Genomic DNA, 57079 nt, shown 5'->3' with positions numbered 1-57079 from the left:
CCGCGAGCGCGGCAAGCACCTGGCCAAACGCGCCCTCGAACGCCATCGCAGCGACTTCCAGCTCGCCGAAGGTAAGAGTGATCAGCCATTGTTGGTCAGCGGCCATTTCCTCGCTCTGACCGAGCATCCGAAAGCCAAATGGAATGACCTGTGGTTGCTCACCGAAGTGCTGCACGAAGGCAAGCAGCCGCAGGTGCTCGAAGAGTCGGTGACCAGCGACACCACGGCGCTGAAAGACGATTTTCATCAGGGCTACCGCAACCGCTTCCAGGCCACGCCATGGGACGTGCCGAACCGCCCGCCCCTGCGCCACCCGAAACCGCGCATCCTCGGCAGCCAGAGCGCCGTAGTCACCGGCCCGAAAGGCGAAGAGATCCATTGCGACGAATACGGCCGCGTCAAAGTCCAGTTCCACTGGGACCGCGAAGGCGAAGCCGACGACAAAACCAGCTGCTGGCTGCGCGTCTCCAGCGCCTGGGCCGGCGCCCAATACGGCGGCATCGCCATCCCGCGGATCGGCATGGAAGTGCTCGTCACCTTCCTTGAAGGCGACCCCGATCAACCGCTGATCAGCGGCTGCCTGTACCACAAGGAAAACACCGTCCCGTACGAACTGCCGGCGAACAAGACCCGCAGCACCTTCAAGACCCTCAGTTCCATGGGCGGTGGCGGCTACAACGAACTGCGCATCGAAGACAAAAAAGGTCAGGAGCAGATCTATCTGCACGCCCAGCGCGACTGGGACGAAAACATCGAGCACGACCAGAAAATCCGCGTCGGCAACGAACGCCACGACACCGTCGAACAGAACAGCTACAGCGAATTCAAAGCCGAAGAACACCACACCGTCTACGCCGACCGCAAAGTCGAAACCCGCGCCAACGACCACCTCACCGTGGGCGTCAACCAGCACATCAAGATCGGCACCGGCCAGTTCATCGACGCCGGGCAAGAAATCCACCTGAGCAGCGGCATGAAAGTGGTGATGGAAGCCGGCGCGGAGCTGACCCTGGTCGGCGGCGGCAGCTTCATCAAGATCGACGCTGGTGGTGTGACCCTGAGCGGGCCGGTGATCAACATGAATTCCGGCGGCAGTCCGGGCAGCGGCACGCCGGCGGCTCCGCTGATGCCCGGCATCCTCAAACAGGCCGACGCCGACAAGGCCGGCCAGGTCCTGACCCCGGCGCAGATCAACACCCTAAAACGTAACGCGCCGTTCTGCGAAGAATGCGAAAAATGCAAGGCAGGTGCCTGTGCCATCTGAACGAATCACCCCCAAGGACTGGCTGGCGCAACAGCCGCTGCAAAGCGGCGAGCGTTTGTACCTGGTCATCAGCGCCGCCAGCGATGCCGACGCGCTGAAAACCCTGTACCTGACCGAACCCACTGCCCAGCTCCTGCCGATCTGGGGCGGCACGCCCTACTCCACCTGGCAACCGGTGATGCCCTACATCACCGAACTCAAACCGAACTCGGCATTCCTGCCGTGGATCGCTGAAACCGACGCCCTCGACTGGGGCTGGCTGGCCGTCTCACGCGCCGAACCGAACGACGTGTTCGAGCACCTGCGCAGCCTGACACAGGTGAAGATGCCTGACGGGACTGAGGTGTTTTTCCGCTTTTGGGATGGGCGGCACATCTACCCGATTTTGAAGGGGCTTGGGGAGAAGGCTGGGGAAGTACTGCCGGTGTTTGAGCGGTATCTGATTAACGGGCAAACGCTGGAGGTTGGGACACGGGTTTTGCCGAAGGTGCGGGATTGGCCGTGGTGGGAGGTGCCCGAGAAGCTACTCAAACAGCTTGCCGAGGGCGACCTAAACACTGTCATCGACAACCTGATGCAGTGGCTGGGTGAAGACTGTCCTGAGCTGTATTTCGCATTTCCTGAAAACAACCTGCGCCGCAAAGTCGAACGCTTCGTCCGACATCAACCGAATACCGAAGACATGGCAGAGCGCCTCGCCGCGCAGCTGACAAAGGAAGTCAACGCATGATTAGCAGCCCACTGGGAACCTTGGTTCTTCAGGTACTGGACGCCAAAGCTCCCGACGTTAACCTGATCCTTAAAGACTTCAATAATTGCCTGAGCGACTACAAAAATTGGGCGGATGGTTTCTGGACAGGCTGGGCTATGGACGTCGACCAGAAATTCAAGGTTGGCAATGAGGTCAGCGTTACGCAGCGTAGAACCAGGACAGGGGCAGTCGAGACCTTTGCCGTGTGTCCAAAGGATGGCAAGTTTACGCTGATCCATGCATTCGAGACCGCACGCTACGTGCCCATCGGCAATACCCCGGTGCGCATCGAACAGGTCGAAAAGGCAATGATTGGCTACTCCGTGGTAGGAGCCCCGATCAATAAAAAGATTGGCCCCAGTGGTATCGAAACTATCGATAACTGCATCCCAGGGAAACACTATCGCATCACCTTTTTTCCAGACGTCTCCGAAAGCGATGTCAAAGCTCTTTATGGTTCTTATAAAGGTGTGATCAGCGATCTCGACGGCTGGTTGAAAAGCGAGTGGGCGAGCAAGTTCCAAGCGCAGTGGAGCACATACTCCGCGGCGGATCGTGCGGGTCGCGCGATGATTCTGCTGAAAGAAGCGCTCGATAGCTTCGAGCAGGCGCTACTCAGTTTATGGGATGACTTGAAAAACCTTGTCGGTCTTCTGGCCGATCCGATAGGGAATGCCAAAAAGCTTCGCGACTACTTATCAGACCTTGAACTCGAAAAGCTCTACGCGACCTCCAAAGACGCAATTGCCTCTGCCTTGTTGATACTCAACGACGAACCGCTGATGTTTATCTACATCTCGGCAATTGTGGCCTGGGTGGGCATGCTGCCGCCGCAGGTGATCGTCAACGTGATCGCAAGCATAGGCGTCGAGTTCCTGATCAACGTAGTCATCGGTATCTGTCTTACGGGCGGAGCCGGCCTTGCCGTGCGGTTGGGGACCAAGGCCCTGAGCAAAATGAAGCCTGGGGGAGCACTCAAATACCTTGAGGGTTTGGCTGAACAGTTGATGTCGGCTAGCAGCAAACATAGCCTTCCGGCCCATACAGAGCTTTCCAAGCCTGTAATGCTCAAGGCCAAGGATGTTCCACTGGACGCAGGTAAGAAGGCACCTCTTTCCATCGGTGTTACTGATACTGGTGGTGGCCCTGTGCCTCTTCCCAAGACCGCTGATACCCCCACGCTTAAGGAGCCGAACGCCTCGGTATTTGCTCGGAAGAAAACAGAACCGCAAAGCCTGCTGGTGAAAAACGAACCGGTTAATGACGCACCTAAGCAGTCCACGAACCCGGCTAATCAAGCGGCACAGTGCAAATCCAAAACCCGTTGCGAGGGCGACCCCATTTCGATGGTCACCGGTGAGGAACTACTAACCCTCACTGATGGAAAGTTGGACGGCCTGCTACCGCTGGAATGGATACGTCTTTACCGCACCAGCGCGGTAGAGATCGACAACCGTCTAGGCTTCGGCTGGAGCCATCCGCTGTCACATAGTTTACAAATCAGCGATGACGTCGTGCTGTGGACTGACAACGAAAACCGTCGGACCGAGTTCCCTCTACCTAACGAACAGCGTCCTTCCATCACCAATAGCCTTTCCGAGGCGGCGATTTTCATAGGGGATGCGCCGGGCGAATTGATCTTGGCTCAGGCCGGACAGGACACACGTTTTTATCATTTCCGCGCCGGGCGCCTGACTACCATTAGCGATGCCTACGACAACCAATTGCACATCAGCTATGACTTCGTTGATCGCATCCAGCGCATCGATAACGGAGCGGGACGTTCTTTGCTCCTGCGCTATGAAGATCGCCATATTGTCGCCGTTGACTACCAACAATTAGGTCAGGAGTACAACGAACGAAGCGAACGCCAAGACCCGTGGCAGACGGTCAAGACACTGGTTAGCTATAAGTACAACGAGCGTAATCAACTGATAAGCGCCACCAATGCCGTTGGGGAAGTCGAGCACTATCACTATGACGAGCAGCATGTAATCCAACAGCGCCAACTGGCCGGCGGCGCAAGCTTTCACTGGGAGTGGGAACGCGAAGGCAAGTGGGCCCGTTGTACTCGTCAGTGGTCCAATATTGCGCAGATCGATGCGCGTTATGTTTGGGACGATGAAGGCACAGTAACTGTCGCTAATGCAGATGGCAGCGAGCAGATTTACGTCCACGATAAAAACGCTCGACTGGTCAGCCAGACCGGTCCGGATGGTGCAGAAACACAAAGAGCCTATGATGAAAAAGGTCAGCTAATCGCTGAAAAGGACCCTCTTGGCGCCATCACAGAATATCGATACAACGAAGCCGGACGCCTGGTCGCAATCATTCCCCCTGAAGACCAACCGACTACTTACGAGTATCACAACGGTTTCATACGAGTAGTCCGTCGGGGCAAGGCCACTTGGAAATATCAGCGGAACCTTCAGGGCGACATCACCCAGCAGACCGACCCCGACGGCAATGAGACGTGCTACCACTATGACCGCCGAGGCCGCTTGCTGGAAATTACCCACCCCGACGGTAGCCGCCATCAGCTCGACTGGAACGGCCTTGGGCAATTGCTTGAAGAACGTCTGCCCGATGGAGGCCAGCGCAAGTACCGCTACGATTCATTCGGCCGATTGATCACCCGCCAAGACGAGAGCGGCGCCATCACCCAGTATCAATGGGACGCAGCGCAGCGCTTGGCGCAGATCACTTTGCCCGGTGGCACGACACGCACTTTCAGTTACAACGCCTACGGCAAAGTCACCGCCGAACGCGACGAGCTGGGCCGTATCACTCGCTACGAATACGCCGACAACCTGCACTTGGTCAGCCGCCGCATCAATCCGGATGGCAGCCAACTTCGCTACCGCTACGACAACTCGCAACTCAACCTCACCGAGATTGAGAACGAGCGCGGCGAACGCTATCAGCTCGACTACTACTCAAATGGCCTGATCCAGCAAGAAACCGGCTTCGACGGTCGCAGCACTGCCTACGAGTACGACCTCAAAGGCCAGTTGCTGAAGAAAACCGAGTTCGGCGACGACGGCAGCGAACTGGTCACCGAATACCAGCGCGACGCCTCCGGTCGCCTCCTGGTCAAAACCCTGCCCGACAGCGAAGAGATTCACTACAGCTACGACGCACTGGGTCGCTTGGTAAATATTGATGACGGTCATTGGCCGCTGGCATACGAATATGATGTGCAGGACCGACTGATCACTGAACACCAAGGCTGGGGCACCACACGTTACGAATATGACAGCGTCGGCCAATTGAGCCACTGTCGCCTACCCGATGGCAGCACGCTCGACTACCGTTATTTGTCCGGCGGGCGCCTGAACAGTATCGATCTCAACGGTTCTCGCCTGACCACCCACCAATTCAGCGCCGGTCGCGAACAACAACGCCAACAAGGACTGTTGCTCAGCCAATACCAGTACGACGAACAAGGTCGTTTGCAAGCACACAGTGTCAGCCAGCGTGATAAGAATCTGTTCCAGCGTCGCTATAAATACGACGCAATTGGCAACCTTTCCGGCGTCGACGACAGCCGCAAAGGCAATCGCAGCTATCACTACGACCCGCTCGATCGTCTGATCAGCGTGCGCGGCGCCACACCGGAAAGCTTCGCTCACGACCCGGCGGGTAACCTGCTTGGCCAAACCAACGAAGGCACCGCCAAGCTCGCCAACGTCAAAGGCAACCGCCTGTTGATGCAGGGTGACCGCCATTACGACTACGATGCCTACGGCAACCTGATACGCGAACGCCGTGGTGCCGGCCAGAAACTCGTCACCGAATACCGCTACGACTGCCAGCACCGCCTCATCGGCGTCAGCCTGCCAGGAGGGAGCACAGCCAGGTACAAGTACGATGCCTTCGGCCGCCGTATCGAGAAAACGGTCGACGGCCATACCACCGAGTTCTTGTGGCAAGGCGAACGTCTGAGCGCAGAAAGCGCAGAAAACCGGTATCGCAGCTATATCTACGAACCTGGCAGTTTCCGTCCTCTGGCAATGCTCGACGGCGAAGGCCCCCTGAAGGCAACGCCGTTCTATTACCAACTTGACCACCTCGGTACCCCTCAAGAACTCACCGACTACAGCGGCGAAATCATGTGGTCGGCGAAGTACCGTGCCTATGGCAACCTCGTGGCATTGGATGTCAGTGAAATCGACAACCCGCTGCGGTTCCAAGGTCAGTACTTCGATGCGGAGACGGGCCTCCATTACAACCGCCATCGTTACTACAACCCAGGAACTGGGCGGTTTCTGACACCAGATCCGATCAAACTCGCAGGAGGGTTGAATAACTACCAATACGTGCCTAACCCCACTGTGTGGGTGGATCCATTGGGATTGGAGTGTCTAGAGGCGGATGGAGGCAAGGCAGAAACTGGCGGAGCAGTCGATCCAGTTGCAGCAAACCGTAACGAAGCACTAAGCGGTATGGCGACGCCATTGGATCCCCACGCATATAGCGTTTTATACGAGACCAAAATTGGCCCGGATGTGCTAGCCATTCCAAACCGTGCAGAACATTTTAAGGTTGCGAACGAGAGCCTCTTAAAGTCAGCCGATACTGATGCAGATTTCAATAAAATAATGGAAACCATGGTGCCAGGATTCAGACGTATAAAGGGCACCAAGATACCTACCAGAGGCATTAGCCCTAGCCAGGAAGTCACATGGCATCACGTACCGGGAACGGATACACTCCAGCTGGTATGGCGCTATCAACATGAACAATCGAAAGGCCCTCAATGGAATGCTCTTTGGCAGAAGATGTTCCACCCCGGAAACAAAGGGGGCTTTGCAGATGGAAAGAAATAATTATGGAGGCTGATATGAAGTTTGACTGGAGTTCTTATGGGATTGAACAGGGATCCTCAGTGGATACCAATACGATCTCCGAAGTAGAAAAACTACTTAGCGTAAGCTTTCCAAAGTCGTACTTGGATTTGGTCATATATTCCGACGAGGCCTCTCCAGAGATATCTTCATTTCCATATGGCAACGAAGGTACTTGCATAAGCGAATTCTTTTCTTTCTCGCCTGATGTGGCCCCGTACACCATCTCATGGTACTCAGGGGCGGGAAAACCCCCAGGGCTTCCCAAACAAATGATCCCTATAGCAAGGGATGCGGGTGGTTATCTGATTTGCCTAAATTTCAACACACCCTCGGTCGCTGTTGAAATATTTGATCCGAACTCAAGTAAAACCAACTTCGTTGCTAACAATTTTGATGATTTTGTGAATTTGTGGAGTGAGTAAAACAACCAGTGTTGCCGCTGATGCTATTTTGACCCAGGCTGCCTGAATTCATTGACCTATCCAAATATTCAGCAAACGATGTGTTTACGCGGGGTTTCAAAGGCCGCATATAGTCAGTCAAAATCAGCAACCTGGGTCAAAATCTTATCAGCGCCAATAACAAGTAGTACAATAGGCAATTAGCCATTCCCACGCTTCGCGTTGGAATGCAGCCTTTGACACTGCTAGGTTCTTCAGGAAATCCATTAAACTCGCCTACTTACCCAGACTTCTCATTAACGGCGCCCTCATAGCATTTTAGCTTTGGAGAAGCCATCAAGCGCGCCTTCGAGCCACGTATCGAAACCTTAGAGAATTTAAATTATGACTCCAACGTTGATGAATTTTTCACGAGCCTATTCATTCATTGACAATGTTGTATCGATTGTGATGAACCCGAGCTTATTGGGCGGCGAAGATGTAGTACGTGACTTCTTTGACTTCAAATCCGCTAGTTTCTTTAATCAAATATCTCGCCCACAAAAACACACAATCCTTCATAGCTTCATATTTAATGTAAACAACTTCGAAGCACAACACTATCTCAACAAGGTTGATGGCGAAACCATAATCAGTGATTACTCACAAATATTTAGTGGCGCAGATATAATTCCACCTACGTGGTTTAACGCCGAAGAAGTTACAAGCCACATTCATCAGTTAAGATCTATCATATCTAAAGCCACTACCATAATAACAGAAAGCTCCTTTCAAATTTTATTTGCAGATAGAACATTTCTGTTTGAATTCAATAAACTAATATCTTCTTGTATAAAATCTCTTGAACCCCAAGATCATGACTGCATTTTAAAGCCAGGCGTAATAGAAAGGCCCTATATACCAGCATGGCTGAGAGCCGCTATATATCATAGGGACAAGGGACGCTGTCAGATTTGCGGCTTAGACATGACTAATTATTTTGTGCCGATAAATCAAAGACACCTAGACCACATGGTTCCGCTTAAGTCTTCGGGCATTAATGACCCTACAAACTTTCAATTATTATGTCATGACTGCAATTCAAAAAAAGGGGCAAAAATATATGCAACTAAACATTTAACTTTCCCGTATTGGACATAACCTTAAGTTTTGAGCCTTTCTCGCTTATCCCTACACCAGTCTCTGACCGTCAAGAAGCCTAACCCATTGCGAAGGAGAGGTGCAGTTACGAGCTTTTACGAGACAACCGCAATTGCAATTAAACTGAACTCAGCGAAAGCGCCTGTCAGAACATAGACGCAATACTTGGGAATATGCCGGACAGCCGTAAGACCGGTAACATCAAAAAGGATGCTGCTATAGGAACCTTTAGCACACGAAATGGCAGCTCTCGACTCGTATAGCTGAGTCGAAGCCCGTCACTCTAGGCTCGAAAAAAGGCGAAATTTACTTTCGAAAGATCCGTATGGCGCAGGCTAGAGGTTCGTTTTCCGCCCCGGAGCGTCGGGGCGGCAGCGAATACTGCTGCACTTACCTAAGCACCGAATACCTCGTCCAACAACAAAAGGTTCAGTATCTTCAAGGTCACCATGGATACGCGAAGAAAGCCCAAGGGGTAATGCCCCGTGGAGGTACGGAATCGGAAGAAGCCGCAAAAGTGAGATGCCAGAAAAGGCGAATCCCACTCTGGGCGGGATTCTCAGCCGTCGACTGCATGCGTTCGACAGGGCAGGTCGCTGTTACCTGACACTGGGCCATCTGACTTTCATCAGAAGCGGGGTGCGATCCGAAGATCCCTGAAACCACCCGGTGGTTCACGCCTAGGCGCTTATCAACAATAGTCAATCGACAAGCACTATGTCAATCATGACGCCACATCTTGGATCACCACCGCTCATCCATCACTGACACAAAAAAACTGCGACCGCAAAGCGTCGGAAGTAAAAAATAAATTCATTAGTACTTGCAACTTACCCAAGCGTAACAGCTAATCATCAGAACCGCCTTCAAACACTAAAATCTCACTTGATTCTATACGATCCGAAATACAGCCAGCTCCGGCGGAAATATAGCACCCTCCCCCCAAAACCCTATAAACATAGTAGCAATCACCAGAAACAAACTTACCCTTCGAGATACTCAATAATTTCTCCATCAACCAAGACCCGCTTTTATTAAAGTATCCAGGACTGACCAATTGTACTTCTTCAACTTTCACCAACTCACTTCGAGATAAAACCAAACGTTCAAGACTAAAAACGTCAGATAGCATCAACATATCTCGATATTTACCGTCTTTAGTTATTTTCGCCACCGTCACATAGAACCAGGGCTGATGAAGTCCATGCTCAATAAATCGCCACAAGTGACAATCTGATCCGAAAGCCCCGCCAATCTGAATTTCAGCATCTGCGTAGGTACGAAACATCGCATCACTCCATTGTATACTCTATCGAGTATAGCACTTTCATTCCTGTGAAGGCCTTATCGTTCCTTTTGCGAGTAATGCACATTGGAACTGAAATACGCATTTGGGCAGGCCCTGCGAGAACTCAGAATGAGCAAGGATCTGTCGCAGGAAAGCATAGGTGCAAGTCAAAGCTACGTGAGTGACGTCGAGCGCGGCCTGAAGACCCCCTCTATCGAGAAGCTGGATGAATTCGCCTCAACCCTTGGCATTCATCCCGTGACGATTCTTGCAAAAAGCTACCTTGTTAAAGATAGATCCCTGTCGGCGGAAGACCTGATGGCACTGGTGCGCAAAGAGCTCGGGATGTGATAGGTGGCCCGCAAAAAGATAGAAAACGCAGCGCTCTCGCCTTCATCTCTCAATATTGGGTAATGGCGCATCAAGCTTGTCTTTCGACAAACCATGCTTATACGCATTGTATTGCCACCGGATAAACTGCTCGAGCAATCTAGAGCTCTCAGCGCGAAGTCGATCATTTTCATTTTCGAGACGCTTGATTCGTTGCTCGGCAATACTCAAGCTTGCTGGCCTTTTCCCAGCAACAATGCCTGTTTTTTGCTGCTCTTTCTTATGCGAGAACGCCGTCTTAACCTGGCCATGCGAGCTGAGTGTCTGTCGAGTCGGTCGCCCACCAATGAGAGGTGCGACGGCATCGCACAGCGCGTCCCAACTCAACTTCCCTTCCCACACATCGATGATATTGACCAGGATTTCGATGTCCCTGCGGGTCAAATGCCTAGCCATCATTCCTCCTAAGCAGCGCTCGCATATCATCAAGCGAAGGCAGTCCTGACGTGACTGTCGGAACGTTATCTGAGGTCTTAGATCGGGCATCCAGTTCGCGCTTAAGCGGGCTGAACTCCTGATCATCGCTCAAGCAAATCACTGATCCTATCGGCGTTTCCAGCGATTCAAGTATCTCGATGAGCTGAGTGACCCGCTCCAAGGTTTTATGTTGATGTTGACTCCACCGATCTGCGCCGTACAAGCCGTCCTCACTTGCCCCTCGTGCCTTTTCTAGCTGATGGAAAATTCCATCGCGTTGCTGCTTCAAGCGCTCTAATCTTTCATCGTCTCCCTTGATACAAACCTGTTCGGTGCAGTTCAAGCAATCGCGGTGCTTCTGGCATGGCAACATTGAGAAGTCATGGACGCAGAACCCATACTCGGTTACGTGAGCGACCCCATCACCTATGGCATTTAGGTCAGTAAGAGTCACCGGTGTGTTCGCTTTAATTTTACCGAGAACGCCACCTACTCCAGCCTGCCTAGCCAGATCAACGTACTCAACGTCGCTCATGTGGTTGTAGGTAGCGTTCTGATGGATATTCGCGCGACCTGACCACTTAGCGAGATCTAGCTGACCGAGATCACCTCTTTGCGCAACCGTGTTCAAAAAGTGTCGCAACTGATGCGAAGTCATTGAAATTTCGTTGCCATCCAGATTGGCGTAGCCATGACGACGCCAGATATTGCTCTCTTGACCGGAAATGTAATTTAGGTCGGTCGTGAAGGTGCTTTTACCCGGAGTCCAAAGCAGTAAAGGACTGGTCGCACGATCGAGGTGGAACTGGTGAAGGCGGAAGCAGCAAAGTGCTTGCGAATACCTGATATGCCGATCCTTGTTCTTCCAAGGCCAGCCTTCCGGTAGCTGGCTATGAGCAAATGTGTTCAGGAATGCCAAGGTCAACCGTTCTCCCTTCGCCTTGAGCTCCTGATAGGGCTCGTAACCTTTGAAATAAGGATCGACATTTAGATGCTGTAGGGATAAACCGAGCGCCATGGCAGCCTGTTCATCCGATAGCGGCTCCAGCTCGCCAACATTTGGGCAGCCAGCATGCCGATAAAACTTATCGGGATGTGTTTCATACCAGGTAGCTAACCTTCGGCCTTCTTCAGACATCTCAGCCAAACGACGCACAGCTTCGACGGCTATATCCTTTGTGACGGTCGAAACCCACTTGATATCAGCGCCATAACCTTTACCAGCGTAGAAGCGCAGACCAAGGCGCTCGACACCTTTGCTGTCGACCTCTAAGTGCAAGCAGTTAATCGGTAAATCCTGAACTTCACTAATACGTGATGGAGCGCACATCAATAGGGCGAATATCGAAGTCGTGAAGCGATCACGAGGAGCCTGAAGATTGTTTGCAAACATTTCGCCCATATACTCAAGCAAGTGCTGTTCGGGCATTTTTTCAGCTCGCTTCTTTTTCGCCTCCATGTCTGTTCGGTGTATTTCCTTAGGCTTAGAGATCGGATTTCTCCAATTGATAGGCCTTGGAATGATTTTACTTTCGTTGAGAAAATTCATGAGGTGCACCAAGCTACTACCCGCTTGATATGCAGTCGACTTGTATTCTCGGGCAACCTCAGCGGCTACATCCATAACTTGAATATCTGTTAACGTGATATCCGCTCGCCCTTTGACTTGCAAAAGCGCCTTCTCGATGCAGCGAATCGCTTTAAACTCATTCTTGAGCTTGTTGGGTTTATGCCCCTGCTGGTACCGCACATACGCCTTGGCGAAAGGGACGATTTCGAAATTTAGTAGCTGCCTGTCGGTAAATCCACGAGCGGGGGCCCCCATAACGGTGAAGTTGCCCACCCCTGGCCAGGTGTCGCGCTCCCACTCAAGATCAGCCCCGAATACCGTAAGCCTGTCACGACACATTTCAATGAAATCACTGAGATTGCTTTTGGCATCGATTACATTCTTCGGTCTGAACAGGAGGATTTCAGCCACGACCAACCTCCTTTTTCATCGAATTGCAGCGGTTAACCACATCGCTTACGGCAAGAATCAATCGGTCGTTTACGGAAGCGATTTTCCTGTCTTCCGTCCGTTCCATGACCTTGTCGCGCTCATTGATCAAGCCCTCCAGGACAGCTTCATGGGGACCGTCCAACCACGGCTGGAAGTGACTGCAGGTGTAACAAGCAATGGGGGCAAGGGCGCCGCAAAAACCGTAGCTACCGCAGGTGCCAAGATTTACAACTCCATTGGAAATTCTGCTACTTGGGTCCTCTCCGCGCTTCGCGTCTCTCTCAGACACGACAAGCACGCCTTGAAACGCTTGCGCGATGGGCGCTAATTGCAACGCAACCGCTTTATCAATTCGTTCAACAATCTCAGGAATGTTCCGGACGTACACTCCAGCGTTTTGAGTATCGGAATGATCAAGTGCTTCCGCAATGACAAGTTCGCCCCTGCCTTCTCTGGCTAAATTGGTGCCCAGCGTGTAACGAAAGCGGGTCGGATTTAGGTGCAGCAAGCCCCCTGTGCGCTCACTGAAAACGCTCGTCGTTTTTGACACCAGATCCATCGACTCCTTCACTGAGGCGCTGGGTGCGTGCAAACGATCTCCAACCAATTGGCTTCTGAGTTCGGATCGCGCATCTAACGCACCGATTGCTGGAAATAGCGGCAGCTCCCCCACCAAGTCCAGCGGAACCTCTCTTCCCAGCATGCGGGAAAATGTACGCCGAACTTCTACGGCCTGCTGCTGAAGAATTAGCCAGAGGTCTTCGACTATCGCGAATTCTTTGAAAGATGTACGCCAAGACTGATTACGCTGCTTGGCACGTGGAAAACTGATGAAGTATCTGTCTGATCGACTAATAAGATCGCGCAATTTCAATCCGGTAATCTGACTAGGTCGCCGCCCTGTCATGGCCAAAGTCAGTGCATAACACGCATCAATCAGCGCCAATCGATTCGCCACGTAGTCCCTGATGACTGCTGCTGTAACGCCCTGCATTTCGATATCTGTCAGCGGTCCGCGATCGGGGCACATCGATTGAACCGCATAGCCTTTTTCATTTCCTTTGAGCGTCCATTTGTCTAGCAGAAATAGTGTCTCTTTAGGAATACCTTCATACCCGAGTCTGTCCCACTGCCTGATGAGTCCACGCAGTGTCGCCAAATACCACTCCAGTTTCGCGTCCAGCGAAGAGCGGTACGAAATCAAAGACTCGACACTGAAAATTGGATGTTCCAGCGTTGACTCAAGATAGTGTTTGTATCGCTCAAACAGGTTCCGCGTGTGCGAAGGCGCGCTTGTCTGCGCATAAAAAGCTAGCACATGTCTTAAGGAGAGAAACATTTCAGCATTCAGAAGTTTTGCCATTGCAAAAATTGGGATGTCTATATCCCGGTTCAGCTTCCATCGCTCTCCATCGAGCCTTAGTAGATAACCGTCCCTTGAGTAAAACTCTGCATTTGCAGATGCGTACAATTTGAGCACGCTCATACAGAAGCTCCCTTAAGAGTCTTAGCAAGATACTTATATTGAAGTCCAATAACAGCTTCACTTGCTTGTTCTTTGGTATGCCTACGGTTGTAGGTCGCCGCAGTGCCAGAAGTTTCACTCCACCCCATCAGATATGAACGAATCTTTTCTTCACGCTGAGGTGTGACGCCTTGGACTTCGCAGATCTTCGAGAAAGAATAGTTCCAATGATGGCGTAGGGAATGAGCGTGGATATCGCTATTACCTTCGACGACATTTTTCAGCACACCCATGAATTTACCAAACCCGGCATTCGATAACGGTAGCCCCTGCGAAACTCCCGATTTATGCGTTATGAAGAGATAGCCGTGCTTTTTGGCGCCAGGTACTTTATTTCTGAGCCTGACTACATAGTTATAAATCTGATCTGCAAGTTCAGGTATCAACGGGAAGACACGCTCCCGCGTCTTTACGACTGGCTGATAGGCTCTCGCATCCCCCTTTGAATCGGGGCGCCTGACGACCTGCATTGTATTCATTCCAAAGTCTATATCTTCGACTTTTAGATTTAACAGCTCGCCTCGGCGCAGCCCAGTGATACGGAGAATGGCAAACATCAGCGCGTTACGTACCTGGACGGCATACTCCCGCACCGGGTTGTTAGCTGAGCCTGGCCTCAACGTAATTTCGAGCGTATCAAGCACCGCGTCATCCAGATATTTGTCTTCTCGACTCACATTGGATTTATCCGACGTCTTCGGACGGTTGGCCTTTATCTGCGACACCATTCGCCCAACACCATCATGGCTCGAAATAGAGGCCGGTAGATTCTGGTCTGCGAGAAAACCCAGATAGTCCGCAATGACAGACATCCGCGCGTACTGATTGCCCTTACTTACGGTTCGCACCCTGCGGGAAATTGAAACGACACTTCCCCCATCCTCATCGGCCAAAGGCTTCTGCATGAAATCACGCAGCGAATGAATTTCGTGACTTAGCAGCAGCTCACCAGACGAAAAACGCGATTCGACATCAATGTTGTAATAACGCTGCCATGCATACATGGCTTTGAGGGCACTGAGTGCGCTTTGAATTGTATTCAGAGCTAATGAGCGTCCGCGCATGTGCACGGTTACGTAAAGCGCAGGGTAAAACAAAGGCATCCCAAGCTCATCGACGAGAACGATGAGCCGCTCACCATTTGAGGACTTAACCCTACGAAGAGAGAGGTTCATAGCAGCCACCTATTCTTTACATTTTTACAGGGTAGTACCTCACAGGAATTTGCTCAGAATATTTTTAACGCTCAGAAAAAACGAAGCCCCCGCATGGCGGGGGCTTCGTGGCTAAACTTTACAAAAAAGTCTAAGGTATGCGCTAGAACGGAATATCGTCATCGAAGCTGTCGAAATCCGGAGCCGGTTGCGGTGCGGCCTGCTGAGGCGCCGGAGCCGAACGCTGCTGTGGAGCCGACTGCTGCGGGCGTGGAGGCTGCTGACGTGGCGCCTGCTGCTGGTAGTTGTTGCCGCCGCCTTGCTGATCGCCCTGTTGTGGACGGCCGCCGAGCAGTTGCATGGTGCCTTGCATGTCGACCACGATTTCAGTGGTGTAACGCTTGATGCCGTCCTTTTCCCACTCGCGGGTCTGCAGCTTGCCTTCGATGTAGACCTGCGAACCCTTGCGCAGGTATTCACCGGCAATCTCGGCCACCTTGCCGAACATCGACACACGGTGCCACTCGGTCTTCTCGACCTTCTGACCGGTCTGCTTGTCGGTCCATTGTTCGCTGGTGGCCAGACTCAGGTTGGTCACGGCGTTACCGTTAGGCAGGTAGCGAACTTCGGGATCCTGGCCGCAAGTGCCGACCAATATGACTTTGTTAACCCCACGGGCCATAACGTTCTCCTAAGCGTCGCACGCAGCCCCGGCCGGGTTGTTGACCAGGCGTTCGAGGGTGGTGCGATCCACTAATTCTTTGTCCAGTTTGATGTAAACAGCCGCCTCTTCGGCGACTATCACTGCATCTGTTACCCCTACCAGGGCCTTGAGGCGCTCGACCAGACCCGCTTCGCGGATCGCTTCGGGCGACAACGGCAAGCGCAGGCTCGTCACGTAGGGAGGTTCGCGCATGGTAACAGCAAAGGCCAGCCAAAGTGCAGCCAGCGCGGCGCATCCGAGGAACACAACCGACAGACCGCCATGCTGGAACAACCAGCCGCCGAGTATCCCGCCGAGTGCCGAACCGAGGAACTGGCTGGTGGAGTACACGCCCATGGCCGTGCCCTTGCCGCCTGCCGGTGAAACCTTGCTGATCAGCGACGGCAACGATGCCTCGAGCAGATTGAACGCGGTGAAAAACACCACCGTACCGATCACCAGAGCACGCAGGCTGTCGCCGAACTGCCAGAAGAATAGTTCAGTCAGCATCAATGTCATGACGGCGCCGAGCAAAACTCGTTTCATTTTGCGTTTCTTCTCGCCGTAGATAATGAACGGGATCATGGCGAAGAACGAAATCAGCAACGCGGTGAGGTAGACCCACCAGTGCTGTTCCTTGGGCAGACCGGCTTTTTCCACCAGTGCCAGCGGCAAGGCGACGAAGCTCGACATCAACATGGCATGTAACACAAAGATGCCCAGATCCAGGCGCAGCAGGTCCGGGTGCTTGAGCGTCGGCATCAGCGCCTGCCGGGCCACTCCGGATTCCCGGTGCTGCAACGGCCCGGTGGATTGCGGCACCATGAACATGATGATCAGGATGCCGAGCAGCGCCATGGCGCCAGTGGCGAGGAACAGCCCGGACAGCCCGAACGCACTGGTCAGTAACGGCCCGACCACCATGGCCACGGCGAACGACAGGCCGATGGTCATGCCGATCATCGCCATGGCTTTGGTCCGATGCTGCTCGCGGGTCAGGTCGGAAAGCAGCGCCATCACCGCTGCGGAAATCGCCCCGGCGCCTTGCAGGATCCGCCCGGCGATCACACCCCAGATCGAATCGGCCTGGGAAGCCAGAACACTGCCGAGAGCGAAGACGATCAGGCCGAGGTAGATCACCGGCCGGCGACCGATGCGGTCGGAAATGATCCCGAACGGAATCTGGAAGATTGCCTGGGTCAGACCGTAAGCGCCAATCGCCAGCCCGATCAGGGCCGGGGTCGCTCCCGCCAGATCCATGCCATAGGTCGCCAGCACCGGCAACACCATGAACATGCCAAGCATACGGAAGGCGAACACCAGGGCCAGACCGCTCGCCGCGCGGGTCTCGCTGCCACTCATGCGTTCGCTGTGGGGATCGTGCATGGAAAAACCTCGTGTGAACCGGCGGCGATTCTACCAGTCCCATCGGAAGACGGGGTATATCGCGACGCTATGACGCGTATAGATGAAACTCTCTTCATGAACGGCAAAACGCCCTTCGTTGGATAGTGTGCATCCATCCAGTATTTGCCCGTATACTCCTACGTTTTCGACGCCCGCCAAGCGAGGCCACTTTGGACAAGATCCTGATACGTGGGGCCCGTACCCACAACCTGAAGAACATCGACCTGACCCTGCCACGGGACAAACTGATCGTCATCACCGGCCTGTCCGGATCCGGCAAGTCGTCCCTGGCGTTCGACACGCTGTATGCCGAAGGTCAGCGCCGCTATGTCGAATCGCTGTCGGCCTATGCCCGGCAGTTCCTGTCGATGATGGAGAAACCCGACGTCGACACCATCGAAGGCCTGTCGCCGGCGATCTCCATCGAACAGAAGTCGACCTCGCACAACCCGCGCTCCACGGTCGGCACCATCACCGAAATCTACGACTACCTGCGCTTGCTCTATGCCCGCGTCGGTACGCCGCGTTGCCCGGATCACGACATTCCACTGGAAGCGCAGACCGTCAGCCAGATGGTCGATCTGGTGCTGGCGCAGCCGGAAGGCAGCAAACTCATGCTGCTGGCGCCGGTGATCCGCGAGCGCAAGGGCGAACACCTGTCGGTCTTCGAAGAATTGCGTGCGCAAGGTTTCGTCCGCGCCCGGGTCAACGGGCGGATCTGCGAGCTCGACGAGCTGCCGAAGCTGGATAAACAGAAGAAGCATTCGATCGATGTGATCGTCGACCGCTTCAAGGTCCGCGCCGATCTGCAGCAACGTCTGGCCGAATCCTTCGAAACCGCGCTGAAACTGGCCGACGGCATTGCCCTGGTCGCGCCGATGGACGACGAGCCGGGCGAAGAAATGATCTTCTCCGCACGCTTCGCCTGCCCGATCTGCGGCCATGCGATCAGCGAGCTGGAACCCAAGCTGTTTTCCTTCAACAACCCGGCCGGCGCCTGCCCGACCTGTGATGGCCTGGGTGTGAAGCAGTTCTTCGACATCAAGCGTCTGGTCAATGGCGAGCTGACCCTGGCTGAAGGTGCAATACGCGGCTGGGACAGGCGCAACGTTTATTACTTCCAGATGCTCGGCTCACTCGCCTCGCACTACAAGTTCAGCCTGGATAAACCCTTCAACGAGCTGAGCGCCGAGCAGCAGAAGTTCATCCTGCACGGTAGCGGCTCGCAGAACGTCGACTTCAAATACCTCAACGACCGTGGCGACATCGTCAAACGCTCGCACCCGTTCGAAGGTATCGTGCCGAATCTTGAGCGTCGCTATCGCGAAACCGAATCGGCGAGCGTGCGCGAAGAGCTGGCCAAGTTCCTCAGTCATCAGGCCTGCCCGGATTGCCGTGGCACGCGTCTGCGCCGTGAAGCGCGGCACGTCTGGGTCGGCGAGAAAACCTTGCCGGCAGTGACCAATCTGCCGATCGGCGATGCCTGCGAATATTTCGGCGCGCTGAAGATGACCGGTCGCCGCGGCGAGATCGCCGACAAGATCCTCAAGGAAATCCGCGAGCGTCTGCAATTCCTGGTCAACGTCGGCCTCGACTATCTGTCGCTGGATCGCAGCGCGGACACGCTCTCCGGTGGCGAGGCGCAGCGGATTCGTCTGGCCAGCCAGATTGGCGCCGGCCTGGTCGGTGTTCTGTATATCCTCGATGAACCATCCATTGGCCTGCATCAGCGCGACAACGACCGGCTGCTCGGTACGCTCAAGCATTTGCGCGATATCGGCAACACGGTGATCGTGGTCGAGCATGATGAAGACGCGATTCGTCTGGCTGACTATGTCGTCGATATCGGCCCGGGCGCAGGTGTACACGGCGGGCGGATCGTTGCCGAGGGCACGCCGGATGAAGTCATGGCGCACCCGGATTCGCTGACTGGCAAATACCTGTCCGGCCGGGTGAAGATCGAAGTGCCGGCCAAACGCACGCCGCGCAACAAGAAGCTCAACCTGTCGCTCAAAGGTGCGCGTGGCAACAACCTGCGCAACGTCGATCTGGACATCCCGATCGGCCTGCTGACTTGCGTGACTGGCGTATCCGGTTCGGGCAAATCGACCCTGATCAACAACACGCTGTTCCCGCTCAGCGCCACTGCACTGAATGGCGCGACCACGCTGGAAGCGGCTGCGCATGACAGCATCAAAGGTCTGGAACATCTCGACAAAGTCGTCGATATCGACCAGAGCCCGATCGGCCGTACGCCGCGCTCCAACCCGGCGACCTACACCGGGCTGTTCACACCGATCCGCGAACTGTTTGCCGGCGTGCCCGAGTCGCGCTCCCGTGGTTACGGCCCGGGGCGTTTCTCGTTCAACGTCAAGGGCGGTCGCTGCGAAGCGTGCCAGGGCGATGGCCTGATCAAGGTGGAAATGCACTTCCTGCCGGACATCTACGTGCCCTGCGATGTGTGCAAGAGCAAGCGCTACAACCGCGAAACCCTTGAGATCAAATACAAGGGCAAGAGCATCCATGAAACCCTCGAAATGACCATCGAGGAAGCACGGGAGTTCTTCGATGCGGTGCCGGCACTGGCGCGCAAGCTGCAAACGCTGATGGATGTCGGCCTGTCCTACATCAAGCTGGGGCAGTCGGCGACGACCCTGTCCGGCGGTGAAGCACAGCGGGTCAAGTTGTCGCGCGAGCTGTCCAAACGCGATACGGGCAAAACCCTGTATATCCTCGATGAGCCAACCACCGGCCTGCACTTCGCCGATATCCAGCAGTTACTCGATGTTCTGCATCGTCTGCGCGATCACGGCAACACCGTGGTGGTGATCGAGCATAACCTCGATGTGATCAAGACCGCTGACTGGTTGGTGGACCTCGGTCCTGAAGGCGGTTCCAAGGGCGGGCAGATCATTGCCACCGGTACGCCGGAGGAAGTTGCCGAGATGAAGCAATCTCACACCGGCCATTACCTCAAGCCGTTGCTGATCCGCGATCGGGCTTAACTGCCAGGCATGAAAAAGCCCCTGTCACCGTTGAAGTGACAGGGGCTTTTTTGTAGCCGTGCAATCAGGACGCGTGGGATTGCAGGTAGTTCTCGAGACCGATCAGCTTGATCAGGCCCAGCTGCTTTTCCAGCCAGTAGGTGTGATCTTCTTCGGTGTCGTTGAGCTGAACCCGCAGAATTTCGCGGCTGACATAGTCCTTGTGTTGCTCGCAAAGTTCGATGCCTTTGCACAGCGCAGCGCGGACTTTGTATTCGAGGCGCAGATCAGCTTCGAGCATCGTAGGCACCGTGGTGCCGACATCCAGATCATCCGGACGCATGCGCGGCGTGCCTTCGAGCATCAGAATCCGCCGCATCAACGCATCGGCGTGGCCGGCTTCTTCTTCCATCTCGTGGTTGATGCGCTCGTAGAGCTTGGTGAACCCCCAGTCCTCATACATCCGCGAATGAACGAAATATTGGTCACGCGCGGCCAGCTCGCCGGTCAGCAACGTATTGAGGTAATCGATTACATCTGGGTGGCCTTGCATCGCCCTACATCTCCCTTCCTGAAAGTCTGTAGTTTGAACCAACCTGACCGGAAGGTCACTCGCTTCACGCAATAAAAGCGAAGATATTCTGAGAAAAGCGGGCCAAATAACGCAAAAACCGCCCAAATGAGGGCGGTTCTGCTTCTCGTTTAGACTACGTTAAGCTGTCAGTTGAGCAGCTTTGCGATTGCTTCTCCATACGCCGGATCGGCTTTGTAAAAATGCTGCAACTGACGATCCACGACGTCGCTGGAAACACCCGCCATTGCGCCGGCAATGTTGCTGACCAGCAATGCTTTCTGCTCGTCGCTCATCAAGCGGAACAAGGCACCGGCATGGCTGTAGTAGTCGGTGTCTTCGCGGTGATCATAACGATCAGCAGCACCGCTCAAGGCCAGCGCTGGCTCAGCGTAATGTGGCGCTTGTTTCGGCGACTCAACGTAGCTGTTCGGTTCATAGTTCGGCGCCGCGCCGCCATTGCTGCCGAACGCCATGGAGCCGTCACGCTGATAAGTATTCACCGGACTGCGCGGAGCGTTCACCGGCAATTGCTGGTGATTGGTACCTACGCGATAGCGGTGTGCGTCAGCGTAGGCGAATACGCGACCTTGCAGCATGCGGTCTGGCGACAGACCGACGCCTGGCACCATGTTGCTCGGGCCAAACGCAGCCTGTTCAACTTCAGCGAAGTAGTTCAGCGGGTTGCGGTTCAGCTCCAGCTCACCGACTTCGATCAATGGAAACTCTTTCTGCGACCAGGTCTTGGTCACGTCGAACGGATTCTCGTAATGAGCCGCCGCTTGCGCTTCGGTCATGATCTGAATGCACACGCGCCATTTCGGGAATTCACCGCGCTCGATGGCCTCGAACAGGTCACGCTGCGCATAGTCCGGGTCGGTACCGGCCAAACGGGCGGCCTCGGCTGGCGCCAGGTTCTTGATGCCCTGCTGGGTCTTGTAGTGCCACTTCACCCAGTGACGCTCACCTTTGCCGTTGATCAGGCTGTAGGTGTGGCTACCGAAGCCGTGCATGTGACGGTAGCCGTCAGGGATGCCACGATCAGAAAACAGGATGGTGACCTGGTGCAGCGCTTCAGGCGAATGCGACCAGAAATCCCACATCATCTGCGCGCTTTTCAGGTTGCTTTGCGGCAGACGCTTTTGCGTGTGGATAAAGTCAGGAAATTTCAGCGGATCGCGGATGAAGAACACTGGCGTGTTGTTGCCGACGATGTCCCAATTGCCTTCCTCGGTGTAGAACTTCAAGGCGAAGCCGCGCGGATCGCGCTCAGTGTCGGCCGAACCACGCTCGCCACCTACGGTGGAAAAGCGCAGAAAGGTTGGCGTTTGTTTGCCTACCGATTCGAACAACTTTGCACTGGTGTATTCGGTGATGTCACGGGTGACGGTGAACGTACCGTAAGCGCCCGAGCCCTTAGCGTGGACACGGCGTTCTGGAATGTTTTCACGGTTGAAGTGCGCAAGTTTTTCGATCAGATGGAAATCGTCGAGAAGCAGCGGACCGCGTGGGCCGGCGGAACGGGAATTCTGGTTGTCAGCGACTGGCGCGCCACTGGCGGTTGTAAGCGTCTTGGTCTGGCTCATGCGGTCTTCTTCCTCTGTCAGTCTTGAACTGCCGGCTAATGGGCTTGGCGGGAAGTATTGATCATCGACGTTACAGCTACAAATTCATTAACTTGCAGGCATCGATAGATAATTACTAATTATGTTTTCCCGGCACATAGTGGCAGTTCAACCATGTCAGAAACTTGTACGGACGACGCATTTCTTACAGGCACAAAAAACCGGGCACTAGGCCCGGTTCTTTGTTTCAGACTGACGTCTTACTCGGCGGATACAGCTTCGCCAGCAGTAGCACGATCAACCAACTCGACGTACGCCATAGGCGCGTTGTCGCCAGCGCGGAAACCGCACTTGAGGATGCGCAGGTAGCCACCCTCACGGGTAGCGTAACGCTTGCCCAGGTCGTTGAAGAGCTTACCAACGATAGCTTTCGAACGAGTACGGTCGAAAGCCAGACGGCGGTTAGCCAGGCTGTCTGTCTTGGCCAGAGTGATCAGCGGCTCGGCAACGCGGCGCAGTTCTTTGGCTTTTGGCAGAGTAGTTTTGATCAGCTCGTGCTCGAACAGCGACACCGCCATGTTTTGGAACATGGCCTTGCGGTGCGAGCTGGTGCGGCTCAGGTGACGACCACTTTTACGATGACGCATGGTTCATTCCTTACCAAACACTACGTTCGGTGATTACGACGATCAGGCAGTCGCCTTGTCGTCCTTCTTAAGACTTGCAGGCGGCCAGTTGTCGAGGCGCATGCCGAGGGACAGACCGCGGGAGGCCAGAACGTCCTTGATTTCAGTCAAGGATTTCTTGCCCAGGTTCGGAGTCTTCAACAGCTCTACTTCGGTACGCTGAATCAGGTCGCCGATGTAGTAGATGTTTTCCGCCTTAAGGCAGTTAGCCGAACGTACAGTCAGTTCCAGATCGTCAACCGGGCGAAGCAGGATCGGATCGATCTCGTCTTCCTGCTCGACAACCAGCGGCTCACTTTCACCTTTGAGGTCGACGAACGCAGCCAGCTGCTGTTGCAGGATGGTTGCAGCGCGACGGATAGCCTCTTCAGGATCCAGGGTACCGTTGGTTTCCAGATCAATAACCAGCTTGTCCAGGTTGGTACGCTGTTCGACACGGGCGTTTTCCACCACGTAAGCGATACGGCGAACCGGGCTGAACGAAGAGTCAAGCTGCAAGCGACCGATGCTGCGGCTTTCGTCTTCATCGCTCTGACGCGAGTCGGCTGGTTCATAACCACGACCACGAGCTACGGTGAGCTTCATGTTCAGGGCGCCGTTAGACGCCAGGTTAGCGATTACGTGATCGGGATTAACGATCTCGACATCATGATCCAGCTGAATATCGGCAGCGGTAACCACCCCCGAACCCTTCTTCGACAAGGTCAGCGTAACTTCGTCACGACCGTGCAGCTTGATGGCCAGACCTTTAAGGTTCAACAGGATTTCAATTACGTCTTCCTGTACACCTTCGATGGCGCTGTACTCGTGGAGCACACCGTCAATCTCGGCCTCGACTACTGCGCAGCCGGGCATTGAGGACAACAGGATGCGGCGCAGCGCGTTGCCCAGGGTGTGGCCAAAACCACGCTCGAGAGGCTCGAGAGTGATCTTGGCGCGGGTTGGACTGACAACCTGCACATCAATGTGGCGGGGTGTCAGGAACTCATTTACCGAAATCTGCATGGATGCACCTATTTTCTAGCCCTTACTTGGAGTAGAGCTCGACAATCAGGCTTTCGTTGATGTCGGCGGACAGATCACTGCGAGCAGGAACGTTCTTGAAAACGCCCGACTTCTTCTCAGTGTCTACTTCTACCCATTCTACGCGGCCACGTTGGGCACACAGATCGAGAGCTTGGACAATGCGAAGCTGGTTTTTTGCTTTCTCGCGAACTGCAACCACGTCACCAGCACGAACCTGATACGACGGAACGTTTACGGTCTGACCGTTTACGCTGATCGACTTGTGCGATACCAGCTGGCGGGATTCGGCACGAGTCGAACCAAAGCCCATACGGTATACAACGTTGTCCAGACGGCATTCGAGCAGTTGCAGCAGGTTTTCACCGGTTGCACCTTTCTTGCCAGCAGCTTCTTTGTAGTAGCCGCTGAACTGACGCTCGAGAACGCCGTAGATACGACGGACCTTCTGCTTTTCACGCAGTTGGGTGCCGTAGTCGGACTGGCGACCGCGGCGTTGGCCGTGGATACCAGGTGCTGCTTCAATGTTGCACTTCGATTCGATCGCGCGCACGCCGCTCTTCAGGAAGAGATCGGTGCCTTCGCGACGAGCGAGTTTGCATTTTGGACCAATGTAACGAGCCATTCTTTACAATCTCCTGGATTACACGCGGCGCTTCTTCGGCGGACGGCACCCGTTGTGCGGGATTGGCGTCACGTCGGTGATGCTGGCGATCTTGTAGCCACAGCCGTTCAAAGCGCGGACTGCGGATTCACGACCTGGACCTGGACCCTTGACGTTTACGTCGAGGTTTTTCAGGCCGTATTCCAGCGCAGCTTGACCAGCACGCTCAGCAGCTACTTGAGCAGCGAACGGGGTGGACTTGCGGGAACCGCGGAAACCCGAACCACCGGAGGTAGCCCAGGAAAGAGCGTTACCTTGACGGTCGGTGATGGTCACGATGGTGTTGTTAAAAGATGCATGGATGTGGGCGATGCCATCAACCACTGTCTTTTTAACTTTTTTACGAGGACGAGCAGCAGGTTTTGCCATGATTAAATTCCTGTCGATTCGCTGGGGCGATTACTTGCGGATCGGCTTACGCGGACCTTTACGGGTACGCGCGTTGGTCTTGGTACGCTGACCGCGTACTGGCAGACCACGACGATGACGCAGACCGCGATAGCAACCGAGGTCCATCAAGCGCTTGATTTTCATGTTGATTTCGCGACGCAGGTCACCTTCAGTGGTGAACTTCGCCACTTCGCCACGCAGCTGTTCAATTTGCTCGTCGCTCAGATCTTTGATCTTTGCTGCTGGGTTTACCCCAGTCACTGCACAGATCTTCTGCGCAGTAGTGCGACCAACACCATAGATGTAGGTCAGCGAGATAACAGTATGCTTGTTATCTGGAATGTTAACGCCTGCAATACGGGCCATTCAGTGGGACTCCAATTGACAGCTACCTACGCCCCGGAAGCCAAGAAATAGGGCGCGAGATAATATCGCTGTAATAACAAATAATCAACCCGGTAGCGCACTAGCTACCGGGCTTGAAGCACAATCACACTCAGCCTTGGCGCTGTTTGTGACGCGGTTCCGCGCTGCAAATTACTCGAACAACACCTTCGCGGCGAATAATCTTGCAGTTACGGCACAGCTTTTTCACCGATGCACGAACTTTCATCACCAACTCCTCGAACCTTATGGGTACTCAGCGCAACATGCCGCTGCCGTAACCCTTCAGGTTGGCTTTCTTCATCAGGGATTCGTACTGGTGCGAAACGAGGTGCGATTGTACTTGGGACATGAAGTCCATCACAACCACGACCACGATCAGCAACGAGGTCCCGCCAAGGTAGAACGGAACGTTTGCTGCAACCACCAGGAATTGGGGCAACAGGCACACGGCCGTCATGTAAAGAGCACCGAACAGGGTCAAGCGGGTCAGAACGCCATCAATATAGCGCGCAGACTGCTCACCTGGACGAATGCCCGGAATAAAGGCACCGGACTTCTTCAGGTTTTCCGCTACGTCTTTCGGATTGAACATCAACGCCGTATAGAAGAAGCAGAAGAAAATAATCCCTGCACTAAACAGCAGAATATTCAACGGCTGACCAGGAGCGATCGACTGCGAGATGTCCTGCAACCAGCCCATACCTTCAGACTGACCGAACCAGGCACCCAACGAAGCCGGAAACAGCAAGATGCTGCTCGCGAAAATAGCCGGAATAACACCGGCCATGTTCACCTTCAGCGGCAAGTGGCTTGTCTGCGCAGCAAAAACCTTGCGGCCCTGCTGACGCTTGGCGTAGTGAACAGCGATACGACGCTGGCCACGCTCAATGAAAACCACGAAACCGATAATCGCTACTGCCAGCAAACCGATGGCAACCAGGGCGAAGATGTTGATATCACCCTGACGCGCAGACTCGAAAGACTGCCCGATTGCTCTCGGAAGACCGGCGACGATACCCGAAAAAATCAACATCGAGATACCGTTGCCAACACCACGCTCAGTAATCTGCTCACCCAGCCACATCATGAACATCGCACCAGCCACAAATGTGGTTACCGCGACGAAATGGAAGCCAAAGTCACCAGTGAACGCGACGCCCTGCCCCGCCAGACCAATGGACATGCCAATAGCCTGGACCAGAGCGAGAGCGACGGTGAGGTAGCGGGTGTACTGGCTAATCTTGCGACGGCCAGCTTCACCTTCCTTCTTCAACTGCTCCAGCTGCGGGCTGACGGCGGTCATCAGTTGCATGATGATCGATGCCGAAATGTACGGCATGATCCCCAGTGCAAAGATGCTCATCCGTTCCAGCGCGCCGCCGGAGAACATGTTGAACAAGCTAAGAATGGTCCCCTCATTCTGTCGAAACAGGTCTGCGAGTCGGTCCGGGTTGATACCTGGAACCGGGATGTGTGCGCCTATTCGGTAGACGATAATCGCCAGGAACAGAAAACGCAGACGAGCCCAGAGTTCAGACATACCGCCTTTGCCGAGCGCAGAGAGAGCACCTTGCTTAGCCATTTATTCCTCGAACTTGCCGCCAGCTGCTTCGATAGCCGCACGCGCACCTTTGGTGGCGCCGATTCCCTTGCCGATAGTGACAGCGCGAGCCACTTCACCGGACAGCATGATTTTCACACGCTGTACGTTGACGTTGATCACGTTGGCATCTTTCAGGGACTGCACAGTAACGATGTCGCCTTCCACTTTGGCCAGCTCGGACAAACGCACTTCTGCGCGATCCATGGCTTTCAGGGAAACGAAACCGAACTTAGGCAGGCGACGATGCAGCGGCTGTTGACCGCCTTCAAAGCCTGGAGCGATGGTGCCACCGGAGCGGGAGGTCTGACCTTTGTGACCACGGCCACCAGTCTTGCCCAAACCACTACCGATACCACGGCCCGGACGATGCTTTTCGCGACGGGAACCCGGCGCTGGACTCAGATCATTGAGTTTCATCGATTAACCCTCGACACGCAGCATGTAGTAAGCCTTGTTGATCATCCCGCGATTCTCGGGAGTATCCTGGACTTCTACAGTGTGACCGATGCGACGCAGACCCAGACCCTTAACGCACAGTTTGTGGTTAGGGATGCGGCCGGTCATGCTTTTGATCAGCGTAACTTTAACGGTAGCCATGATTACTTGATCTCCTCAACACGCAGGCCACGCTTGGCAGCGATGGACTCAGGAGACTGCATAGCCTTCAGACCCTTGAAAGTGGCGTGAACCACGTTTACCGGGTTAGTCGAGCCGTAGCACTTGGCCAGAACGTTCTGAACGCCAGCAACTTCGAGGACAGCACGCATAGCGCCGCCAGCGATGATACCGGTACCTTCAGAAGCAGGCTGCATGTACACCTTCGAAGCGCCGTGAGCGGACTTCATTGCGTACTGCAGAGTGGTGCCGTTCAGGTCAACTTGAATCATGTTGCGGCGAGCAGCTTCCATTGCCTTCTGGATCGCAGCAGGCACTTCACGCGACTTGCCACGGCCGAAGCCAACACGCCCTTTACCATCACCAACCACGGTCAACGCGGTGAAAGTGAAGATACGGCCGCCTTTAACGGTTTTGGCTACGCGGTTAACTTGAACCAGCTTCTCGATGTAGCCTTCGTCGCGCTTTTGGTCGTTATTTGACATAACTTAGAACTCCAGCCCAGCTTCACGAGCAGCATCAGCCAGCGCTTTAACGCGGCCGTGGTACTTGAAGCCAGAGCGGTCGAAAGCCACTTGCGATACGCCAGCGGCCTTAGCACGCGTAGCGACCAGCTGGCCAACCTTTGTGGCCGCGTCGATGTTGCCAGTGGCACCATCACGCAGTTCTTTATCCAAAGTCGAGGCACTTGCCAGGACTTTGTTGCCGTCGGCCGAGATGACCTGGGCGTAGATGTGCTGCGACGAGCGGAACACGCAGAGACGCACGACTTCGAGTTCGTGCATTTTCAGGCGTGCTTTGCGAGCGCGACGCAGTCGAGTAACTTTTTTGTCGGTCATTTGCTATGCCCTACTTCTTCTTGGCTTCTTTACGACGGACGACTTCGTCCGCGTAGCGCACACCTTTGCCTTTGTATGGCTCTGGTGGACGGAAGTCGCGGATCTCGGCGGCCACTTGACCTACCAGCTGCTTGTCGATGCCCTTGATCAGGATATCGGTCTGGCTAGGAGTCTCAGCGGTGATGCCTTCCGGCAGTTCGTAATCCACTGGGTGCGAGAAGCCAAGAGCCAGGTTCAGAACCTGACCTTTTGCTTGCGCTTTGTAACCAACACCGACCAGCTGGAGCTTGCGCTCGAAGCCTTGGCTTACGCCCTGGACCATGTTGTTTACCAACGCACGCGTGGTACCGGCCATTGCGCGAGTTTGTTGATCGCCATTGCGAGCAGCGAAACGCAGCTCACCAGCTTCTTCAACGATCTCAACGGACGAATGGATGTTCAGTTCAAGAGTACCCTTGGCACCCTTCACCGAAAGCTGTTGGCCTGCGAATTTGACTTCGACACCGGCTGGCAGCTTAACGGGGTTCTTAGCGACGCGAGACATGCTTATCCCCCCTTAGAACACAGTGCAAAGAACTTCGCCGCCGACACCGGCAGCGCGCGCAGCACGATCCGTCATCACACCTTTGTTGGTGGAGACGATAGACACGCCAAGACCGCCACGAACTTTCGGCAGATCTTCAACGGACTTGTACTGACGCAGGCCTGGACGACTAACGCGCTTCACTTCTTCGATAACCGGACGGCCTTCGAAGTACTTCAGCGAGATGGACAGCGACGGCTTGGCGTCGGTGGTGATCTGAAAATCCGCGATGTAACCTTCGTCCTTCAGGACTTTTGCTACAGCTGCCTTCAACGTGGAAGACGGCATGCTTACGACAGACTTTTCAGCCATCTGGGCATTACGGATTCGAGTTAGCATGTCCGCTAACGGGTCCTGCATACTCATGGGCTAGACGCTCCTAATACAAAAAAATTAGCCTTGCGGCTACTACTTGTCGCCGAGAACTTCCGGGCAGAAAAACACGGGCTCAGGCGAGCCGGTCATTCTAGACACACCCCAGAAATGAATCAAGCCCCAAAAGGGGCTTGATTCAGATTCAAGGCCACCGATGGTCAGGTTCTTGCGAACCCGAACACCGAGACTTTGACAACTATTACCAGCTGGCTTTAACCAGACCTGGCACGTCACCACGCATTGCAGCTTGACGCAGCATGTTACGGCCGAGGCCGAACTTGCGGTACACGCCGTGCGGACGACCAGTCAGGCGGCAACGGTTACGCATGCGCGAAGCGCTTGCGTCACGTGGTTGCTTCTGCAGAGCTACGGTAGCTTCCCAACGCGCTTCTGGACTTGCGTTCAGATCAACGATGATAGCTTTCAGCGCTGCACGCTTGGTGGCGTACTTGGCAACGGTGAGCTGACGCTTCAGCTCACGGTTCTTCATGCTCTTCTTGGCCATTTTCCTACTCCAATCAGTTGCGGAACGGGAATTTGAAAGCACGCAGCAGAGCGCGGCCTTCATCATCGTTCTTGGCAGTGGTGGTCAGGGTAATGTCCAGACCGCGGAGAGCATCGATCTTGTCGTAGTCGATTTCCGGGAAGATGATCTGCTCTTTCACGCCCATGCTGTAGTTGCCACGACCATCGAAGGACTTGGCATTCAGGCCGCGGAAGTCGCGAACCCGAGGCAGGGAGATCGACAGCAGACGATCCAGGAACTCGTACATACGCTCACGGCGCAGGGTCACTTTGACGCCGATCGGCCATCCTTCGCGGACTTTGAAGCCAGCGATGGATTTACGAGCGTAGGTCACAACGACTTTCTGGCCGGTGATCTTTTCCAGGTCAGCAACAGCGTGCTCGATGACTTTTTTGTCGCCGATCGCTTCGCCCAGACCCATGTTCAGGGTGATTTTGGTAACGCGCGGAACTTCCATCACGTTCGAAAGCTTAAGTTCTTCCTTAAGTTTCGGAGCGATTTCCTTCCGGTAAATCTCTTTTAGTCGTGCCATGGTCTTCTACCTAGCAGTGTTCAAGCATCAACCGCTTTTTGGGTCGACTTGAAGACACGAATTTTCTTACCGTCTTCTACTTTGAAACCAACGCGGTCAGCCTTGTTGGTTTCGCCGTTGAAGATGGCGACGTTGGAAGCGTGCAGTGGCGCTTCTTTCTCGACGATACCGCCCTGTACGCCCGACATCGGGTTAGGCTTGGTATGACGCTTGACCAGGTTCAGACCACCAACAACCAGACGGTTGTCAGCAAGAACCTTCAGCACCTTACCGCGCTTACCTTTGTCTTTGCCGGCGATCACGATGATCTCGTCGTCACGACGAATCTTTTGCATGTCGGATCTCCTTACAGCACTTCTGGGGCGAGCGAGACGATCTTCATGAACTTCTCAGTACGAAGTTCACGGGTCACTGGCCCAAAGATACGGGTGCCGATCGGCTCTTGCTTGTTGTTCAGAAGAACAGCAGCGTTGCCATCAAAGCGGATAATGGAGCCATCAGCACGACGTACGCCGTGACGAGTGCGGACTACAACAGCAGTCATCACTTGGCCTTTTTTCACCTTACCGCGAGGAATTGCTTCCTTCACGGTAACTTTGATGATGTCACCGATACCAGCGTAACGACGATGGGAGCCACCCAGCACCTTGATGCACATAACACGGCGAGCGCCGCTGTTATCGGCCACATCGAGCATGGATTGAGTCTGAATCATATAATTTCTCCGACCCCTAGCCCTTAGACTTCCACAGCGCGTTCGAGAACATCAACCAGCGCCCAAGACTTGGTCTTGGCCATCGGACGAGTTTCACGAATAGTGACTTTGTCGCCGATGTGGCACTGATTGGTTTCGTCGTGCGCGTGCAGCTTAGTCGAACGCTTAACGTATTTACCGTAGATCGGGTGCTTTACGCGACGCTCGATCAGAACGGTGATGGTTTTGTCCATCTTGTCGCTGACAACACGGCCAGTCAGCGTACGGACAGTTTTTTCGGCTTCAGCCATGATCACTTACCTGCCTGCTGGTTGAGCACAGTCTTCACGCGAGCGATGTCACGCTTAACTTGCGAGAGCAGATGAGACTGCCCCAACTGGCCAGTTGCTTTCTGCATGCGCAGATTGAACTGGTCGCGCAGCAAGCCGAGCAGTTGCTCGTTCAGCTGCTGTGCGGATTTTTCACGAAGTTCATTCGCTTTCATCACATCACCGTCCGTTTAACAAAGGAGGTGGCGAGCGGCAGCTTTGCAGCAGCCAGGGCGAAAGCCTCACGCGCCAGCTCTTCAGAAACACCCTCGATTTCATACAGGACTTTGCCTGGCTGAATCTGGGCAACCCAGTACTCCACGTTACCCTTACCTTTACCCATACGAACCTCGAGAGGTTTCTTGGAGATCGGCTTGTCCGGGAATACACGGATCCAGATCTTGCCGCCACGTTTTACGTGACGGGTCAGAGCACGACGCGCTGACTCGATCTGACGAGCGGTGAGACGACCACGAGCAACAGACTTCAGCGCGAACTCGCCGAAGCTGACTTTGCTACCGCGCAGTGCCAGACCACGGTTGTGGCCGGTCATCTGCTTGCGGAACTTCGTACGCTTTGGTTGCAACATTTGGCGTACCCCTTACTTAGCAGCTTTTTTACGAGGCGCTGGTGCTTGTGGTTTCAGTTCTTCTTGGCGACCACCAATAACTTCGCCTTTGAAGATCCAAACCTTTACACCGATCACACCGTAAGTGGTGTGAGCTTCGTAGTTGGCATAGTCGATGTCGGCACGCAGGGTGTGCAGTGGCACACGACCTTCGCGATACCATTCAGTACGTGCGATTTCAGCACCGCCGAGACGACCGCTCACTTGGATTTTGATGCCTTTGGCACCAATGCGCATGGCGTTCTGTACAGCGCGCTTCATAGCGCGACGGAACATTACACGACGCTCCAGCTGCTGAGCTACGCTCTGCGCAACCAGCATACCGTCGAGCTCCGGCTTGCGGATCTCTTCGATATTGATGTGCACAGGCACACCCATTTGCTTGGTCAGGTCCTGACGCAGTTTCTCAACATCTTCACCTTTCTTCCCGATAACGATACCTGGACGAGCGGTGTGGATGGTGATGCGTGCAGTTTGGGCCGGACGATGGATATCGATACGGCTTACGGACGCGCTTTTTAGTTTGTCTTGGAGATACTCACGCACTTTCAGATCTGCGAACAAGTAGTCCGCATAAGTCCGACCGTCTGCGTACCAGACGGAGGTGTGCTCCTTGACGATTCCCAGGCGAATGCCAATGGGATGTACTTTCTGACCCATCTCTTCGACTCCGTTACTTGTCAGCAACCTTGACAGTGATATGGCAAGACCGCTTGACGATGCGATCAGCACGGCCTTTGGCACGTGGCATGATGCGCTTCAGCGAACGCCCTTCGTTGACGAAAACGGTGCTGACCTTCAGGTCATCAACGTCTGCGCCTTCGTTATGCTCGGCGTTGGCTACGGCCGACTCCAGCACTTTCTTCATGATCTCGGCGGCTTTCTTACTGCTGAAAGCCAACAGGTTGAGCGCTTCGCCCACCTTCTTCCCGCGGATCTGGTCGGCGACCAAGCGGGCTTTCTGGGCGGAGATTCGAGCGCCCGACAACTTAGCGGCTACTTCCATTTCCTTACCCCTTAACGCTTGGCTTTCTTGTCAGCCACGTGCCCGCGATAGTTGCGGGTACCGGCGAACTCGCCCAATTTGTGGCCGACCATGTCTTCGTTAACGAGAACTGGGACGTGCTGACGACCGTTGTGTACTGCGATGGTCAGACCGACCATTTGTGGCAGGATCATCGAACGACGCGACCAGGTTTTAATTGGTTTGCGATCGTTCTTTTCCGCCGCCACTTCGATCTTCTTCAGTAGGTGAAGATCAATAAAAGGACCTTTTTTCAGAGAACGTGGCACTGTCGTATCCCTCTATTTACTTGCGACGACGGACGATCATTTTGTCGGTACGCTTATTACCACGAGTCTTCGCGCCCTTAGTCGGGAAGCCCCATGGCGATACCGGATGACGACCACCAGAGGTACGACCTTCACCACCACCATGTGGGTGGTCAACCGGGTTCATGGCAACACCACGAACGGTTGGGCGAACGCCACGCCAGCGTTTGGCACCAGCTTTACCCAGCGAACGCAGGCTGTGCTCGGAGTTCGAGACTTCACCCAGGGTCGCACGGCATTCAGCCAGGACTTTACGCATTTCACCGGAACGCAGACGCAGGGTCACGTAGACACCTTCACGAGCGATCAGCTGAGCCGAAGCACCAGCGGAACGAGCGATCTGTGCACCTTTACCTGGCTTCAATTCGATGCCGTGTACGGTAGAACCGACTGGAATGTTGCGCAGTTGCAGAGCGTTGCCTGGCTTGATTGGAGCCAGAGCGCCTGCGATCAGCTGGTCGCCAGCACTCACGCCTTTAGGGGCGATGATGTAGCGGCGCTCGCCGTCTGCGTAGCAGAGCAGTGCGATGTGAGCAGTACGGTTTGGATCGTATTCGATACGCTCGACAGTGGCGACGATGCCATCTTTGTCGTTGCGACGGAAATCGACCATACGGTAATGCTGCTTATGACCACCACCGATGTGACGAGTGGTAATACGGCCATTGTTGTTACGACCACCAGACTTCGATTTTTTCTCGAGCAGCGGTGCGTGAGGAGCGCCTTTATGCAGCTCCTGGTTGACCACCTTGACCACAAAACGGCGGCCAGGGGAAGTCGGTTTGCATTTAACGATTGCCATGATGCACCCCTTCCTTACTCAGCACTGCTGCTGAAATCGAGATCTTGGCCTGGCTGAAGGGAGATAACTGCCTTCTTCCAGTCATTACGCTTGCCCAGACCGCGAGCAGTGCGCTTGCTCTTACCCAGAACGTTCAGGGTAGTGACGCGCTCTACTTTCACGCTGAACAGGCTTTCGACGGCCTTCTTGATTTCCAGCTTGGTTGCATCAGTAGCAACCTTGAAAACGAACTGGCCTTTCTTGTCTGCCAGAACCGTAGCCTTCTCGGAAACGTGCGGGCCAAGCAGAACTTTAAATACGCGTTCCTGGTTCATCCCAGCAGCTCCTCGAATTTCTTCACGGCCGACACGGTGATCAACACCTTGTCGTATGCGATCAGACTAACTGGATCGGAACCTTGCACATCACGTACATCTACGTGCGGCAGGTTGCGAGCAGCCAGGTACAGGTTCTGATCAACAGCGTCCGACACGATCAGAACGTCGGTCAGGCTCATGTTGTTCAGTTTGCCCAGCAGATCTTTGGTTTTCGGAGTTTCAACAGCGAAATCCTGAACCACGACCAGACGATCAGTACGCACCAGCTCAGCAAGGATGGAACGCATTGCTGCGCGATACATCTTCTTGTTCAGCTTCTGGGAGTGATCCTGTGGACGAGCTGCGAAAGTGGTACCGCCGCCACGCCAGATTGGGCTACGGATAGTACCAGCACGAGCACGGCCAGTACCTTTCTGACGCCATGGGCGCTTGCCGCCACCACGAACGTCGGAACGGGTCTTCTGCTGCTTGCTACCTTGACGGCCGCCGGCCATGTAGGCCACGACTGCTTGGTGAACCAGCGTCTCGTTGAATTCGCCGCCAAATGTCAGTTCGGAAACTTCGATCGCTTGAGCGTCATTTACATTTAATTGCATGTCAGCTTCCCCTTAACCGCGAGCCTTGGCTGCTGGACGTACAACCAGGTTGCCGCCAGTAGCGCCAGGAACAGCACCCTTGACCAACAACAGATTGCGTTCAGCGTCCACGCGCACTACTTCCAGGGACTGCACGGTCACGCGCTCAGCGCCCATATGACCGGACATTTTTTTGCCCTTGAATACACGACCAGGAGTCTGGCACTGGCCGATAGAGCCTGGGACGCGGTGGGATACGGAGTTACCGTGGGTGTTATCTTGCCCGCGGAAATTCCAACGCTTGATCGTACCCTGAAAGCCTTTACCCTTGGACTGACCGGTTACATCAACCAGTTGACCAGCGGCGAAGATTTCAGCGTTGATCAGATCGCCAGCCTGGTACTCGCCTTCTTCAAGGCGGAATTCCATGGTGGTGCGACCAGCGGCAACGTTCGCTTTAGCGAAGTGGCCAGCCTGAGCTGCTGTTACACGCGAAGCGCGACGCTCGCCGACAGTGACTTGCACTGCACGATAGCCATCGGTCTCTTCAGTTTTGAACTGGGTGACGCGATTCGGCTCGATCTCAATGACCGTGACCGGAATGGAGACACCTTCTTCGGTGAAAATACGGGTCATACCGCATTTACGACCGACTACACCAATAGTCATGTTGTAAACCTCATGAGTGTACGGGGCTTTCACCCGCTATGGCCGCCCATTTCAGAGCGTTACACGACCAAGACCGAGTCTTAGCCGAGGCTGATCTGCACTTCCACACCGGCCGCAAGATCAAGCTTCATCAGCGCATCAACGGTTTTATCCGTTGGCTGGACGATGTCCAGAACACGCTTATGAGTGCGGATCTCGTACTGGTCACGCGCGTCTTTGTTGACGTGCGGGGAAACCAGAACGGTGAACCGCTCTTTACGGGTAGGCAGTGGAATTGGACCACGCACTTGAGCACCAGTACGTTTCGCGGTTTCCACGATTTCCTGGGTTGATTGGTCGATCAGGCGATGGTCAAAAGCCTTCAACCTGATACGGATTTGCTGATTTTGCATTGGATTTCAGACTCCGGCTGCTATTCCCACCGGGCGCAATACGCCCGTTAAAAGGAGGCGCAATTCTATAGACGCCCCTGATAGGTGTCAACCCAATAAAAAAGCCCCCGCTGAGCGGGGGCTTTTTCAATCCATCAAGCTGACTTTAAAAGTCTTACTCGATGATTTTGGCTACGACGCCAGCGCCGACGGTACGACCGCCTTCACGGATAGCGAAACGCAGACCGTCTTCCATCGCGATGGTTTTGATCAGGGTAACAGTCATCTGAATGTTGTCACCTGGCATTACCATTTCAACGCCTTCTGGCAGCTCGCAGTTACCAGTCACGTCAGTAGTACGGAAGTAGAACTGTGGACGGTAGCCTTTGAAGAACGGAGTGTGACGACCGCCTTCTTCCTTGCTCAGAACGTAAACTTCTGCGGTGAACTTGGTGTGCGGCTTGACCGAACCTGGCTTGACCAGAACCTGGCCACGCTCAACGTCGTCACGCTTGGTACCACGCAGCAGAACGCCGCAGTTCTCGCCAGCACGACCTTCGTCGAGCAGCTTGCGGAACATTTCAACACCGGTGCAAGTAGTAACGGTGGTGTCACGCAGACCAACGATTTCCAGCGGATCCTGAACGCGAACGATACCGCGCTCGATACGACCAGTCACAACAGTACCGCGACCCGAGATCGAGAATACGTCTTCGATTGGCATCAGGAATGGCTTGTCGATCATACGAACTGGTTCTGGGATGTAGGCATCCAGAGTTTCAACCAGTTTCTTGACGGCAGTGGTGCCCATCTCGTTGTCGTCTTTGCCTTCCAGCGCCATACGAGCCGAACCGATGATGATCGGAGTGTCGTCGCCCGGGAAGTCGTAAGTCGACAGCAGGTCACGAACTTCCATCTCAACCAGTTCCAGCAGCTCAGCGTCGTCTACCAGGTCAGCCTTGTTCAGGAAGACCACGATGTACGGAACGCCAACCTGACGGGACAGCAGGATGTGCTCACGGGTTTGCGGCATCGGACCATCAGCGGCCGAGCAAACCAGGATAGCGCCGTCCATCTGAGCAGCACCGGTGATCATGTTCTTCACGTAGTCAGCGTGACCTGGGCAGTCAACGTGAGCGTAGTGACGGATCTTCGAGTTGTACTCAACGTGCGCGGTGTTGATGGTGATACCGCGAGCTTTTTCTTCTGGTGCGCTGTCGATCTTGTCGAAGTCAACGATTGCAGAACCGAAAACTTCGGAGCAAACGCGAGTCAGAGCAGCAGTCAGAGTGGTTTTACCGTGGTCAACGTGACCAATGGTGCCAACGTTGACGTGCGGTAGGGAACGATCAAATTTTTCTTTAGCCACGACAATTAACTCCTAGCCTAAAGGGGCTGAATCAGCCTTGTTTTTTGGTTACGGATTCGACGATGTGCGACGGAGCCGTATCGTATTTTTTGAATTCCATAGAGTAGCTTGCGCGACCCTGGGACATGGAACGAACGTCGGTCGCATAACCGAACATCTCACCCAGTGGAACCTCGGCACGGATAACCTTGCCGGACACTGTGTCTTCCATACCCTGGATCATGCCGCGACGACGGTTAAGGTCGCCCATCACATCACCCATATAGTCTTCAGGCGTAACAACCTCTACCGCCATGATCGGCTCGAGCAACTCACCACCACCCTTCTGGGCCAGTTGCTTGGTCGCCATGGAAGCAGCCACCTTGAACGCCATCTCGTTGGAGTCGACGTCGTGGTAAGAACCATCGAACACGGTAGCCTTCAGGCCGATCAGCGGATAGCCGGCAACAACGCCGTTCTTCATCTGCTCTTCGATACCCTTCTGGATAGCCGGGATGTATTCCTTAGGAACCACACCACCTACAACTTCGTTCACGAATTGCAGACCTTCCTGACCTTCGTCAGCAGGAGCAAAACGGATCCAGCAGTGACCGAACTGGCCGCGACCACCGGACTGACGAACGAACTTGCCTTCGATTTCACAGTTCTTCGTGATGCGCTCACGATACGAAACCTGAGGCTTGCCGATGTTGGCTTCGACGTTGAACTCACGGCGCATCCGGTCAACCAGGATGTCCAGGTGCAGCTCGCCCATGCCGGAGATGATCGTCTGACCAGTCTCTTCATCAGTTTTAACGCGGAAAGACGGGTCTTCCTGAGCAAGCTTGCCCAGAGCGATACCCATTTTTTCCTGGTCATCCTTGGTCTTAGGCTCTACGGCAACCGAAATAACCGGCTCCGGGAAGTCCATGCGAACCAGGATGATTGGCTTGTCAGCGTTGCAGAGGGTTTCACCAGTGGTGACGTCCTTCATGCCGATCAGGGCCGCGATGTCACCAGCGCGTACTTCCTTGATCTCTTCACGGGCGTTTGCGTGCATTTGCACCATACGACCCACGCGCTCTTTCTTGCCTTTGACCGAGTTGATCACGCCGTCGCCGGAGTTCAACACGCCCGAGTAAACGCGGACGAAGGTCAGGGTACCCACGAATGGGTCGGTAGCGATCTTGAACGCCAGAGCCGCGAAAGGCTCGTTGTCGTCTGCATGACGCTCCATCTCTTCTTCCTCGTTATCAGGGTTGGAACCCTTGATAGCAGGAATGTCGGTCGGAGCAGGCAGGTAGTCGATAACGGCGTCGAGAACCAGGGGAACGCCCTTGTTCTTGAACGAAGAACCGCAAACGGCCAGAACGATTTCGCCGGCGATAGTACGCTGACGCAAAGCAGCCTTGATCTCTTCGATCGACAGCTCTTCGCCTTCCAGGTACTTGTTCATCAGCTCTTCGTTGGCTTCGGCAGCAGCTTCAACCATGTTGTTGCGCCACTCTTCAGCCAGCTCTTGGAGCTCGGCAGGAATGTCCTTGCGAACAGGGACCATACCTTTATCGGAGTCGTTCCAGTAGACAGCTTGCATGTTGATCAGATCGATCTGACCCTGGAAGTTGTCTTCGGAGCCGATGGCCAACTGGATCGGCACCGGAGTGTGACCCAGACGCTGCTTGATCTGACCGATCACGCGCAGGAAGTTGGCGCCGGCACGGTCCATCTTGTTTACGTAAACAAGACGTGGAACGCCGTATTTGTTGGCTTGACGCCATACGGTTTCCGACTGCGGCTCAACACCCGAAGTACCGCAGAACACAACGACAGCGCCGTCGAGTACGCGCAGGGAACGCTCAACTTCAATGGTGAAGTCAACGTGGCCCGGGGTATCGATTACGTTGAAACGGTGCTCGTGAGAGTACTGCTTCTCGGAACCTTTCCAGAAGGCGGTAATGGCAGCAGAAGTAATGGTAATACCACGCTCCTGCTCCTGAACCATCCAGTCTGTGGTCGCGGCGCCATCATGCACCTCGCCCATTTTGTGACTTTTGCCGGTGTAAAACAGTACGCGCTCGGTGGTTGTGGTTTTACCAGCATCCACGTGAGCGACGATACCGATGTTACGGTAGCGGCTAATCGGAGTAGTACGAGCCATAAAGCCCTCGCAAAATTAGTGAAGCTAAAATTAGAAGCGGTAGTGCGAGAAAGCTTTGTTAGCTTCGGCCATACGGTGCACGTCTTCACGCTTCTTAACAGCAGCACCTTTACCTTCAGCAGCATCCAGCAGTTCGCCAGCCAAACGCAGAGCCATAGACTTCTCGCCGCGCTTACGGGCGAAGTCTACCAACCAGCGCATTGCCAGAGCGTTACGACGGGAAGGACGAACCTCGACCGGAACCTGGTAAGTAGCACCACCAACGCGGCGCGACTTCACTTCGACCAGCGGAGCGATGGCGTCGAGTGCTTTTTCGAAGAGTTCCAGGGGATCGGTGCCAGCCTTACGGGCCGCAACGGTTTCCAGGGCACCATAAACGATACGCTCGGCAACGGCTTTCTTGCCGCTTTCCATAACGTGGTTCATGAATTTGGCGAGGATCTGGCTTCCGTATTTCGGATCGTCCAGAATCTCACGCTTTGCTGCTACGCGACGTCTTGGCATGATAAGCCCTCAAGCGGTCTTCAGGTTAGCTCGGGACAGATCCAGAGGATGCGTGCCCGACCTTACTCTTATCGACTCAATAAAATAAAAATCTGCAAAACGGCCGATTACTTCGGACGCTTGGTACCGTACTTCGAACGACCCTGGTTACGGCCTTTAACGCCGGAAGTATCCAAGGAGCCGCGAACGGTGTGGTAACGAACACCTGGCAAGTCTTTTACACGACCGCCGCGGATCAGTACCACGCTGTGCTCTTGCAGGTTGTGGCCTTCACCACCGATGTACGAGGAAACCTCGAAACCGTTGGTCAGACGCACACGGCATACTTTACGCAGTGCCGAGTTAGGTTTTTTCGGCGTGGTGGTGTACACACGGGTGCACACGCCACGACGTTGCGGGCAGTTCTGCAGCGCAGGTACGTCGGATTTCTCGACGATACGCTTACGCGGCTGACGTACCAGCTGGTTGATAGTTGCCATCTACTAGCTCCACTGTTGTCTTGCGACGCTATTGTCTTGCAAGAAAAGCAAAATGGCAGGAACGAATTCCCGCCAAATTTAGGGGATCAAGAGTCTAAAGAGGATCTTGATTCCAGTCAAGGCAAGGCCCCGACCTCCCCGCCCATCGAACCTTGACTTAATGTCTCGATTCGACGAACGGAGCGATCAGGGCCTCACGCTCGTTTATCGCAGAACTCAGTTACCGCTCGAGTTCAGCGCTTCGGTCAGTGCAGCTTCCACTTCACTGGCGCTTACGCGCAACGGCTTGTCGGCATCACGGCGGCGCTTGCGCTCGCTGTGATAGGCAAGACCGGTACCGGCCGGGATCAGACGACCCACGACTACGTTTTCTTTCAGGCCGCGCAGGTAATCGCGCTTGCCGGTGACTGCCGCTTCGGTCAGTACGCGGGTGGTTTCCTGGAAGGAAGCCGCCGAGATGAACGATTCGGTGGACAACGACGCCTTGGTGATACCCAGCAGAACGCGAGTGAACTTGGAGACAAACTTGTCTTCCGCGCCCAGGCGCTCGTTCTCTACCAGTACGTGAGTCAGTTCCATCTGGTCGCCCTTGATGAAGCTGGAATCGCCGGACTCGGAGATCTCAACTTTACGCAGCATCTGACGCAGGATGGTCTCGATGTGCTTGTCGTTGATCTTCACGCCTTGCAGACGATAAACGTCCTGGATCTCGTTGACGATGTACTTGGCCAGCGCGCTTACACCCAGCAGACGCAGGATGTCGTGCGGATCGCTTGGACCGTCGGAGATAACTTCGCCGCGGTTTACCTGTTCGCCTTCGAAGACGTTCAGGTGACGCCACTTCGGAATCAGCTCTTCGTACGGATCGCTACCGTCGTTCGGGGTAATGACCAGACGGCGCTTGCCTTTGGTCTCTTTACCGAACGCGATGGTGCCGCTGACTTCAGCCAGAATCGACGCTTCTTTCGGACGACGGGCTTCGAACAGGTCGGCAACACGCGGCAGACCACCGGTGATGTCACGGGTCTTCGAAGTTTCCTGCGGGATACGAGCGATAACGTCACCGATCGCAATCTTCGCACCGTCAGCCACACCGACCAGGGCGTTGGCTGGCAGGAAGTACTGAGCGATAACGTCAGTGCCTGGCAGCAACAGATCCTTGCCGTTGTCGTCGACCATCTTCACTGCTGGACGGATTTCCTTACCGGCAGCTGGACGATCTTTCGCGTCAAGTACTTCAATGTTGGTCATACCGGTCAATTCGTCAGTCTGACGCTTGATCGTGATGCCTTCTTCCATGCCCACGTAGGTCACGGTACCTTTCATTTCGGTAACGATCGGGTGAGTGTGCGGATCCCACTTGGCCACGATTGCGCCAGCGTCGACCTTGTCACCTTCTTTAACCGAAATCACAGCACCGTACGGCAGCTTGTAACGCTCGCGCTCACGACCGAAGTCATCCGCGATTGCCAGCTCACCGGAACGGGACACAGCAACCAGATGGCCATCCACTCGCTCAACGTGCTTCAGGTTGTGCAGACGGACGGTACCGCCATTCTTCACCTGAACGCTGTCGGCTGCGGAAGTACGGCTTGCCGCACCACCGATGTGGAACGTACGCATGGTCAGCTGGGTACCCGGCTCACCGATAGACTGGGCAGCGATAACGCCGACCGCTTCACCGATGTTCACCTGGTGACCACGAGCCAGATCACGGCCGTAGCACTTGGCGCAGATGCCGTAGCGGGTTTCGCAGCTGATCGGCGAACGCACGATCACTTCGTCGATGCTGTTCAGCTCGATGAACTCGACCCACTTCTCGTCAACCAGAGTGCCGGCAGGAACGATAACGTCCTCGGTACCCGGCTTGAATACGTCACGGGCAATGACACGACCCAGTACGCGCTCACCCAACGGTTCTACAACGTCACCGCCTTCAATGTGCGGAGTCATCAGCAGACCGTGTTCGGTGCCGCAATCGATCTCGGTTACTACCAGATCCTGCGCCACGTCTACCAGACGACGAGTCAGGTAACCGGAGTTAGCGGTTTTCAACGCGGTATCCGCCAGACCTTTACGAGCACCGTGCGTCGAGATGAAGTACTGAAGTACGCTCAGACCTTCACGGAAGTTCGCAGTAATCGGCGTTTCAATGATGGAACCGTCCGGCTTGGCCATCAGACCACGCATACCGGCCAGCTGACGAATCTGTGCTGCGGAACCCCGCGCACCCGAGTCGGCCATCATGTACATCGAGTTGAAAGACTCTTGGTCGACTTCGTCGCCGTGACGGTCGATGACTTTCTCTTTCGAGAGGTTGGCCATCATCGCCTTGGAAACTTCGTCGTTCGCTTTCGACCAGAGGTCGATCACTTTGTTGTACTTCTCGCCCTGGGTTACCAGGCCGGAGGCGTACTGGCTCTCGATCTCTTTCACTTCGTCGGTGGCCGCACCGATGATGCGGGCTTTTTCATCCGGGATAACGAAGTCGTTAACACCGATGGAAACGCCGGAGATGGTCGAGTAAGCGAAACCGGTGTACATCAACTGGTCAGCGAAGATCACGGTCTCTTTCAGACCAACCACGCGGTAGCACTGGTTGATCAGCTTGGAGATCGCCTTTTTCTTCATCGGCAGGTTGACGACGTCGAACGACAGACCTTTTGGCACAACCTGGAACAGCAGCGCACGGCCGACAGTGGTGTCGACGATACGGGTACCGCTCACGCTGTTGCCGTCACGGTCGTTGACGGTTTCGTTGATACGAACCTTGACCTTGGCGTGCAGTGCGGCTTCGCCGGCACGGAACACACGGTCGACTTCCTGCAGATCCGCGAACACACGACCTTCGCCCTTGGCGTTGATCGCTTCACGAGTCATGTAGTACAGACCCAATACAACGTCCTGCGACGGAACGATGATTGGCTCACCGTTGGCTGGCGACAGAATGTTGTTGGTCGACATCATCAATGCACGCGCTTCGAGCTGGGCTTCCAGCGTCAGCGGTACGTGCACGGCCATCTGGTCGCCGTCGAAGTCGGCGTTGTACGCGGCGCAGACCAGAGGGTGCAGCTGGATAGCCTTACCTTCGATCAGTACCGGTTCAAACGCCTGGATACCCAGACGGTGAAGGGTCGGCGCACGGTTGAGCAGAACCGGGTGTTCGCGAATCACTTCAGCGAGAACGTCCCAAACCTCTGGCAACTCGCGCTCGACCATTTTCTTGGCCGCTTTGATGGTGGTCGCCAGACCACGCATTTCCAGCTTGCCGAAAATGAACGGCTTGAACAGCTCGAGAGCCATCTTCTTCGGCAGACCGCACTGGTGCAGACGCAGGGTCGGGCCTACAGTAATTACCGAACGACCGGAGTAGTCAACACGCTTACCGAGCAAGTTCTGACGGAAACGACCTTGCTTACCCTTGATCATGTCAGCCAGGGATTTCAGAGGACGCTTGTTGGAACCAGTGATAGCGCGGCCACGACGACCGTTGTCGAGCAGTGCATCGACCGCTTCCTGCAACATACGCTTTTCGTTGCGCACGATGATGTCCGGCGCGGACAGATCCAGCAGGCGCTTCAAACGGTTGTTACGGTTGATCACTCGACGATACAGATCGTTGAGGTCGGAGGTCGCGAAACGACCGCCATCCAGCGGGACCAGTGGACGCAGATCTGGCGGCAGAACCGGCAAAACGGTCAGCACCATCCACTCTGGCAGGTTGCCGGAACCCTGGAAGGCTTCCATCAACTTCAGACGCTTGGACAGCTTCTTGATCTTGGTTTCCGAGTTGGTTTGCGGAATCTCTTCGCGCAGACGGCCAATCTCGTGCTCCAGGTCGATAGCGTGCAGCAGTTCACGGACAGCTTCGGCACCCATGCGGGCGTCGAAATCGTCACCGAACTCTTCCAGCGCTTCGAAATACTGCTCGTCGTTCAGCAGCTGACCTTTTTCAAGGGTGGTCATGCCTGGATCGATAACGACATAGCTCTCGAAGTAGAGAACGCGTTCGATATCACGCAGGGTCATGTCCATCAGCAGGCCGATACGCGACGGCAGCGATTTCAGGAACCAGATGTGGGCAACCGGCGAAGCCAGTTCGATGTGCGCCATGCGCTCACGACGAACCTTGGCCAGTGCAACTTCAACGCCGCACTTCTCGCAGATCACACCACGGTGCTTCAAGCGCTTGTACTTACCGCACAGGCACTCGTAATCCTTTACCGGACCAAAGATCTTGGCGCAGAACAGGCCGTCACGCTCGGGTTTGAACGTACGGTAGTTGATGGTTTCCGGCTTTTTAACTTCACCGAACGACCACGAACGGATCATCTCCGGCGAGGCCAATCCGATGCGGATGGCGTCGAACTCTTCGACTTGACCCTGGTTTTTCAGCAAATTCAGTAGGTCTTTCAAGGCCTTTCCTCCTGGCGGAGCAGAGAGCGGGCATTCCTGCCCCGCTCTCGATTCGCGTCACGTGTTATTCGGTTTCCAGATCGATATCGATGCCGAGGGAACGAATTTCCTTGATCAACACGTTGAAGGACTCGGGCATGCCCGGCTCCATACGGTGATCGCCATCCACGATGTTCTTGTACATCTTGGTACGGCCGTTCACATCGTCCGACTTCACTGTGAGCATTTCTTGCAGAGTGTAAGCAGCACCGTATGCTTCCAGTGCCCAGACCTCCATCTCCCCGAAACGCTGACCACCGAACTGCGCCTTACCACCCAGCGGCTGCTGGGTAACCAGGCTGTAAGAACCGGTAGAACGCGCGTGCATCTTGTCGTCTACCAAGTGGTTCAGCTTCAGCATGTACATGTAGCCAACGGTAACTGGACGCTCGAACTTGTTGCCGGTGCGGCCGTCGGTCAGTTGCATCTGGCCGCTTTCCGGCAGGTCTGCCAGTTTCAGCATGGCCTTGATTTCGCTTTCCTTGGCGCCGTCGAACACTGGAGTGGCCATTGGAACGCCGCCACGCAGGTTGTTCGCCAGATCGAGGATTTCCTGATCGGAGAAGCTGTCCAGATCTTCGTTACGACCGCCGATCTGGTTGTAGATCTCGTCCAGGAAGGTGCGCAGTTCAGCGACTTTACGCTGCTCTTCGACCATCCGGTTGATCTTCTCGCCCAGACCTTTGGCCGCGAGGCCCAGGTGGGTTTCGAGGATCTGACCAACGTTCATACGCGAAGGTACGCCCAGCGGGTTGAGGACCACGTCGACCGGGGTGCCATTGGCATCGTGCGGCATGTCTTCAACCGGCATGATCACGGAGACCACACCCTTGTTACCGTGACGACCGGCCATCTTGTCGCCCGGCTGGATGCGGCGACGGATTGCCAGGTAAACCTTGACGATTTTCAGCACGCCTGGAGCCAGGTCATCGCCCTGCTGCAGTTTGCGCTTCTTGTCTTCGAACTTGTCGTCCAGCAGACGGCGACGATCTACGATGTAAGCCTGAGCCTTCTCGAGCTGCTCGTTCAGCGCATCTTCAGCCATGCGCAGTTTGAACCACTGGCCGTGCTCAAGACCGTCGAGTACTTCGTCGGTGATGTCCTGACCTTTCTTCAGGCCGGCGCCGCCTTCGGCCTTGTGGCCTACCAGTGCGGAACGCAGACGTTCGAAAGTCGCGCCTTCAACGATGCGGAACTCTTCGTTCAGATCCTTGCGAATCTCGTCCAGCTGGGACTTCTCGATCGACAGTGCACGAGCATCACGCTCAACGCCGTCGCGGGTGAAGACCTGTACGTCGATGACAGTACCTTTGGTGCCGGTCGGCACGCGCAGGGAGGTGTCTTTAACGTCGCTGGCTTTTTCACCGAAGATTGCACGCAGCAGTTTTTCTTCCGGAGTCAGTTGGGTCTCGCCTTTCGGAGTGACCTTACCCACCAGGATGTCGCCTGCGCCTACTTCAGCACCTACGTAAACGATACCGGCTTCGTCCAGCTTGTTCAGTGCAGCTTCACCCACGTTCGGGATGTCCGCAGTGATTTCCTCTGGGCCAAGCTTGGTGTCACGGGCCACACAGGTCAGTTCCTGAATGTGGATCGTGGTGAAACGGTCTTCCTGAACCACACGCTCGGACAGGCAGATGGAGTCTTCGAAGTTGAAGCCGTTCCATGCCATGAACGCGATGCGCATGTTCTGACCCAGCGCCAGTTCACCCATGTCGGTGGACGGGCCGTCGGCCATGATGTCGCTACGCTGAACGCGATCACCTTTACGCACCAGCGGACGCTGGTTGATGCAGGTGTTCTGGTTCGAGCGGGTGTATTTGGTCAGGTTGTAGATGTCGACACCGGCTTCACCGGTTTCAACTTCGTCATCGGCAACACGAACCACGATACGGCTGGCGTCTACGGAGTCGATCACGCCACCACGACGAGCCACGACGCAAACGCCGGAGTCACGGGCTACGTTACGCTCCATGCCGGTACCTACCAGCGGCTTGTCAGCGCGCAGAGTCGGTACAGCCTGACGCTGCATGTTCGAACCCATCAACGCACGGTTGGCGTCGTCGTGCTCGAGGAACGGAATCAGCGACGCTGCAACCGATACAACCTGCTTCGGCGAAACGTCCATCAGGGTGACGTCTTCCGGCGCCTTGACGGTGAATTCGTTCAGGTGACGTACGGCAACCAGTTCGTCGATCAGGACTTTCTGCTCGTTCATGGTCGCCGAAGCCTGCGCGATCACGTGATCGGCTTCTTCAATAGCGGACAGGAACACGATCTCGTCGGTGACCACACCCTCTTTCACCACGCGGTACGGGCTTTCCAGGAAGCCGTACTGGTTGGTGCGAGCGTACGCAGCCAGGGAGTTGATCAGGCCGATGTTCGGACCTTCCGGCGTTTCAATCGGGCAGACACGACCGTAGTGAGTCGGGTGTACGTCACGGACTTCGAAGCCTGCGCGCTCACGAGTCAGACCGCCAGGGCCGAGTGCAGAGACACGACGCTTGTGGGTGATCTCGGACAGCGGGTTGTTCTGGTCCATGAACTGCGACAGCTGGCTGGAACCGAAGAACTCTTTCACCGCCGCAGCCACTGGCTTGGCGTTGATCAGGTCTTGCGGCATCAGGCCTTCGCTTTCTGCCATCGACAGACGCTCTTTGACCGCACGCTCAACACGTACCAGGCCAACGCGGAACTGGTTCTCGGCCATTTCGCCTACGCAGCGAACACGACGGTTACCCAGGTGGTCGATGTCATCGACGATGCCTTTACCGTTGCGGATGTCGACCAGAGTCTTCAGGACCGCGACGATGTCTTCCTTGCACAGCACGCCCGAACCTTCGATCTCGGTACGACCGATACGACGGTTGAACTTCATCCGGCCGACCGCAGACAGGTCATAGCGCTCAGGGCTGAAGAACAGGTTGTTGAACAGGGTTTCGGCAGCGTCTTTGGTTGGCGGCTCGCCTGGACGCATCATGCGATAGATCTCGACCAGCGCTTCCAATTGGTTGCTGGTGGAGTCGATCTTCAGCGTGTCGGAGACGAACGGACCGCAGTCGATGTCGTTGGTGTACAGGGTCTCGATGCGAACGACCTGAGCCTTGGCGATTTTAGCCAGGACTTCAGTGTTCAGCTCGGTGTTGCATTCGGCCAGGATTTCGCCGGTAGCCGGGTGCACGATAGCCTTGGCGGTGGTGCGACCAAGGACGTAGTCCAGTGGCACGTCCAGCGTCTTGATACCGGCTTTTTCGATCTGGTTGATGTGGCGCGCGGTAATACGGCGGCCTTGCTCAACGATGACCTTGCCCTTCTCGTCCTGGATGTCCAGAACCGCAACTTCACCACGCAGGCGCGACGGCACCAGTTCCAGGCTGAGGGTTTCGCCGCTCAGGTGGAATACGTTGGTGGTGTAGAACGCGTCCAGCACTTCTTCGGTGGTGTAACCGAGTGCGCGCAGCAGTACCGAAGCCGGCAGTTTGCGACGACGGTCGATACGCACGAAGACGCAGTCTTTCGGGTCGAATTCGAAGTCCAGCCACGAACCGCGGTAAGGAATGATGCGAGCCGAGTACAGCAGTTTGCCGGAGCTGTGCGTCTTGCCGCGGTCGTGGTCGAAGAACACGCCCGGGGAACGGTGCAGCTGGGAAACGATAACACGCTCGGTACCGTTGATTACGAAGGTACCGTTCTCAGTCATCAGGGGGATTTCACCCATGTAGACTTCTTGCTCTTTGATGTCCTTGATCGCTTTGTTCGACGATTCTTTGTCGAAAATGATCAGGCGCACTTTTACCCGCAAAGGTACGGCGAAAGTTACACCGCGCAATACGCATTCTTTGACATCAAATGCCGGTTCGCCCAGGCGATAACCGACGTACTCCAGCGCAGCATTGCCGGAGTAGCTGATGATCGGGAAAACGGATTTGAAGGCCGCATGCAGGCCCACGTCGCGGAACTGATCTTTAGTCGCTCCCGCTTGCAAGAATTCACGATACGAATCCAGCTGGATGGCCAGGAGGTAAGGCACATCCATGACGTCCGGCAACTTGCTAAAGTCCTTGCGGATACGTTTTTTCTCAGTATATGAGTAAGCCATCAGCGTTCCCCAGCTTGGTCACCTGCTTGTTTGGCCCCTCCCGACGGGAGCAGCCAGAAAATCGTGCAAACCCCATGGTTTGCGCCACCGCATCGGGTGGTTACAGCGCCTTTATCAGCACCGACCCAGTCGGCTGCCAATAACGGAAAAAGGCCGGTGGCAAGAGCCACCAGCCATCAGCCTGTCGCTTGACGCTCGGGCTGGAGGAGCAAAGTCGATGCTTACTTCAGCTCGACTTTAGCGCCTGCTTCTTCCAGCTTCTTCTTGGCGTCTTCAGCCGCTTCTTTCGAAACGCCTTCAGCTACAACCTGAGGAGCGCCGTCTACTTTCTCTTTGGCTTCTTTCAGGCCCAGACCGGTCAGTTCACGAACTGCCTTGATCACGTTAACCTTCTTCTCGCCAGCTTCCAGCAGAACAACGTTGAACTCGGTTTGCTCTTCAACAGCAGCAGCAGCTACAGCTGGGCCAGCCGAAGCGGCAGCAGCGGTAACACCGAAGGTTTCTTCCATCGCTTTGATCAGCTCAACGATTTCCACTACGGATTTCTGGCCGATTGCTTCGATGATTTGTTCGTTAGTCAGAGACATGACTCAATTCCTGAATTGGGGGACGGCCTACGCGACCATCGAAATAAACAAAAAACGCGAGAAGTGACGAGCCTTAGGCTGCGGCAGCTTCTTTCTGGTCGCGAATTGCCGCCAGAGTACGAGCCAATTTGCTGGTTGCGCCTTGAATCACGCTCATCAGCTGAGAAATTGCTTCGTCACGGGTCGGCAGAGTTGCCAGTACGTCGATCTGATTAGCTGCGAGGAACTTGCCCTCGAACGCAGCTGCCTTGATCTCGAACTTGTCCTGACCCTTGGCAAACTCTTTGAAGATACGGGCAGCAGCGCCCGGATGTTCGTTCGAGAATGCAATCAGGGTCGGGCCGGTGAACACGTCGTTGAGGACACTGTATTGAGTGTCAGCAACAGCGCGCTTGAGCAGGGTGTTACGTACAACACGTACGTAAACGCCAGCTTCACGAGCCTCTTTACGGAGTCCGGTCATTGCGCCTACTGTTACGCCACGTGCATCAACCACGACAGCGGACAGAGCGACTTTGGCAGCCTCGTTGACTTCAGCGACGATGGCCTTCTTGTCTTCGAGATTAATTGCCACGGGTTTAACTCCTGCTTGTTACCGTTTCATTCGATCGGAACCGAATGTCGTTTTGGTGTCTGATTCGGTAAGGAACCGGGAGCACCATCTGCGTAGGCTTGAGGTTTAAGGCTTGCGCCGCCTACGGTCTTGGATAGCCCCCGCCAGGCAGGGACCCCAATCTTTCAATTGGCGCGGCAAACCGCGCCAACCTTTGTCTTACGCGTCGAGCGAGCTCTGGTCGATAACCAGACCTGGGCCCATGGTGGTGCTCAGGGTAACGCGCTTGACGTAAATGCCTTTCGAGGAAGCTGGCTTGATACGCTTCAGATCAGCGATCAGGGCTTCAACGTTTTCCTTCAGCTTGACGGCGTCGAAGCCGATCTTGCCAACGGAAGTGTGGATGATGCCGTTTTTGTCGGTGCGATAACGAACCTGACCAGCTTTGGCGTTCTTGACCGCGTTGGCTACGTCTGGAGTTACGGTGCCTACTTTCGGGTTAGGCATCAGGCCGCGTGGACCGAGGATCTGACCCAACTGACCTACAACGCGCATGGCATCCGGGGATGCGATCACTACGTCATAGTTCAGGTCGCCGCCTTTCATTTCGGCAGCCAGGTCGTCCATACCTACACGGTCAGCGCCGGCAGCCAGAGCGGCCTCAGCAGCTGGACCCTGGGTGAACACAGCAACGCGAACGGTCTTGCCAGTGCCGTGTGGCAGCACAGTAGCGCTACGAACAACCTGGTCAGATTTACGCGGGTCTACACCCAGGTTTACAGCAACGTCGAACGACTCGCTGAACTTGACAGTCGACAGCTCGGCCAGCAGAGCAGCGGCGTCTACAATGTTGTAGGCCTTGCCTGCTTCGATTTTGCCGGCGATAGCCTTTTGACGCTTGGTCAGCTTAGCCATTACACACCCTCCACGTTAAGGCCCATGCTACGAGCAGAACCGGCGATAGTACGCACGGCTGCATCCATATCAGCTGCAGTCAGATCCGCGTTTTTGGTTTTCGCGATTTCTTCCAGCTGAGCACGGGTAACAGTGCCAACCTTAACGGTGTTCGGACGAGCGGAACCGCTGGTCAGACCGGCCGCCTTCTTCAGCAGAACCGAAGCAGGGGTGGATTTGGTTTCGAAAGTGAAGCTACGGTCGCTGTAGACAGTGATGATCACTGGAGTCGGCAAACCTGGCTCAAGACCCTGAGTACGGGCGTTGAAAGCCTTGCAGAATTCCATGATGTTCACGCCGTGCTGACCCAGAGCAGGACCAACCGGTGGACTTGGGTTAGCCTGAGCGGCCTTCACTTGCAGCTTGATGTAAGCGGTAATCTTCTTGGCCATGAGGCACTCCAATTACGGGTTCGAACGCCTCGAAAGGCTCCCCGGTTACTTGCGCGTTTATCCCAGTGACGACAAAACCCCACAGCCTAAGGCTGCGGGGTTGGGATTGCTTGTCCAGTTAGACCTTCTCGACCTGACTGAACTCGAGCTCCACCGGAGTAGAGCGACCGAAAATGAGCACTGCCACTTGGATCCGGCTCTTTTCGTAGTTAACTTCTTCCACAACGCCATTGAAATCAGCGAATGGACCGTCATTGACACGCACCGTCTCGCCTGGCTCGAACAACGTCTTCGGCTTCGGCTTGTCGCTACCATCAGCAACGCGACGCAGAATCGCTTCTGCCTCTTTATCGGTAATTGGTGCAGGCTTGTCAGCGGTACCGCCGATGAAACCCATCACCCGAGGAGTATCCTTGACCAAGTGCCAAGTACCCTCGTTCATATCCATCTGGACCAGCACATAGCCTGGGAAGAACTTCCGTTCGCTTTTGCGCTTCTGGCCGTTACGCATCTCAACCACTTCTTCAGTGGGAACCAGAATCTCGCCGAAGCCATCTTCCATGCCAGCCAGCTTTACGCGCTCGATCAGCGAGCGCATCACATGCTTCTCGTAACCCGAGTAAGCATGCACAACATACCAACGCTTAGCCACGGGACACCCTTAGCCGACAATCAAGGAAACAAGCCAGCCGAGCAGGGAATCGAGACCCCACAACAGCAACGCCATAACCAGAACAACAGCCACGACAATCAGCGTGGTCTGCGTGGTTTCTTGGCGAGTTGGCCACACGACTTTACGAATCTCGGTGCGAGCTTCCTTAACCAGTACAAAGAAAGACTTGCCCTTCGCGGTCTGCAGGCCTACAAAGGCAGCTACAGCAGCAATGGCAAGCAAAGCGAGTACACGGTACAGGATCGGCGAAGCAGCGTAATACTGATTGCCAACAACGCCAACAACCACCAAAGCGACTACTACAAGCCACTTGAGCAGATCGAAGCGAGAGCCTTGAGCTTCAGCTTTAGGAGTCATCTATGAAGATCCTGTGAAAAGAAAGCCAGACACACCGAGTGAATCTGGCAGGTCAGGAGGGAATCGAACCCCCAACCTACGGTTTTGGAGACCGTCGCTCTGCCAATTGAGCTACTGACCTAAAACAAAATCAGGCCGACCATTATGCCGGCCCGAAAAATACATTACAACCGCTTATTCGATGATTTTGGCTACGACGCCAGCGCCAACGGTACGACCGCCTTCACGGATAGCGAAACGCAGACCGTCTTCCATCGCGATGGTTTTGATCAGGGTAACAGTCATCTGAATGTTGTCACCTGGCATTACCATTTCAACGCCTTCTGGCAGCTCGCAGTTACCAGTCACGTCAGTAGTACGGAAGTAGAACTGTGGACGGTAGCCTTTGAAGAACGGAGTGTGACGACCGCCTTCTTCCTTGCTCAGAACGTAAACTTCTGCGGTGAACTTGGTGTGCGGCTTGACCGAACCTGGCTTGACCAGAACCTGGCCACGCTCAACGTCGTCACGCTTGGTACCACGCAGCAGAACGCCGCAGTTCTCGCCAGCACGACCTTCGTCGAGCAGCTTGCGGAACATTTCAACACCAGTGCAAGTAGTAACGGTGGTGTCACGCAGACCAACGATTTCCAGCGGATCCTGAACGCGAACGATACCGCGCTCGATACGACCAGTCACAACAGTACCGCGACCCGAGATCGAGAATACGTCTTCGATTGGCATCAGGAATGGCTTGTCGATCATACGAACTGGTTCTGGGATGTAGGCATCCAGAGTTTCAACCAGTTTCTTGACGGCAGTGGTGCCCATCTCGTTGTCGTCTTTGCCTTCCAGCGCCATACGAGCCGAACCGATGATGATCGGAGTGTCGTCGCCCGGGAAGTCGTAAGTCGACAGCAGGTCACGAACTTCCATCTCAACCAGTTCCAGCAGCTCAGCGTCGTCTACCAGGTCAGCCTTGTTCAGGAAGACCACGATGTACGGAACGCCAACCTGACGGGACAGCAGGATGTGCTCACGGGTTTGCGGCATCGGACCATCAGCGGCCGAGCAAACCAGGATAGCGCCGTCCATCTGAGCAGCACCGGTGATCATGTTCTTCACGTAGTCAGCGTGACCCGGGCAGTCAACGTGAGCGTAGTGACGGATCTTCGAGTTGTACTCAACGTGCGCGGTGTTGATGGTGATACCGCGAGCTTTTTCTTCTGGTGCGCTGTCGATCTTGTCGAAGTCAACGATTGCAGAACCGAAAACTTCGGAGCAAACGCGAGTCAGAGCAGCAGTCAGAGTGGTTTTACCGTGGTCAACGTGACCAATGGTCCCAACGTTGACGTGGGGCAGGGAACGATCAAATTTTTCCTTAGCCATCGATATCACCCTCTACAGAAGAAATTAGACAAACAATATCAACCATTAAAACAAAGGCAGATATTTTCATATCTGCCTTGTTATATGGAGCTCTTGAGCGGATTTGAACCGCTGACCTCACCCTTACCAAGGGTGTGCTCTACCAACTGAGCTACAAGAGCAAAACCCTTTTGCACAACCTGCAAACTTGGAGCGGGTAGCGGGAATCGAACCCGCATCATCAGCTTGGAAGGCTGAGGTTCTACCACTAAACTATACCCGCGGAGCCTGCAGCTCACGCTTAAATCTGGTGGAGGGAGAAGGATTCGAACCTTCGAAGTCGTAGACGTCAGATTTACAGTCTGATCCCTTTGGCCGCTCGGGAACCCCTCCTAATCAGGCCGGCATTCTATATCATGCCAAACCCCTGTCAAGCATTTTCTCATTTAAAAACCTGAGGTTAGCTGCGTTGACACGCTTCACTTCGAATCCCGTTTAAGGTGTTCGCTGTGGAGCGGGCGCCATTCTATGCAAACTATTGAGCAGGTGCAACCCCTTCGCACAGCATTATTTTATGTTTTAACTCATTGAATTCCTTGGAAAGGTTTTGCAACTGCTGATCGCCCAACAAACGCTGGCCATCCGGCGCAACTGCAAGCCAGTAACCGCTTCCTGCAGCATCTTTCGGCACGGATTGAGCATTGACCCTCATCGCCACCAGGCGCTGTTGCAGCTTGGCAATTGAATCCTCTTCAGAAAATCCACCAAGGAAAAGACACTGCTGACGCGGCACCACCTGCCCTCTCCCGCCTTCACCAGCAGTTTCGCTCAGTAGACGGATATCCTGCTGCGAACCGCGATACAGACTAAGGGGCGTTACATCTTTGGCTCGCAAGGGCGCTTCCTGCTGATGCCAGACATAGTAAAAAACATTGAGAACCACTAGGAGCAGGAACAACCAACGCATATAAACCTCAGGACAAGGGACACGCCATCGCCAAGCCGACAAAAACCAGGTCGGGCACAACCCTGGCGTCAGGCGCGACGCCTTTAACCAACTCGGCATCCCCTCCCGTAATAAAGACGGTGAATTGCTCTCCCCAGTACGCTCGAGCCAGCTCTAATTGAGTGAGAACAAAGCCCCTCAGCATCAAAGAACAACCGCGCTCCACCGCTTCCACGGTGGTACGCCCCGGGACATGACTGGAAAGGGCGCGCTCTGCCGCCTCATCACCATAACGAATTTTACGGGTATGGGTGCGAAGCTGGTTTCGCATCAAAGGCATGCCTGGACAAATGAACCCACCGAGATGCTCACCGTCAGGCCCGACAAAATCGGCAGTAACCGCGGTACCGAAGTCGAGAACCAGACAAGCACTCCCGGCAGCCAGGTGAAAGCCGCCAAGCATCGCCAGCCAGCGATCAAGCCCCAGACGCTCATAGTCTTCGTAGCCGTTTCGAACACCAGACATCTCGCGAGCGGGCTTCGCACACGAGATAGGAATACCGAACTCGCGCTCAAGCATTTCGGTTAAAGCGCTAGTTTCCTCGTTAGTCCTGACGCTTACCAAACGACACTTGCGCAGCGAGAGTGACTTTATGATCCGTAGGCTCTCAAGCAAAGCCTGATTGGAATCCACAACTCCTTCCGAGACCAGCTCGCTCGCCGACGCATCCAGCACGCGCCATTTTATAAAGCTATTGCCGCAGTCAAGCTCAAGAATCATCACGCAACCTCAGGCTGAGCTCTCCGCCACTAAAGGCCTTTTCGACACCATCTACAATCAAGCGCAACCCGCCTTGGTTATCAATCCCGAGCACTACTCCATCGATACGGCTGTTACCCGCGATCAACGACACGGAGCGCCCCTGCCACAGATGATTTTCCGCCCATTCTGCCTGCAGACTTGCGAACCCGTTGAGCTGGTGTTTATGGATATAAATCTTGAGTTGATTACTCAATTCAACCACCAGAGCATTGCGATCGCAGGCTTTGCCTGACTCCAGTTTTATAGAAGTCCATTGCTGGTCGACCTCATCGGCAACCTGCATATTCACGTTGATTCCTATACCCAACACAACATGACACACATCCGCCGGATCGCCGACGAGTTCGAGCAGAATGCCAGCTATTTTCTTGTTACCCACCAAAACATCATTGGGCCACTTCAAACCGGCATTGGGCACACCGGTGTTTCGCAAGGCCTGCATCACCGCCAAGCCAACAACAAGGCTCAATCCCTCAAGCTGACGCATGCCGCCTTCGATGCGGAGTACAAGGCTGTAATAAAGATTTTCTGCAAATGGGCTTACCCACTTACGACCTCGACGACCACGGCCTGCCAATTGTCGCTCCGCGAGCACCAAAAACGGCGCGGCGGCGCCGTCACTGATGGAGCGAAGAGCTTCGGCATTTGTCGAGTCAACAGAGTCGAACACACGCACCGGCCATTGAGGCATCTTCCTGGTTATTTCCAGAAGATCAAGGAGCGTCAGAGGCGTCGACAATTGATATCCGCGACCGCGAACTTTATGGATCGACAGACCAAGTTCAGCTTCAAGCTGTTGTAGCTGCTTCCATACAGCACTTCGGCTTATTCCCAGGGCAACGCCCAGGTCCTGTCCGGAATGGAATCGTCCATCCTTCAGTAGATTCAACAACGTCAGCATGCAGGTATCGCCTCACAATGAGGCCCGCATAATAGCCATGCCCCGGGCCGTTGCATAGAAATCAAGCGGACACATTTCTCGCAGGCAAAACAAAACCCCAACTGCTTTCGCAATTGGGGTTTCGGAATTTAATCTTGACGATGACCTACTC

Annotated in this window: 60 protein-coding genes and 4 tRNA genes (1 of these 64 cut by a window edge); 7 read left to right on the top strand and 57 right to left on the bottom strand. The window is 54.9% G+C overall.

What is annotated here, in order from left to right; genetic code table 11:
* The 5 genes from tssI to V8J63_RS25795 all read left to right on the top strand — a co-directional run.
* Positions 1-1264, top strand: the 3' portion of a protein-coding gene (tssI, locus tag V8J63_RS25815) for a type VI secretion system Vgr family protein (RefSeq protein WP_336464842.1). It extends 779 nt beyond the left edge of the window; the window shows 1264 of its 2043 coding nt (coding positions 780-2043); its start codon lies off the left edge, out of view; it ends in the stop codon at positions 1262-1264.
* A complete protein-coding gene (locus tag V8J63_RS25810; protein ID WP_336464840.1) occupies positions 1254-1994 on the top strand; it encodes a DUF4123 domain-containing protein in 741 nt (246 codons plus the stop codon). Before tssI ends, V8J63_RS25810 begins: the two co-directional genes overlap by 11 nt.
* A complete protein-coding gene (locus V8J63_RS25805) occupies positions 1991-6844 on the top strand; it encodes an RHS repeat-associated core domain-containing protein (protein WP_442963542.1) in 4854 nt (1617 codons plus the stop codon). The genes V8J63_RS25810 and V8J63_RS25805 overlap by 4 nt, the downstream gene beginning before the upstream one ends.
* Positions 6845-6858: 14 nt before the next feature.
* Entirely contained in the window at positions 6859-7287 is a 429-nt protein-coding gene (locus V8J63_RS25800) for an SMI1/KNR4 family protein (protein WP_336464839.1), read from the top strand.
* A 363-nt stretch (positions 7288-7650) separates the two neighbouring features.
* Complete coding sequence (locus tag V8J63_RS25795) at positions 7651-8406, top strand: HNH endonuclease (protein ID WP_336464838.1); 756 nt, start codon at positions 7651-7653, stop codon at positions 8404-8406.
* An 847-nt stretch (positions 8407-9253) separates the two neighbouring features.
* On the opposite strand, the gene V8J63_RS25790 is transcribed toward V8J63_RS25795, so the two are convergent.
* Positions 9254-9694 carry a hypothetical protein gene (locus tag V8J63_RS25790; protein WP_336464837.1) on the bottom strand — a complete coding sequence of 147 codons (441 nt, stop codon included), beginning with the start codon at positions 9692-9694 and terminating at the stop codon, positions 9254-9256.
* An 84-nt stretch (positions 9695-9778) separates the two neighbouring features.
* Here V8J63_RS25790 and V8J63_RS25785 point away from each other — a divergent pair, with 84 nt between their 5' ends.
* On the top strand, positions 9779-10045 hold the full coding sequence (locus V8J63_RS25785) for a helix-turn-helix domain-containing protein (RefSeq protein ID WP_336464836.1): 267 nt from the start codon (positions 9779-9781) through the stop codon (positions 10043-10045).
* A gap of 42 nt (positions 10046-10087) precedes the next feature.
* On the opposite strand, the gene V8J63_RS25780 is transcribed toward V8J63_RS25785, so the two are convergent.
* The 6 genes from V8J63_RS25780 to V8J63_RS25755 form a co-directional block, all read right to left on the bottom strand.
* On the bottom strand, positions 10088-10480 hold the full coding sequence (locus V8J63_RS25780) for a hypothetical protein (RefSeq protein WP_336464835.1): 393 nt from the start codon (positions 10478-10480) through the stop codon (positions 10088-10090).
* Entirely contained in the window at positions 10473-12482 is a 2010-nt protein-coding gene (locus tag V8J63_RS25775; protein WP_336464834.1) for an integrase, read from the bottom strand. The genes V8J63_RS25780 and V8J63_RS25775 overlap by 8 nt, the downstream gene beginning before the upstream one ends.
* Positions 12475-13989, bottom strand: a complete 1515-nt coding sequence (locus V8J63_RS25770) for a site-specific integrase (protein ID WP_336464833.1) — start codon at positions 13987-13989, stop codon at positions 12475-12477. Before V8J63_RS25770 ends, V8J63_RS25775 begins: the two co-directional genes overlap by 8 nt.
* Entirely contained in the window at positions 13986-15203 is a 1218-nt protein-coding gene (locus tag V8J63_RS25765) for a tyrosine-type recombinase/integrase (RefSeq protein ID WP_336464832.1), read from the bottom strand. Before V8J63_RS25765 ends, V8J63_RS25770 begins: the two co-directional genes overlap by 4 nt.
* A gap of 142 nt (positions 15204-15345) precedes the next feature.
* Complete coding sequence (locus tag V8J63_RS25760; protein ID WP_336464831.1) at positions 15346-15864, bottom strand: single-stranded DNA-binding protein; 519 nt, start codon at positions 15862-15864, stop codon at positions 15346-15348.
* Between the two features lie 9 nt (positions 15865-15873).
* Positions 15874-17271: an MFS transporter gene (locus V8J63_RS25755; RefSeq protein WP_122611019.1), complete on the bottom strand. Its 1398-nt coding sequence runs from the start codon at positions 17269-17271 to the stop codon at positions 15874-15876.
* Between the two features lie 191 nt (positions 17272-17462).
* Between V8J63_RS25755 and uvrA the strand changes: the two genes are divergently transcribed.
* Positions 17463-20297 (top strand): excinuclease ABC subunit UvrA, encoded by a 2835-nt coding sequence (gene uvrA, locus V8J63_RS25750; protein ID WP_016772948.1) that lies wholly within the window; start codon positions 17463-17465, stop codon positions 20295-20297.
* Between the two features lie 64 nt (positions 20298-20361).
* Here the strand turns inward: uvrA and bfr are convergent, their stop codons facing one another.
* The 50 genes from bfr to birA form a co-directional block, all read right to left on the bottom strand.
* Positions 20362-20829 (bottom strand): bacterioferritin, encoded by a 468-nt coding sequence (bfr, locus tag V8J63_RS25745; protein ID WP_016772947.1) that lies wholly within the window; start codon positions 20827-20829, stop codon positions 20362-20364.
* A 167-nt stretch (positions 20830-20996) separates the two neighbouring features.
* The gene (locus V8J63_RS25740) at positions 20997-22433 is read right to left on the bottom strand and encodes a catalase (RefSeq protein ID WP_125925893.1); all 1437 of its coding nucleotides are present in this window, start codon (positions 22431-22433) and stop codon (positions 20997-20999) included.
* A 239-nt stretch (positions 22434-22672) separates the two neighbouring features.
* Positions 22673-23059, bottom strand: a complete 387-nt coding sequence (gene rplQ, locus V8J63_RS25735) for a 50S ribosomal protein L17 (protein ID WP_003176402.1) — start codon at positions 23057-23059, stop codon at positions 22673-22675.
* A 42-nt stretch (positions 23060-23101) separates the two neighbouring features.
* On the bottom strand, positions 23102-24103 hold the full coding sequence (locus V8J63_RS25730) for a DNA-directed RNA polymerase subunit alpha (protein WP_016772946.1): 1002 nt from the start codon (positions 24101-24103) through the stop codon (positions 23102-23104).
* A gap of 22 nt (positions 24104-24125) precedes the next feature.
* Positions 24126-24746 carry a 30S ribosomal protein S4 gene (rpsD, locus tag V8J63_RS25725; protein WP_003176404.1) on the bottom strand — a complete coding sequence of 207 codons (621 nt, stop codon included), beginning with the start codon at positions 24744-24746 and terminating at the stop codon, positions 24126-24128.
* A gap of 18 nt (positions 24747-24764) precedes the next feature.
* Positions 24765-25154: a 30S ribosomal protein S11 gene (rpsK, locus tag V8J63_RS25720; protein WP_002555466.1), complete on the bottom strand. Its 390-nt coding sequence runs from the start codon at positions 25152-25154 to the stop codon at positions 24765-24767.
* A gap of 30 nt (positions 25155-25184) precedes the next feature.
* A complete protein-coding gene (rpsM, locus tag V8J63_RS25715) occupies positions 25185-25541 on the bottom strand; it encodes a 30S ribosomal protein S13 (protein ID WP_003186020.1) in 357 nt (118 codons plus the stop codon).
* A 130-nt stretch (positions 25542-25671) separates the two neighbouring features.
* Positions 25672-25788 (bottom strand): 50S ribosomal protein L36, encoded by a 117-nt coding sequence (gene rpmJ / locus V8J63_RS25710; protein ID WP_002555468.1) that lies wholly within the window; start codon positions 25786-25788, stop codon positions 25672-25674.
* Positions 25789-25815: 27 nt separating this feature from the next.
* Positions 25816-27144: a preprotein translocase subunit SecY gene (secY, locus tag V8J63_RS25705; protein ID WP_016772945.1), complete on the bottom strand. Its 1329-nt coding sequence runs from the start codon at positions 27142-27144 to the stop codon at positions 25816-25818.
* A complete protein-coding gene (gene rplO / locus V8J63_RS25700) occupies positions 27145-27582 on the bottom strand; it encodes a 50S ribosomal protein L15 (protein ID WP_011336169.1) in 438 nt (145 codons plus the stop codon).
* A gap of 3 nt (positions 27583-27585) precedes the next feature.
* On the bottom strand, positions 27586-27762 hold the full coding sequence (gene rpmD / locus V8J63_RS25695; RefSeq protein ID WP_003176408.1) for a 50S ribosomal protein L30: 177 nt from the start codon (positions 27760-27762) through the stop codon (positions 27586-27588).
* A 2-nt stretch (positions 27763-27764) separates the two neighbouring features.
* Positions 27765-28265: a 30S ribosomal protein S5 gene (gene rpsE, locus V8J63_RS25690; RefSeq protein ID WP_007955637.1), complete on the bottom strand. Its 501-nt coding sequence runs from the start codon at positions 28263-28265 to the stop codon at positions 27765-27767.
* A 3-nt stretch (positions 28266-28268) separates the two neighbouring features.
* Positions 28269-28619 (bottom strand): 50S ribosomal protein L18, encoded by a 351-nt coding sequence (rplR, locus tag V8J63_RS25685; protein WP_003186037.1) that lies wholly within the window; start codon positions 28617-28619, stop codon positions 28269-28271.
* Between the two features lie 10 nt (positions 28620-28629).
* Positions 28630-29163, bottom strand: a complete 534-nt coding sequence (gene rplF, locus V8J63_RS25680; protein WP_003228722.1) for a 50S ribosomal protein L6 — start codon at positions 29161-29163, stop codon at positions 28630-28632.
* Positions 29164-29175: 12 nt separating this feature from the next.
* Positions 29176-29568, bottom strand: a complete 393-nt coding sequence (rpsH, locus tag V8J63_RS25675; RefSeq protein WP_016772944.1) for a 30S ribosomal protein S8 — start codon at positions 29566-29568, stop codon at positions 29176-29178.
* Positions 29569-29776: 208 nt separating this feature from the next.
* Complete coding sequence (gene rpsN, locus V8J63_RS25670) at positions 29777-30082, bottom strand: 30S ribosomal protein S14 (RefSeq protein ID WP_003186042.1); 306 nt, start codon at positions 30080-30082, stop codon at positions 29777-29779.
* 13 nt (positions 30083-30095) lie between these two features.
* Positions 30096-30635, bottom strand: a complete 540-nt coding sequence (gene rplE, locus V8J63_RS25665; RefSeq protein WP_003210069.1) for a 50S ribosomal protein L5 — start codon at positions 30633-30635, stop codon at positions 30096-30098.
* Positions 30636-30655: 20 nt separating this feature from the next.
* Entirely contained in the window at positions 30656-30970 is a 315-nt protein-coding gene (rplX, locus tag V8J63_RS25660; RefSeq protein ID WP_003186046.1) for a 50S ribosomal protein L24, read from the bottom strand.
* 11 nt (positions 30971-30981) lie between these two features.
* Positions 30982-31350: a 50S ribosomal protein L14 gene (gene rplN / locus V8J63_RS25655; protein ID WP_002555479.1), complete on the bottom strand. Its 369-nt coding sequence runs from the start codon at positions 31348-31350 to the stop codon at positions 30982-30984.
* Between the two features lie 23 nt (positions 31351-31373).
* Positions 31374-31640, bottom strand: coding sequence for a 30S ribosomal protein S17 (gene rpsQ, locus V8J63_RS25650; RefSeq protein ID WP_003194644.1), 267 nt, complete (start codon positions 31638-31640; stop codon positions 31374-31376).
* 2 nt (positions 31641-31642) lie between these two features.
* Positions 31643-31834 (bottom strand): 50S ribosomal protein L29, encoded by a 192-nt coding sequence (gene rpmC / locus V8J63_RS25645; RefSeq protein ID WP_002555481.1) that lies wholly within the window; start codon positions 31832-31834, stop codon positions 31643-31645.
* Positions 31834-32247 (bottom strand): 50S ribosomal protein L16, encoded by a 414-nt coding sequence (gene rplP, locus V8J63_RS25640; protein WP_003228729.1) that lies wholly within the window; start codon positions 32245-32247, stop codon positions 31834-31836. Before rplP ends, rpmC begins: the two co-directional genes overlap by 1 nt.
* Before the next feature lie 12 nt (positions 32248-32259).
* A complete protein-coding gene (gene rpsC / locus V8J63_RS25635) occupies positions 32260-32946 on the bottom strand; it encodes a 30S ribosomal protein S3 (RefSeq protein WP_003176422.1) in 687 nt (228 codons plus the stop codon).
* A 13-nt stretch (positions 32947-32959) separates the two neighbouring features.
* Positions 32960-33292, bottom strand: a complete 333-nt coding sequence (rplV, locus tag V8J63_RS25630) for a 50S ribosomal protein L22 (protein WP_003103908.1) — start codon at positions 33290-33292, stop codon at positions 32960-32962.
* 11 nt (positions 33293-33303) lie between these two features.
* Complete coding sequence (gene rpsS / locus V8J63_RS25625; RefSeq protein WP_011336172.1) at positions 33304-33579, bottom strand: 30S ribosomal protein S19; 276 nt, start codon at positions 33577-33579, stop codon at positions 33304-33306.
* Positions 33580-33595: 16 nt separating this feature from the next.
* Entirely contained in the window at positions 33596-34420 is an 825-nt protein-coding gene (gene rplB, locus V8J63_RS25620) for a 50S ribosomal protein L2 (RefSeq protein ID WP_016772943.1), read from the bottom strand.
* 14 nt (positions 34421-34434) lie between these two features.
* Positions 34435-34734 carry a 50S ribosomal protein L23 gene (gene rplW / locus V8J63_RS25615; RefSeq protein ID WP_002555488.1) on the bottom strand — a complete coding sequence of 100 codons (300 nt, stop codon included), beginning with the start codon at positions 34732-34734 and terminating at the stop codon, positions 34435-34437.
* Complete coding sequence (gene rplD, locus V8J63_RS25610) at positions 34731-35333, bottom strand: 50S ribosomal protein L4 (RefSeq protein WP_003228735.1); 603 nt, start codon at positions 35331-35333, stop codon at positions 34731-34733. The genes rplW and rplD overlap by 4 nt, the downstream gene beginning before the upstream one ends.
* Positions 35334-35345: 12 nt before the next feature.
* Positions 35346-35981, bottom strand: coding sequence for a 50S ribosomal protein L3 (rplC, locus tag V8J63_RS25605; RefSeq protein WP_003228738.1), 636 nt, complete (start codon positions 35979-35981; stop codon positions 35346-35348).
* A gap of 80 nt (positions 35982-36061) precedes the next feature.
* Entirely contained in the window at positions 36062-36373 is a 312-nt protein-coding gene (rpsJ, locus tag V8J63_RS25600) for a 30S ribosomal protein S10 (RefSeq protein WP_003186070.1), read from the bottom strand.
* A 154-nt stretch (positions 36374-36527) separates the two neighbouring features.
* The gene (tuf, locus tag V8J63_RS25595) at positions 36528-37721 is read right to left on the bottom strand and encodes an elongation factor Tu (RefSeq protein WP_064361246.1); all 1194 of its coding nucleotides are present in this window, start codon (positions 37719-37721) and stop codon (positions 36528-36530) included.
* 31 nt (positions 37722-37752) lie between these two features.
* Complete coding sequence (gene fusA / locus V8J63_RS25590; protein ID WP_016772942.1) at positions 37753-39858, bottom strand: elongation factor G; 2106 nt, start codon at positions 39856-39858, stop codon at positions 37753-37755.
* Between the two features lie 30 nt (positions 39859-39888).
* A complete protein-coding gene (gene rpsG, locus V8J63_RS25585; protein WP_016772941.1) occupies positions 39889-40362 on the bottom strand; it encodes a 30S ribosomal protein S7 in 474 nt (157 codons plus the stop codon).
* A gap of 107 nt (positions 40363-40469) precedes the next feature.
* A complete protein-coding gene (rpsL, locus tag V8J63_RS25580; protein ID WP_003186084.1) occupies positions 40470-40841 on the bottom strand; it encodes a 30S ribosomal protein S12 in 372 nt (123 codons plus the stop codon).
* A 216-nt stretch (positions 40842-41057) separates the two neighbouring features.
* Positions 41058-45257 (bottom strand): DNA-directed RNA polymerase subunit beta', encoded by a 4200-nt coding sequence (gene rpoC / locus V8J63_RS25575; RefSeq protein WP_071173747.1) that lies wholly within the window; start codon positions 45255-45257, stop codon positions 41058-41060.
* Between the two features lie 64 nt (positions 45258-45321).
* Positions 45322-49395, bottom strand: a complete 4074-nt coding sequence (gene rpoB / locus V8J63_RS25570; RefSeq protein ID WP_016772939.1) for a DNA-directed RNA polymerase subunit beta — start codon at positions 49393-49395, stop codon at positions 45322-45324.
* 221 nt (positions 49396-49616) lie between these two features.
* Positions 49617-49982, bottom strand: coding sequence for a 50S ribosomal protein L7/L12 (rplL, locus tag V8J63_RS25565; protein ID WP_007962228.1), 366 nt, complete (start codon positions 49980-49982; stop codon positions 49617-49619).
* Between the two features lie 73 nt (positions 49983-50055).
* On the bottom strand, positions 50056-50556 hold the full coding sequence (gene rplJ / locus V8J63_RS25560) for a 50S ribosomal protein L10 (protein ID WP_008081912.1): 501 nt from the start codon (positions 50554-50556) through the stop codon (positions 50056-50058).
* 198 nt (positions 50557-50754) lie between these two features.
* Complete coding sequence (rplA, locus tag V8J63_RS25555; RefSeq protein ID WP_024014523.1) at positions 50755-51450, bottom strand: 50S ribosomal protein L1; 696 nt, start codon at positions 51448-51450, stop codon at positions 50755-50757.
* On the bottom strand, positions 51450-51881 hold the full coding sequence (gene rplK / locus V8J63_RS25550; RefSeq protein ID WP_003176435.1) for a 50S ribosomal protein L11: 432 nt from the start codon (positions 51879-51881) through the stop codon (positions 51450-51452). Before rplK ends, rplA begins: the two co-directional genes overlap by 1 nt.
* A 118-nt stretch (positions 51882-51999) precedes the next feature.
* Positions 52000-52533 (bottom strand): transcription termination/antitermination protein NusG, encoded by a 534-nt coding sequence (nusG, locus tag V8J63_RS25545; RefSeq protein ID WP_007957598.1) that lies wholly within the window; start codon positions 52531-52533, stop codon positions 52000-52002.
* A gap of 9 nt (positions 52534-52542) precedes the next feature.
* Positions 52543-52911: a preprotein translocase subunit SecE gene (gene secE / locus V8J63_RS25540; RefSeq protein WP_016772937.1), complete on the bottom strand. Its 369-nt coding sequence runs from the start codon at positions 52909-52911 to the stop codon at positions 52543-52545.
* Positions 52912-52956: 45 nt separating this feature from the next.
* Positions 52957-53032, bottom strand: a tRNA-Trp gene (locus V8J63_RS25535).
* Positions 53033-53085: 53 nt separating this feature from the next.
* Positions 53086-54279, bottom strand: coding sequence for an elongation factor Tu (gene tuf, locus V8J63_RS25530; RefSeq protein ID WP_064361246.1), 1194 nt, complete (start codon positions 54277-54279; stop codon positions 53086-53088).
* 85 nt (positions 54280-54364) lie between these two features.
* Positions 54365-54440: transfer RNA gene (locus V8J63_RS25525), tRNA-Thr, on the bottom strand.
* A 27-nt stretch (positions 54441-54467) separates the two neighbouring features.
* Positions 54468-54541: transfer RNA gene (locus V8J63_RS25520), tRNA-Gly, on the bottom strand.
* Between the two features lie 25 nt (positions 54542-54566).
* A tRNA-Tyr gene (locus tag V8J63_RS25515) sits at positions 54567-54651 on the bottom strand.
* Between the two features lie 142 nt (positions 54652-54793).
* A complete protein-coding gene (locus V8J63_RS25510; protein WP_125925892.1) occupies positions 54794-55225 on the bottom strand; it encodes a hypothetical protein in 432 nt (143 codons plus the stop codon).
* Between the two features lie 7 nt (positions 55226-55232).
* Positions 55233-55985: a pantothenate kinase gene (locus V8J63_RS25505; protein ID WP_122700378.1), complete on the bottom strand. Its 753-nt coding sequence runs from the start codon at positions 55983-55985 to the stop codon at positions 55233-55235.
* On the bottom strand, positions 55975-56928 hold the full coding sequence (birA, locus tag V8J63_RS25500) for a bifunctional biotin--[acetyl-CoA-carboxylase] ligase/biotin operon repressor BirA (RefSeq protein ID WP_125925891.1): 954 nt from the start codon (positions 56926-56928) through the stop codon (positions 55975-55977). The genes V8J63_RS25505 and birA overlap by 11 nt, the downstream gene beginning before the upstream one ends.
* Positions 56929-57079: the final 151 nt, after the last annotated feature.

The sequence above is a fragment of the Pseudomonas sp. CCNWLW23 genome (genome assembly GCF_037095675.1).
Taxonomy (GTDB): domain Bacteria; phylum Pseudomonadota; class Gammaproteobacteria; order Pseudomonadales; family Pseudomonadaceae; genus Aquipseudomonas; species Aquipseudomonas atacamensis.
This window is presented reverse-complemented; position numbering and strand designations above follow the sequence as displayed.

Excerpts from the sequence above, each read along its gene's own strand:
- V8J63_RS25805 (WP_442963542.1), top strand. The coding sequence starts at position 1,991 with ATGATTAGCAGCCCACTGGGAACCTTGGTTCTTCAGGTACTGGACGCC.
- V8J63_RS25800 (WP_336464839.1), top strand. The coding sequence starts at position 6,859 with ATGAAGTTTGACTGGAGTTCTTATGGGATTGAACAGGGATCCTCAGTG.
- V8J63_RS25795 (WP_336464838.1), top strand. The coding sequence starts at position 7,651 with ATGACTCCAACGTTGATGAATTTTTCACGAGCCTATTCATTCATTGAC.
- V8J63_RS25790 (WP_336464837.1), bottom strand. The coding sequence starts at position 9,694 with ATGTTTCGTACCTACGCAGATGCTGAAATTCAGATTGGCGGGGCTTTC.
- V8J63_RS25780 (WP_336464835.1), bottom strand. The coding sequence starts at position 10,480 with ATGGCTAGGCATTTGACCCGCAGGGACATCGAAATCCTGGTCAATATC.
- V8J63_RS25770 (WP_336464833.1), bottom strand. The coding sequence starts at position 13,989 with ATGAGCGTGCTCAAATTGTACGCATCTGCAAATGCAGAGTTTTACTCA.
- V8J63_RS25765 (WP_336464832.1), bottom strand. The coding sequence starts at position 15,203 with ATGAACCTCTCTCTTCGTAGGGTTAAGTCCTCAAATGGTGAGCGGCTC.
- V8J63_RS25760 (WP_336464831.1), bottom strand. The coding sequence starts at position 15,864 with ATGGCCCGTGGGGTTAACAAAGTCATATTGGTCGGCACTTGCGGCCAG.
- V8J63_RS25755 (WP_122611019.1), bottom strand. The coding sequence starts at position 17,271 with ATGCACGATCCCCACAGCGAACGCATGAGTGGCAGCGAGACCCGCGCG.
- bfr (WP_016772947.1), bottom strand. The coding sequence starts at position 20,829 with ATGCAAGGCCACCCAGATGTAATCGATTACCTCAATACGTTGCTGACC.
- V8J63_RS25740 (WP_125925893.1), bottom strand. The coding sequence starts at position 22,433 with ATGAGCCAGACCAAGACGCTTACAACCGCCAGTGGCGCGCCAGTCGCT.
- rplQ (WP_003176402.1), bottom strand. The coding sequence starts at position 23,059 with ATGCGTCATCGTAAAAGTGGTCGTCACCTGAGCCGCACCAGCTCGCAC.
- V8J63_RS25730 (WP_016772946.1), bottom strand. The coding sequence starts at position 24,103 with ATGCAGATTTCGGTAAATGAGTTCCTGACACCCCGCCACATTGATGTG.
- rpsD (WP_003176404.1), bottom strand. The coding sequence starts at position 24,746 with ATGGCTCGTTACATTGGTCCAAAATGCAAACTCGCTCGTCGCGAAGGC.
- rpsK (WP_002555466.1), bottom strand. The coding sequence starts at position 25,154 with ATGGCAAAACCTGCTGCTCGTCCTCGTAAAAAAGTTAAAAAGACAGTG.
- rpsM (WP_003186020.1), bottom strand. The coding sequence starts at position 25,541 with ATGGCCCGTATTGCAGGCGTTAACATTCCAGATAACAAGCATACTGTT.
- rpmJ (WP_002555468.1), bottom strand. The coding sequence starts at position 25,788 with ATGAAAGTTCGTGCATCGGTGAAAAAGCTGTGCCGTAACTGCAAGATT.
- secY (WP_016772945.1), bottom strand. The coding sequence starts at position 27,144 with ATGGCTAAGCAAGGTGCTCTCTCTGCGCTCGGCAAAGGCGGTATGTCT.
- rplO (WP_011336169.1), bottom strand. The coding sequence starts at position 27,582 with ATGAAACTCAATGATCTGAGTCCAGCGCCGGGTTCCCGTCGCGAAAAG.
- rpmD (WP_003176408.1), bottom strand. The coding sequence starts at position 27,762 with ATGGCTACCGTTAAAGTTACGCTGATCAAAAGCATGACCGGCCGCATC.
- rpsE (WP_007955637.1), bottom strand. The coding sequence starts at position 28,265 with ATGTCAAATAACGACCAAAAGCGCGACGAAGGCTACATCGAGAAGCTG.
- rplR (WP_003186037.1), bottom strand. The coding sequence starts at position 28,619 with ATGACCGACAAAAAAGTTACTCGACTGCGTCGCGCTCGCAAAGCACGC.
- rplF (WP_003228722.1), bottom strand. The coding sequence starts at position 29,163 with ATGTCTCGCGTCGCTAAGAACCCCGTTAAGCTGCCAGCCGGTGTCGAA.
- rpsH (WP_016772944.1), bottom strand. The coding sequence starts at position 29,568 with ATGAGTATGCAGGACCCGTTAGCGGACATGCTAACTCGAATCCGTAAT.
- rpsN (WP_003186042.1), bottom strand. The coding sequence starts at position 30,082 with ATGGCCAAGAAGAGCATGAAGAACCGTGAGCTGAAGCGTCAGCTCACC.
- rplE (WP_003210069.1), bottom strand. The coding sequence starts at position 30,635 with ATGGCACGACTAAAAGAGATTTACCGGAAGGAAATCGCTCCGAAACTT.
- rplX (WP_003186046.1), bottom strand. The coding sequence starts at position 30,970 with ATGCAAAAGATTCGTCGTGACGACGAGATCATCGTGATCGCCGGCAAA.
- rplN (WP_002555479.1), bottom strand. The coding sequence starts at position 31,350 with ATGATTCAGACTCAATCCATGCTCGATGTGGCCGATAACAGCGGCGCT.
- rpsQ (WP_003194644.1), bottom strand. The coding sequence starts at position 31,640 with ATGGCTGAAGCCGAAAAAACTGTCCGTACGCTGACTGGCCGTGTTGTC.
- rpmC (WP_002555481.1), bottom strand. The coding sequence starts at position 31,834 with ATGAAAGCGAATGAACTTCGTGAAAAATCCGCACAGCAGCTGAACGAG.
- rplP (WP_003228729.1), bottom strand. The coding sequence starts at position 32,247 with ATGTTGCAACCAAAGCGTACGAAGTTCCGCAAGCAGATGACCGGCCAC.
- rpsC (WP_003176422.1), bottom strand. The coding sequence starts at position 32,946 with ATGGGTCAGAAAGTACATCCCATTGGCATTCGCCTGGGAATCGTCAAG.
- rplV (WP_003103908.1), bottom strand. The coding sequence starts at position 33,292 with ATGGAAGTAGCCGCTAAGTTGTCGGGCGCTCGAATCTCCGCCCAGAAA.
- rplB (WP_016772943.1), bottom strand. The coding sequence starts at position 34,420 with ATGGCAATCGTTAAATGCAAACCGACTTCCCCTGGCCGCCGTTTTGTG.
- rplW (WP_002555488.1), bottom strand. The coding sequence starts at position 34,734 with ATGAACCAGGAACGCGTATTTAAAGTTCTGCTTGGCCCGCACGTTTCC.
- rplD (WP_003228735.1), bottom strand. The coding sequence starts at position 35,333 with ATGCAATTAAATGTAAATGACGCTCAAGCGATCGAAGTTTCCGAACTG.
- rplC (WP_003228738.1), bottom strand. The coding sequence starts at position 35,981 with ATGACTATTGGTGTAGTCGGTCGTAAATGCGGTATGACCCGTATTTTC.
- rpsJ (WP_003186070.1), bottom strand. The coding sequence starts at position 36,373 with ATGCAAAATCAGCAAATCCGTATCAGGTTGAAGGCTTTTGACCATCGC.
- fusA (WP_016772942.1), bottom strand. The coding sequence starts at position 39,858 with ATGGCTCGTACTACTCCGATTAGCCGCTACCGTAACATCGGTATCGTC.
- rpsG (WP_016772941.1), bottom strand. The coding sequence starts at position 40,362 with ATGCCAAGACGTCGCGTAGCAGCAAAGCGTGAGATTCTGGACGATCCG.
- rpsL (WP_003186084.1), bottom strand. The coding sequence starts at position 40,841 with ATGGCAACTATCAACCAGCTGGTACGTCAGCCGCGTAAGCGTATCGTC.
- rpoB (WP_016772939.1), bottom strand. The coding sequence starts at position 49,395 with ATGGCTTACTCATATACTGAGAAAAAACGTATCCGCAAGGACTTTAGC.
- rplL (WP_007962228.1), bottom strand. The coding sequence starts at position 49,982 with ATGTCTCTGACTAACGAACAAATCATCGAAGCAATCGGCCAGAAATCC.
- rplA (WP_024014523.1), bottom strand. The coding sequence starts at position 51,450 with ATGGCTAAGCTGACCAAGCGTCAAAAGGCTATCGCCGGCAAAATCGAA.
- rplK (WP_003176435.1), bottom strand. The coding sequence starts at position 51,881 with ATGGCCAAGAAGATTACCGCTTACATCAAGCTGCAAGTGAAGGCCGCT.
- secE (WP_016772937.1), bottom strand. The coding sequence starts at position 52,911 with ATGACTCCTAAAGCTGAAGCTCAAGGCTCTCGCTTCGATCTGCTCAAG.
- tuf (WP_064361246.1), bottom strand. The coding sequence starts at position 54,279 with ATGGCTAAGGAAAAATTTGATCGTTCCCTGCCCCACGTCAACGTTGGG.
- V8J63_RS25510 (WP_125925892.1), bottom strand. The coding sequence starts at position 55,225 with ATGCGTTGGTTGTTCCTGCTCCTAGTGGTTCTCAATGTTTTTTACTAT.
- V8J63_RS25505 (WP_122700378.1), bottom strand. The coding sequence starts at position 55,985 with ATGATTCTTGAGCTTGACTGCGGCAATAGCTTTATAAAATGGCGCGTG.
- birA (WP_125925891.1), bottom strand. The coding sequence starts at position 56,928 with ATGCTGACGTTGTTGAATCTACTGAAGGATGGACGATTCCATTCCGGA.